Below are 57,671 nucleotides of genomic sequence, written 5' to 3' on the forward strand. Positions count from 1 at the left end.
TCCCTCGTACTGGACGTACTTGGGTCTGCGCCCGGTGCGGCGAGAGTGCGTGCCAGGCGTCGCGGGGCAGGAGGGACTTTGCGGACACGGCCTAGCCCTCGACCCTCGGGTTCACCCAGGAACACCAGTCCTGGTCCGCCTTCGCGCCCGCCTCGGCCCGCAGGCGGATCTTGGTAGCACCGACCGCTCCGCTCAGATCGACGTCCAGTGGGCGCATGACCCGGTCGTCACCGCGGTCGTGCGTGCGGCCGAGTTCCAGCACCGAGCCGTTGGGGAACACCGCCAGCACGACGAAGTCGGCCTCGCCCGCCGACGGCGGGTTGGCAACCGCCATGAAGCCGAGCGTGGTACGGAACCGGTCGCCCGGGACGACCGGCACGGGCAGGGTGAAGTCGCCCTCGATCCAGCCGTTGTTCACCCACTGCGGATGAGTCTCCAGGTATTCGGGGTCGGTGTTGTCCTCGAGCGCGAAGCTTCCGGCCGGCCGCAGCAGCGCGAAGCCGTCGGGGTTCGCGTCCGGGCCGCCGTTGACGTCCGAGGTGCCGCTCCAGGGGATGGAGCCCGCCCCCGTTCGCCACGCGGCCGTGGGGGCGAGCGGGATCAGCGCCACCGAGTCCCTCGCGAACTGGACCGACACGGTCTTGCCGGCGTCCATGGTCACCACGCAGGTGGCCGCCGTACCCGAGCAGGCGCCGCCCCAGCCGCGCACCCGGAATCCGGTGGACGGCTGGGCGGTGAGCGTGATCGTCTCCCCCGGATCGGCGGCCTTGGTGCACGTGGGTGCGCAGTCGATGCCTGCGCCGGTGACCTTGCCGCCGAGGGGTGTCTGTACGGTCAGCACCGGGCGTTCGGTGATCTGCACCGAGGCGGCGGCCACCGCCGTCCGGCCGCCGGGGAACGTCGCGGTGACATTGATCTGGAAGGTGCCGGGGTTCGTCCACGCGTGGCTGGTGAGCACTCCGGAGCCGGTTTTGCCGTCACCGAACTCCCACGTGGCGCCGGTCGGGGCCGGTTTGCCGGCCGGCGCGGTGGCCCGCAGCGTCACCGGTTCGTCTGTCGTCGCGGTCGTTGCGGACAAGGAGACGGACACGGTCGGCGGGCCCGGCGGTGGTGAGGTCGTCGGCGGCGGTGAGGTCGTCGGAGGTGGTGAGGTCGTCGGAGGTGGGCTGGACGGTCCTGACGGACCGGTCGACGGCGCGGGGTCGGGGCCCCCGGTGGTGGACGGGTGCGACGGGGGTGTCCCGCCGGGGTTCGGCGGCCGTGAGGCGTTGGGGGGCACGCTCACGTCCGAGGACGGTGTCGGGGCCGGGCGCGACTTCGGGTCGTCCGGCCGCTTGGTGGGTTGTTCGGGCGAGGAGCCGCCTTCGTCGTCGGGTCGCTCGGTGAGGCCCTTCTCGGGGTTGCCGGGGTCGTACTTGGGCACTTTGAGGACGTCGCCGTCCAGCCGGATGATGCCGGCCCGCTCGCTGGCGGGATCGTTGAAGAACACCACACCGTCACGGGTGAGCAGCTGGAACCGGGTCGGCGGGTCGAGTACCTCCGGCTGGGCCACCACCTTCGAGGTGGCGAGGTCGACGATCCACACCCGGCCGGTGACGTAGTTGGGCACGAACAGCCGCCCGCCGTTCTCCACCGCCGCACCGAAACCGTCACCGGAGCGGCCGAGGCTGATCGCGCGGCCGCAGTTCGTGGACTTCAGCCGGCAGATCGTCAGCACGCCCCGGGACACCACATACAGGCGGGCGGAATGCGGCGAGCCGCTGATCGCCACCTCGTCCCCGTCGCGCAGTTCCAGCGGTACGGCCGAGGTCGGTTCACCGGAGTCCCGGTCCAGCAGCGACGCGGTACGCGCCGCCGTGTCGACCAGCACCGGGGCGCCGCCCGCCACCACCAGCCGACCCGGACCGGGAGCCTTCACGCCTCGCCGGGTCACCCGGTGCCCGGCCCTGACGATGTTCAAGTCCCCTGTCCGGTCGTCCAGGGCCCACAGCGCGCCGCGGTCGTCGAGCACCGTGGACTCCGGGGCCGCGTCGGCCGCCAGGGGCTGCAGATCGCCGCGGCGGGTCAGGGTCACCGGGTCGGTCTCGACGAGGACGCCGTGCTCGGCGTCCACCGCGTACAGCACGCCGGGGCCGGCGAACACGCGCAGTCCCTTGCCCGCGTCGGGGACGGGCCTGGCGCCCGGGGCGCCGCCGGCGAGGGCGGGGGTGACCGCCAACGTGGCGCCGTTGACGCGCCGTACGAAGCCCCGCGAGGTGTCGACCGCATAGGCGTGGGAGTCCTGCTGGACGACATCCAGGTCGCCACCGCCCGAGGAGACCTTCACCTGCGCGGCGACCTCGGCCGTCGAGCCGTCCAGCAGGGCGAGCTGGCCCGCCTTCGTGGAGGGCAGCCATGCCGCGCCGGAGAGCAGCCGTGGCCGCTTGGCCGTATAACCGTCACCGGCGCCCGCGACGACCAGGACCCCCACCGCGAGTACCCCGGCGAGTGTCCAGGCGACCATGCCGCGCCGCCGCCCGGTCAGCAGCGACCACTGCCACTTCCCCAGCCATGCCCTCGCGATCCGTGCCCTGGCCATGTGTCCTATCCCCCTTGGAGTTTCTTCAGCGAGCGCCGCGACTGCCGGTTCTGCCGCCGGCCGACGAGGAGTGGACGCGGGTCGAACAACGCCGCCACCGTGGCCGCCGCACCCCGCTTGCGGCGCAGCGCGGCGCGCAGCGCGGCGTCCGCCTGCCAGGCCTGTGCGACCGCCTCGGGCGAGGGTTCCACCGGGCTGAACAGCGCCTCGGTGACGAGGGGTGCGAGCACGGCGACCGGTGCGGCGGTGTCACCGAGCCTGAGTTCCGCCCGGCCCGCCACCTCCAGGGCGGTCAGCGATCGGGGCAGCGTCATACCGGTCTCCGTCAGCCGGTCCGTGCTGTTCCGCCACGCGCCGACGATCTGCCGCGACGGGGGACCGGTGCGCCGGCGACGGCGCCTGCGCCACTTCTCCAGGGCGATCAGCGCGGGGAGCACGATGACGAGGACGACCAGGACCCCGAGGACGACCAGCGCCCAGTCCCTCGCCGACCGGCCGTCGGCGGCGGCGGGGAGGTTCGGGATCTGCCCCTGGTCGTTCGCCTTGCTGTCCGAGGAGTCGGGGGTCTGGCCGCCGGCGTGATCGGGCTTCCTCGTGTGCGGCTTGTCGGTCGGCTTCCGGGTGGGGTCGGTCGGGTCGAAGGCCATCCAGCCGTATCCGGCCATGTCGACCTCGGCCCAGGCGTAGGCGTCGGTGGAGCGGACCGTGTACGTGTTGCCCTTCCGTGCGCCGGGGCGCAGCACATAGCCGGTGGCCACGCGGGCCGGGAAGCCCTGGGACCGGGCCAGCACCACGAACGCGGCGGCGTACTGCTCCGCGTACCCGACCGCCTCCTCCGGTTCGTCGCCGAACAGCCTGCGCAGCGCGTCCAAGGAGTGTCCGGGCCGGGCGGACAGGCTGTACGGGGAGTTGCGCAGCCGTTTCTCCAGCGCGACCAGTTTGGCGTACGGCTCGTCGACGCCGCTGGTGATCTCGACCGCGGCCCGGGTCAGTTCGGGGGGCGTCTCGGGGGGCACGGCGGTGTACCGCTTGGTGTCGGGCGTCAGGCGGGGCAGCGCCAGCCTGGCCCCGCCGTCACGCGGCCGTACCGCGCCGACCACGTCGTAGGTGAGGCCCTTGCGCGTCCGCGGCCCGGCCGCCAGCACGCCCGAGTCGGCGCTGAAGCCGATTCCGCCGGCGGTGACCCGTTCGGGCCGGCCGACGGCGGGCAGGTACGGATGGTCGAGCTGCTTGATCTCGACATGCAGCTCGACCCGTGCGGTGGGGATCAGCCCGGGGTCGGGCGCCAGAGTGCGCCCGGCGACCAGGAACCGGTCCGTGGAGGTCCACAGAGCACCGTCATAGGTGTCCAGTGCCGCGGTGCGTACCCGGTCGAGACGGCCGCCCAGGGGGTTGGCGTCCACCCGGACGGTGAACAGCTCGCGTGGCTTCTTCTCCTCGAGCTGGCTCTTGAGGGTCGCCAGCGGGGTGAGGGTGTCCTCCACCTCCACCGGTACGGACACCACGTCCCGGGGATCGAACCGGTTCTGACCGGTGGCCAGCGGCACCACCTGGGCCAGCACGACACCCACCACGGCGACGATCACCACGACGGGCAGACCGAACAAGGCCCGCCCCGCACTGGTGCGCACGGAGCCTTTGCTGTCGGTTCCGGCCATGACGTCGACCTGGTCCAGGCGTGCCGCCCGGATGAGCAGGAACAGCAGCAGGACCACCAGCAGGATGCCGGTCAGCGTCAGTTCGTCGCCGGTGTGCGCGGCGGTCAGGAGGAGCGCGACGACCAGTGAGAGGACCGGCGCCACCAGAGGACCGAGCAGCGAACGGGTGCGCAGGGTCACGCTCACCGCGACGAACGCCGCGGCGAACAGCACCAGCGCCGGTGTCATCAGCAGCTCGCCGGAGACATCGGCGGGCAGGCCCACGCTGAGTATCCGCGCCCAGCCGCGCAGTACGCCGGTACGCAGGGTGTCCAGGGTGTCGAGGGTGGGGATGCCGTGCCGGAGGGTAGGTGTCAGCACTGCGTAGACCGCCACGACGACGAATCCGACCGCCGCGACGAGCAGGGTCGTGGGCGTCCGCCGGCGCAGCAGCGCCGTGACGGTGGCCAGCACCGCGGCACTCGCCGTGGTGGCCAGCAGCGGGACCAGATGGCCCTTGGTGGCGAACAGTTCGCCGTAGGCCGGCGCCGTGGCCGCCACCGAGAGGGTCGCCAGGGCGAGTTCGGCGTAGTGCAGGGCGGTGACCGGCTCGCCTGTCCGGGCGGCGGCCTTCATCGTCGTACCAGTTCGTTCCACGTGACGGCGAACTCCTCGCGGCTGCGGACGTTCATCGACACCACGCCGTGCAGTGCGCTCGGCGGCGCCGCGTAGGTGTCGGCGAACTGCACCAGGCTGATCATCATGAACCGGGAGCGCACCTGTGGCAGCGCGGTGAGCATCGCCGGCTCGGGCTGTCCGGTGATGACACCGAGCGATACGGCGCCCTGCTCGGGCACCATCGAGGGCAGCGCGGCCAGACCCGGGTCCTGGCGGTCGCGCTCGACGCCGGCCAGCAGATCGAGGGTGGGTGTGAGGCCTTCGCCGGTCTGGTCGGTGGCGGTCATCCTGCCGCCGGTGGTGCGCAGTTCGAGCGGGAACCCTGCGCGGATCGCCGCCACGCAGAGCGAGGCGGCGGCGCTCACGGCGTCCTCGAAGGACTTTTCCGTGTACGGGCTCTCGCTCGTGTCCAGCACGACCATCAGCCGGGGTTCGTTGGGGACGACGTTGTGACGGACCATCAACTGACCTGTGCGGGCACTGGACTTCCAGTGGATCAGCCGCCAGTCGTCGCCCGAGGCGTAGTCCCGCAGGCTGTGGAAGGCGATGCCGCCCTGCGGCGCGAGGCTGGAGGTGGGGCCGTCCTGGTCGCGGCTCTGGCCTGTGGGCACCGGGTGGACCGGATCGGTGTGCGGATGCACGTACAGCGTCGACTCGGTGGCGTAGCGCTTGGCGACAGCCATCAGGCGCAGCGGGTCGGTGTGGCCGATGGTCAGCGGGCCCACCCGGTAGACCCCGCGCCGGGACGTGGGCAGGTCGTAGGTCATGGAGTGGCTCGCCCGGGGGGCGAGGCTCGGGAGCGGCACACCGACGTTTCGGCCGGCCACCCGTTCGGACGCCGTGATCGGCGGGCAGCGCCGGGACATCTCGTTGGTCACCGTGATGACGCCGACCGCCGCCTCGCCCTCGGACACCCGGTTGGGGCGGATCTGCCGGCGTACCAGCAGATCCGGTCTGGCGAGCATCCACAGCGCCGCGGTGAGGATGGCGATCAGGCAGGCGAACCCGAGCAGCGTCAGTTCCGGGTAGTCCAGCAGAGCGCCGGTGGTCAGGAGAAGGACAGCCGCGATCGCGACCGCGAGCCCGGATCGGGTCAGCATCGTGGCCTCACAGCCCCGCGGACGCCTGCGGCACCGGAACCGAGGCGAGGATCTCGTCCACGACCGCGGATGTGGTCACGCCCTTGATCGAGGCCTCAGGGGTGAGGATGATCCGGTGGCACAGCACCGGGTGCGCCATCGCCTTCACGTCGTCGGCGGTGACGTACGAGCGGCCGTCCACGGTGGCCCTGGCCTGGCTTGCCACCGCAAGGGCGTTGCTGGCCCGCGGACTCGCGCCGAGGCGCACCTTCTCCCTGAGGGCGCGGGTGCCGCCGACGACCGTGACGATGTACGAGCGGACCGCGTCGGCGACGTGCGTGGCGCGGGCGACCTGGATCATCTTCGTCAGCTCGGCGACATTGGTCACCGCGGTGAGCTGCTCGGGCAGTCGCCGGGCGATGGCGTCGCCGATGACCCTGGCCTCCTGCTCCGGGTTGGGATAGCCGAGGCGCAACTGCATCATGAAGCGGTCCAGCTGGGCCTCGGGGAGGGTGTACGTGCCCTGGTGGTCGTACGGGTTCTGGGTGGCGATCACGAAGTGCGGCGAATTGAGCTCGTAGGTCTCACCGTCCACGGTGACCTGCCGTTCGCCCATGGCCTCCAGCAGCGCGGACTGCGTCTTCGGCGAGGCCCGGTTGATCTCGTCACCGAGCACGATGTTGGCGAATACGGGCCCGGCATGGAATTCGAACTGCTTCTTGCCGTTGTCGAAAATATTTACGCCGACCACGTCCGAGGGCAGCAGGTCGGGAGTGAACTGGATCCGCCGCAATTGCCCGCTGATCGAATGCGCGATCGCCTTGGCCAGCGTGGTTTTCGCGACGCCGGGCACACCCTCGATGAGCAGATGTCCCTCGGCCAGCAGACAGACGACGGCGTTGCGCACGACCTGCGCGTTGCCATGGACGACTTGTTCGATGTTGCGGATCAGGTCGTCGACCCGACGCTGCACCCAGGAGGCGTCGATCGCCCCCGGGTCAACGGGCATTGCCATAGGTGCCCCTTTTATACTTGCCCAACTGGCAGGTGCGGATCACTGCGACGTCCCCTGGATGTGACCGCGCACTTCTCCCACCGCACACGCGTCATGAGCGCAGTCCCCCCGGACTCCGGCCATCTCCCGGCTTTTGTGCATATGATGCCACGTCAGGCAGTGCGACGGGCCGTTTCAGCCATTTCGCAGGGGTCAGTGAAAGGTCGGAATGTTTCCTCTGGGAATTGATCTCGGTACCACTTTCACCGGCGCCGCGTTGTGGCGCGGCGGTCGTGCCGAGACGGTGCCGCTCGGCCAGCACTCGCACGGCTCCGACCTCGTGCCGTCGGTGCTGTACCGGACAGCAGACGGCACACTGCTCGTCGGGGACACCGCGCGGTTCAAGGGCGCCACGGACCCGCAGCGCATGGCCCAGCGCTTCAAACCGCTGATGGGCGAGGACTATCCGGTGATCGTGGGAGAGACGGGATATCCGCCCCACGAACTGACCGGTCATCTGCTGCGCTGGGTGCTGGACACCGTGGCCGGACTCGAAGGGGCCCGGCCCGGTGATGTGGTGCTCACCCATCCAGCCGGGTGGGAGGGGCACCGGCGCCAGGCACTGGTCGACGCGGCCTCCATCGCGGGGCTCAGCGATGTCGGCCTGCTGCCCGAGCCCATCGCCGCCGGTACGTTCTACGTGTCCCAGCAGCGCATCGTGCCGGTGCGCCCCGGCGCCCTGATCGGCATCTACGACCTCGGCGGGGGCACTTTCGACGCGACCCTGGTGCGCAAGTCCGAGACAGGTGTGGAGATCGTCGGTGAACCGGCCGGTGACGACCATGTGGGGGGCATCCACTTCGATGCGCTGCTGATGGACCATGTCGAGGAGATCGCCGGAGCCGCCGGCCGCTTCGACCCGGACGATCCCGCGGTCGAGGCCGACCTGTTGCGGCTGCAGGCCGATGTGATCGCCGCCAAGGAGGTGCTGTCCACTCTGCCGGAGGCGGTCGTGCACGTCCGGCTGCCGGGTGTGTCGCGGGACGTGGAGATCACCCGCCGCGGGTTCGAGGCACTGATCCGCCCGATGCTCATGGACACGATCGGCATGTTCGCCGATGTGCTCGATCAGGCGGGCGTCCGGCCGGATCAGCTCGACGCCGTGCTGCTGGTCGGCGGGTCCAGCCGCATCCCCCTGGTCGCCCGGCTGCTGGAGAACGAGCTGGGAGTCTCCGTCAAGACCGACGCGCACTCCAAGCACGTGGTGAGCCTGGGCGCGGCGATCGCCGCGGCGCCCAGGCGGACGGTGACGGAGCCGCAGGTCCTCGTCCCTTCGGTGCGCGCACCGAAGCCCCAGGGAACGCCCGGACAGGGCCCGGAACTGACCGTCATCACCGACCTGGAGCGCACCGGCCTGACGACGGCCACCGACACCAAGGTGCACGTACCCGAGTATCCGCTCCGGGATCTTCCACGGGTCACCAGCGGGGACGAGACCGTCACGGTCCGGACCCGGGTGGACGACGGAACCGGACGCGGCCGGCTCGGTGTACTCCTCGTCGTTCTGCTGGTGTCGGCGGTGCTGGTACTGATCGCGCTGTTCGCCTTCGGGTCCCTGTGACTCCCCTCGCCCGTCGTCCCCTGTGCAGGAACCGGATGCCGGCCCCCGGCTCCGCCCTCGTCATCACTCGGCCTCGTGCCGCGCGGCGAGCACCTCACAGCTGCGGACCGCGACCGTCGCGGCGCGGGCGAGGTCCGGCTTGGTGAGGGGGTGGCGGGCCAGCCGCCCCCAGTAGGCGTGTTCGACAGCGAGCGCCTCGCGGATCCGGTCCCCGGTCGCAGCGGCCGGGAGGTTCAGACGGGCAGTGACGCCGATGCCCTCACCGCCCAGCAGGCGTTCCATCCTGTCGAGTTGGGCGGCCTTGGCGGGGATGCGGGCGGTGCGCAGATCCGTCAGCATCCGGATCTCCGTGAACTCATGGGCGTTCACCCGGACCTGCTCCATGCGCCTGCGCAGCACGGCCGCCTCCGCAATGGGATCGGCGCTGGTGACCGTGTCGACGACGCGCAGCGCGGACTCCGCCTTGAGCACGTCGCGACGCTCGGCGAACTGGGACGACAACAGGGTGCGCAGTCTGGTCAGTCCGCTGTGCTCGGCGAGCGCCACGCACAGCTCCTCCCGGGTCAGGCGGGGGTTGTCCGCCAGCAGACGCAGCCCGAAGCGGATCCCGTACAGGCCGAGCCTGCGCAGCAACGCCTCCCGGTCGGCGCCGGAAAGGACGACCCGTCTGGCAGGGTCGAGGAACCGTGAGGTGGAGACCAGCAGCGGCGCGGTGGCCACGGGGCCTGCCCCGGCCAGCGCGGTCAGTCCTGCGAATTCCCTGGGCTGCATCGTCCCGGACGCCTCCGCGAGCAGTCCCGCCAGCGGGACGACGGTGTGCACCAGTGAGCGGACGCGGCCGTTGCCGCGGTAGTCGGCCGCGATGCGGTCGGCGTGGGTGAGCGCGTCATCGGCACCGCCGCCCATTTCGTCGGCCCTCGACAGGATGCCCACCGCGGTCACCAGACTGCCGCCGTTGGCTCCGGCGTCGGCCGTCATCCGAAGGAAGTCGACGTCGGACGAGTGCAGTTGACGCATGAGATACAGCACCGCGTCCACCGTGCCGCCGTCGGAGGGCCGGCTGAAGAACCGCTCGGTGCGGGCGCCCGCGGTCAGGGTGAGCGACCCGGTGCCGGGGGTGTCGATCAGCGTCATCGACGCCAGCCACGGTGCGGGCAACTGCATCCGCAGCCGGTCCAGTTCCTCGATCCGGATGCGCGGCGGGAGCATGACCGGCGCCGTCGGGGTCAGCGGGACCGGCTCGCCCATCCTCGGATCGGCCCAGGCCGCGGGGTGGTCACCGTGGCTGTACCAGGTGACGATCCGGGTGCACTCGCCGGCGTCGGTCGCCGCGACCCGCTGTCCCACCAGGGCGTTGAGCAGGGTCGACTTGCCGGCCTTCACCCGTCCGGCGATCGCCACCTTCAGCGGTTCCGCCAGATGCGCGGTCACGGCCTCGACGGCCGCCTCCCCGGGCCGGCCCCGGTACGCCTGTCGCGCCTCCCCGAGCAGCTCGCCCACCGCGGTGATCAGGTTCATGGGTGCCGCCTCCTCGGGAACCCGGAGCGGTCCGCCACCGAGTTCGCGGAGTCGAGCAGAGTCCGTACCCGGCTCAGTTCCCCGGGCGGGGGCGGGGTGGCGGAGGTCGCCGCACAGTAGCTGCGTTCGGTGGTCTCGCGGAGTTCGGTGGCGCGGTCCAGGTAGTAGTCGCGCAGTCGGATCTGACAGGTGCGGATCAATTCGGCCCCTGCCCCGGCAGCAAAACTGTGCTGCTGGCGCAGGTAGTTGACCACCGCCGCGACCCCTTCACGCCGGGACTGTTCCATACGTGCCGTCTTCTGGTCACGTACGGACTTCACAGCGAACACCGTGCCGAACGTGGCGGTGATGGGCAGCAGCACCCACAGCGCCGGATGCAGGGTGGTGATCAGCAGGGTGGTGATGACGGAACTGCTCAGCGACCAGCCGCGGGCGGCCTGCATGCCCACCTCGATCCGGCCGGCGGCCTTGGTGGTCGGAGTGCCGAGCCGGACGCTGGCGCTGGCCCCGACCAGTCCGGGGCGGGGAGCGCGCAGGATCTCTCCGGACTCGTCGGCGAACGCGTTGGCCACGTCCGCTGCCAGCTCCTCCATCGCCGCGAGGATGCGGTGGTGGCAGTCGGTCAGTTCCTCGTTCGTCCGCTGGTACAGCCAGGGCACGAACTCGTCCCACTCCCGCAGCGGGTCCAGCGCGTTGACCCGGGCGACCGCCTCCTGTTCCAGCCGGAGCATCCGGTCCTGCAGCTCGTTGCGGGTGCGGGCGTTGACGTCGGCGAACCGGTCGTTGACCAGGTTCATCCAGCGTGCCGTCGGGGCGGCCAGCTGCACGGCCTTCTGTCTGGCCAGCTCGGCTCGGCGGCGGCCCTCTCCCCGCCCGCCCGCCGACAGCGTGTGTGCGATCTGCCCGAGGGTGTCGGCCACGACCGCCACCGCCCGTCCGGACGCCGAGGCCCTGCTGCCGGCCAGCCGTGAGCGCAGCCGCTCCACCAGGACGGGGAAACCGGATTCGGCGTTGAGTTCGGCGTCCCCGGAGTCCAGCGCGAGCTCCCGCAGCCGGGCGGACACCGGCACGATCTCCACGCTCAGCCCGGCCGTCGCGAGGTGCCTGCGGTTGATCTCCAGGATGCGCCGCCAGTCCAGGTACAGATCGGTCTTGGTCAGTACGCAGAGGGTGCTCGGGCAGGTCTCGATCACATGCCGGAGGAACTCGACCTCGGCCGCGGTGAACTCCTGGCTCGCGTCCGTGACCACGAGCACGGCGTCGGCCAGTGACACGGCCCGCATCGCGGCGGACGCCTGCGCCGAGGCGAACCCACCGCCGATTCCCGGGCTGTCCACGAGCGTCAGGCCGGTCGACAGCAGGGTGCGCGGCAGCCCGACCTCGATCGCCGCCAGCCGGCGCCCGGCGCCGTCGACCCCCGAGGTGGAGTACCCGGCCACCTCGCGAGGGTCGACGGGGATGGTGCCCTCGGCGTCGACCGAGGTGACCAGTCCGGCACGGGCGGTGGCGGCGTGACCGACCAGCACCGGCACCGTGGTGAAGCCGGTCGGGTCGGTGCCGCAGACCGGAACCCCGACCAGCCCGTTGACCAGGCTGCTCTTCCCCTTCTTGAACTCCCCGGCGACGAGCACCTGAAACGGCCCCGAACTCAACTCGCGGGCCTCGCCCTCGAGCCGGGCCGCGAGGTCGGGCCTGCCGTTGCGGTGTGCTTCGCCGATGGCCTCGGCCAGCAGCCGGCGCGCTTGCTGATCGGTCGTCACCACGGTGCGGTCAGTGCCCTCCGTGCGCGACGTCATGGCCGAGGTCCGGATCGGCGCCATGGTGGTGGGAGCCGAGGTCCACATGGACGACAGTGGCGTGCGGTGCGTCGTCGAAGCCGCCCATGTCGTGGAACCCGCCGGTCCCCGCGTCATCCGTGAAAGACGCCTCCGCCAGGGCCGCTTCATGCGGGTCCGCCGTCGGCGCGTCGGGCTGCCCCGGGACGACGGCAGGCGCCGTCGGGCCGGTGAACTCCAGGCTGGCCGGGAGCGTGTCGTGGTCCAGGGAGAAGGGGTCGGTGGCCAGCCGCCGATCGAAGTCGTCGGGCTCCGTGGTCGCGGGTTCGGCGCTGTACTCATGACCGTCCGCCTGCGCGTGGGACGGGGACGAGGCCGTGGCGGGCCCCGCCGTGTGAGCGGGCTCGGACGGCTGGGGGGCCGGATGGGCCGGCTCGGCCGTCGGGTGCTCCTCCGGTGCCGCCACGGCGGTCGCGTGCTGGGCCGGTGCTGCCGCGTCCGGGCCGCCGCCCTCGGTGCCGGGAATCATGGCGGCGTAGTTGAAGCGTCTGGTGCCGGCCTCGAAAATGCCCACGCCGGCCCGGGGATTGGCCGCCTCGATGGTCCGTCCGTCGCCGAGGCTGATCGCCACGTGCTGGCCGGAGGGCTCGCCGGTCAGCGGGTCGCTGGAAAACTCGAAGAGCAGTGCTCCTCGGGTGTGGATGGCGTCCTCGACGGACATCTCGGTGCCCGCGTGGTGGAGCTGCCGGTACTGTGCCGACGCGCCGTCGGTGATGTGCAGTCCGGCCTGGTGCGCGGCCCATTCCACGAGTTCGGAGCAGTCGAAGGCGTTCGGGTTCGGATCGCCCGGGCGTGTCTCGGCACCGTAGGTGTATCGGTCCCCGTTCTGGGCGAGCGCCGCCTCGACGAACCGGTCCAGCTTGCCGTCGTCCGCGTGCGCTGCCGGCTGCACCCTTGCGGTCTCGGTGGCGCCGTCCGGCCGACCGACGGGTGACCCGGCCGGCTGCGCGGTGACGGCTTCGGGGGCACCGGCCGTCTGCAGGGGCAGCCCGTACTCCCGGCCGGTGTCCGGCACCCCGTTCTCCAGCGGGATACCGTACTCGGCGCCCAGGCGGTCGGCCGACACGGTGGCCTGCCCCGCAGCGCCGGCTTCCGCGTTCGCCGTGGTGCCGTGGTCCGCGGCCGGGATCACCGCGGGCTGCGTGATCCCGGCGTCCGGAGGCACCGACCACTGCCCGTCGTCGGACCCGGCGCTGCGGGAATCGCCGTACCCGGAGGTGCCGGTCCAGACGCCGAGCCCGGCTCCGTCGCCGTGGGCGACCGCGGCTGCCTGGGCCTCCTCCTGGAAGCGCAGGTAACGGGCGGACGAGCCATGATGCGTGGTCGTCCACGGCGAGAAGTCGCCGCCGTGCCGGGAGATCTGGTACGCCGCCCTGGCGTTGTCCACCGGGTCGTGGAGGTCGAACCGCTCGGACAGGTCCGGATGGGCACGCGCATTGATCTGCCACAACCCTATGCTGTCCTCCCCGACCGGGTTGTACGCCCGGCTGTCGCCGCCCGACTCCGCCAGGGCGACGGCGGTCATGGTGGTGGCCTGGTCCGGGGAGAAGCCTGCTTGGCGGGCGAAGGCGTAGATCTGCTCTGCGGAGAAGCGGGGCATGTCGCCAGAGTACGGTCGTGAGGGGCACTCCACCCAAGAGTCCGCCTTTTGATGTTCTCTCGTGATATCCGTCGCATGCCCGGCGCTACGATGACGCCCACACGGGTCGGGCGACGAGCTCACGTGGCTCGGGGGACGGGCTGGGGAGAGTGGTTCCGGCGGACGAGGCGCACAGGTCTGAAGGCGCGGCGCACGAGCCGTACGAGTCCGAGGCCGTGGCGCCCCGGACAGTGCTGGCGGACACGCTGTTGCAGCGAGAGGCGCTGATCTGCCGGGTGGGCGAGGGCGTCTCGCCCCGCGACTTCGCCGGGCTCTATGTCGCCCGCGAGGATCTCGACCGTGTGTTGCGTACGCTCCCCGGTCTCGACGGACCCGACCGCTCGGCGGTGCACGGCGTGCGCGACCATCTGGCGCCCGGACTGGCCGCGGCCAGAGAGCTGTTCGCCGCGTCACTGGACGGTGACCGCGACGACGCCTTCACCACCCTGGTACGCCGCGCCGGGCTGACGGTCCCCCAGGCCGAACTGCTCGCCGTGGTGTGCGCGGTGGACGCCTCACCGGCGCGGATGAAGCTGGTGTGTTACATCCAGGACAATGTGCAGTTGCCGAGGCTGACCCTGTCGACGGTGACCCGCATGTTCGGCTCGGCAAGCGCCGCGGCGCACGGATCCCGGCTGCTCACGGCCGCGCTCGTCGGCGTCGGCGCCGAAGGGCCGTGGGCCACCCGGATGCTCGCCCCGGCGGACCGGGTGATCTGGGCGCTGGCCGGGAGCGAGGCACCCGATCCCGGCCTCCCGCCCGGCACCCGTCGCCTGCCGGCAAGGGGTCCCCGGAGCGCCGCGGCGGAACTGCTCCTGGTGTCGGGCCCGGACGCGGCCAGCCGGCTGCGCGCGGTGACCGACCACCGCCCGGGTCAGGGCATGCTGATCGGCCCCGTACCGGGCGGTCCCGCCGCCTGGGAGGCGCTGGTTCGCGAGGCCACGATCGGCGATCTGGCGGTGGTGCTGGAGCTGGCCGGGCCCCCGGACGCGGAGACGCGCGACCGGATCGACCGCGCCGGCCATCTGACCTGGGTGCTGAGCTCGGGTACGGAGCTGCCGCTGGACGTGCTGCCGCGTCGCGCCTTCACGGAGCTGCGGGTCGACTCCGCAGCCGCCGACGCCGCTGACTGGGAGGCCGCGTTCGGCACCGGCCCGGAGGCGGGCGTACGCCTGACCCGTGATCAGCTCGGACTGGTCGCTGCGGCGGCCGGCGGCCGGGTATCGAAGCTGCCCGCCGGTGTCCGCCGTCTCGCAGGAGGGCATCTGGACCGGCTCGCGGTCCGGGTGAGTCCGCAGCGCGGCTGGGACGACCTGGTGCTGCCCGCCGACCAGACCCGTCGACTGCGCGAGATCGTGACCCGGCATCAGCACAGCTCCCTGGTCTACCAGGAGTGGGGTTTCCCACCGCTGCCGTCGAGCGGCGTCGTCGCGCTCTTCTCCGGGCCGTCGGGGACCGGCAAGACACTGGCCGCCGAGATCATCGCGGGCGAGCTCGGACTGGATCTGTACAAGGTCAGTCTGTCGTCGGTGGTCAGCAAGTACATCGGGGAGACCGAGAAGAACCTGGAGCGGATCTTCGGGGCGGCGGCCGCGGGCGACCTCGTGCTGTTCTTCGACGAGGCCGACGCGCTGTTCGGCAAGCGCTCCGAGGTCAGCGACTCGCGCGACCGTTACGCCAACATCGAGGTGGCGTATCTGCTGCAGCGGCTGGAGTCGTACGACGGCATCGTGGTGCTGGCGACGAACCTGCGGCGCAACATCGACGACGCCTTTCTGCGGCGCATCTCGGTCGGGGTGGACTTCGAGGCTCCCGGCGAGGCCGATCGCCGCCGCATCTGGCAGCGGGCGTTCCCGGACTCCGCCCCGGTGTCGGAACTGGATCTGGAGTTCCTGGCCCGACAGTTCCGGATCACGGGCGGCACCATCCGCAACGCCGCGCTCGGGGCGGCGTTCCGGGCCGCCGGGGACAGCGGGCCGATCACCATGGAACGGGTGGTCCTCGCCCTGCGCAGCGAGTTCCAGAAGATCGGACGGCTGTGCACGGAAGCGGAGTTCGGCCGGTACTTCGATCTGGTGGAATCCGCACATGAATGAGGGGGAGGGATCCGTTGCTCGATCTGCTCGACCGGGCCCTGGAGTCGTTTCTCCGGGCCACGGTGCCGCTGGGCAAGGACATCGCGATCGCGTTCGAGGCGCCGGACCGGGAGTGGGTGGCCAGGACGTCCGGCAGACCGACGATCAATCTGTATCTCTGGGACGTCCGCCGCAACCTCGGACAGCGTGAGGGCGGAATGGAGACGGTCGTCGACGCGGAAGGACGCAAGCACCGCCGCCGGCCGCTGCCCAGGGTCGACTGCCGGTATCTCATCACGGCGTTCACCAGTGACGTACGCGACGAGCACTCGCTGCTCGGCCGGGTGATGACCGCGCTGCTGATGCACCAGGAGATCGGTGCCGAGCATCTGCCCGGGGCGCTGACACAGTTGCGGCCGCTGCCGTCGGTCGAGATCGCGGCCGGCGACGGCCAGGACAACTCGGACTTCTGGTCCGCGCTCGGCGGCCAGCTCAAGCCCGGACTCGATGTGCTGGTGACCACCACCGTCGATGCGGCCGTCCTGGCCGAGGCCGCACCCGATGTGCACCGTTACGTCATCCGCACCATGCAGGACGGTGTCCGCGTGGGGGAACGGGAGCTGGTCGCCGGTCGTACGGACGAGCCCGAGGGCACGCTGATCACCACGCCGCGCGGCACCGCGAGGGTGAGCGACGAGCAGACGTTCCTCGTGCCGGGCCACCCCGGTGACGAGGTGTCGGCCGAACGGAGGGAAGGCGTGGTCCCGGAGCGGGGACCGGTCGTGTGGACCCCCGATCCCGGGGATTCCGACGACTGATCCCGGAGCGGGAGCCGGTGCTCAGACGCCCGTTCAAACGGACGAAAACGCATCTTGCGGGAAGTCCTGCGAAGAGTCAGGGAACATGACCATACTGTCCGTGTGCCGGTTGGACGCCGTTTGTCGTCAACACCTGATTGTGTCGCCGATGTGCGCTCGGCGGGTGAGCGTTCGCGCGCAAGCAGTACGCCGGTGGTGTCGATGCGGGCGGTGGGCAGGCTGCTGTCCGGGGGCGCCCCGGCCGGTGCGGCCCACGCCGTGCTGCCGGTCTCGGGGGGAAGCAACGCGATGGTGGCGCGGCTGCTGGAATCCGGCGACTCCGTACCCTCTGCCGGCCCCGACGTCGCGGCGCGGATCACCGCCCTCAAGGGCGGCGGCAAGCCGCTTCCCCCCGCGTTGCGCGCGGAGGCCGAGAGCGGATTCGGGCAGCCGCTGGGGGAGGTACGCCTGCATGACGACGCCGAGGCTGCCGAACTGGCGAGTCTACTGGGGGCCCGTGCGTTCACCAGCGGCATCGACATCTTCTTCAACACCGGCGAATACAAGCCGTCCACGCCGGACGGGTACGAACTGCTGGCGCACGAGCTGACCCACACCCTGCAGCAGTCGTCGGGTCCCGTGCAGGGGCGGGCTGCGGCCCCCGGCCTGCTGGTCAGCGAGCCGCAGGACCGCGACGAGCAGGTCGCGTACGCCGCCGCGCGGACGCTGCGCAGCGTACGGGAGTCGGCGGACGCGGGGCCGGGAGGTGGGGCCGACGGGCCGGGTGAGCGCCTGACGGTCAACCGGGCGGGTGCGCCCGGGCCTTCGGCTCCTGCCGCACCCGTGATCCAGCGGGCGGCCGGAGCACCGGCGGCAGGACCTGTGGAGGTCGCGCGGGAGGCCGGCGGCGAGACCTCACTGCTCGACGACCTCGTACCGGACTTCATCGTGGACGGCGTGAAGTCCGCGGTGTCCGCGATCCCCGGCTACACCATGCTCACCCAGGTCATCGGCAGCGACCCGATCACGCACCAGCCGGTGCACGCCGGCCCCGAGCAACTCGTCGAGTCCGTCCTGACCTTCGGGCCTTTCGGTGAGGCGACCGGGCGGCTGCTGCGCACCATTGGCGTCGTCGACGAGGTGCTCGACGCGGTCCAGGCCCGGCTCGCCGCGCACCATCTGACCCTGAGCAGGATCGTCGCCGAGGTCGAGAAGGCCTGGGACGAGCTCTCGGTCACCGCGGGCATCGACGGCAATGTCGCGGTCGTCCACCGCCATCTCGACGCCGTCCTCGCCGACGCGCGCGCCGCGGTCTCCGAACTCGTCGACCAGGTCATCCAGTCGGTACGGGCCGTCATCGCCGAAGTGGCCGAGCCGCTGCTGCAACGGCCCGAGGTACGGCCGGTGTGGGAGCTGGCCAAGAAGGTGCTGCACCACGACCCGTTACGCGGCACCGAGGTCAACGCACCGACCGTGGAGATCCTCGCCGACTTCCTGAAGCTCATCGGCAAGGAACGGACCCTCGAGCAACTACGCGAACGTGGCACGCTCCAGCAGGCCGCCGACTGGCTGGACACGCAGTTCGCGACGTTCATCGGTATCAAGAACGACCTGGTGCAGCTGTTCACCGACGCCTGGAGGGCGATCCAGCCGCAGAACCTGCCACGGCTGCTGGACACACTGCCCGACCTGGCCGAGCGGGCCGCCGCCCTCGCCCGCCGGATCCTCGCCTTCGGCGCCACGATCAGGACCAAGGCCCTGGAACTGGTCAAGCAGTCCCTCCTCGGCCCGCTCGGCGAACACGCCCGGCGTATCCACGGCTTCCCCCTGCTCACCGTGATCATCGGCCAGAACCCGTTCACCGGCGAGGCCGTGCCGCGCACCGCGGAGAACCTGATCCGGGGCTTCATCAGCCTGCTCCCCGACGGCGACGCCACCTACAGCCGGCTCGCCGAGTCCGGCGTGATCGGCCAGGCCGCCGCCCGCATCGAAGGCGAGCTGGCCCGGCTCGGCATCTCTGCCGACCTGATCGTCAACACCTTCCGGGGCATCTGGAACACCCTGTCCCTGGAGGATCTGCTCGACCCCGTCGGGGCGTTCCAGCGCATCCTGCACCGGTTCGGCGAACCGCTGTCGCGGATCGTCGAGTTCGTGGGCGTCGTCCTGGAAGTCGTCGTCACGCTGATCATCAAGTTGATGAACTTCCCGGCCGAGTTGGTCGGGCACATCATCGGCAACGTCGCACAGGCCATCGATGACATCAAGAAGGACCCGGTCCGGTTCCTGCTCAGCATGCTGCAGGCCCTCAAGACCGGCTTCCTGGGGTTCATCGACGGCATCGGGACGTATCTGCTCCAGGGGCTGGGCAAGTGGCTGACGCGCGGCCTCGGGCAGATGGGCATCACCATCCCCGCGGAGCTCAATGCCTCCACCATGCTCGACGTGGCACTCCAGGTCCTCGGGGTGAGCGCGGAGACCCTGTGGCAGAAGCTGGGCGCCCGCATCGGCGAGGAGAAGGTCGGGCAACTGCGTGCCGGAATCGACGCGTTGACCGGCGCCTGGGCCTTCATCAAGGACGTGCAGGAGCAGGGCGTCCCGGCGATCTACCACTACGTGGCCGACAAACTCGGTGACCTGTGGAACACCGTGCTCGACATGGCCATGGAGTGGATCACCAAGCAGGTGATCGAGAAGGCCGTGACCAGGCTCGTCTCCATGCTGGACCCGACCGGCATCATGGCGGTCGTCCGCAGCTGCCAGGCCTTCTTCAACGCGGTTCAGTCCGCGATCGAGTACATCCGCGAGATCCTCCAGATCGTCGACCAGTACACCCGGACGATCGCCGACGTGGCGAAGGGCAACATCCAGCCTGGCGCCGAAAAGATCACCAAGGGCTTCGCGGACGCCGTCCCGGTGGCGATCGGCTTCCTCGCCAACCAGGTGGGCATCGGGAACGTCCCGGAGCAGGTGGTGGAGATCATCAAGGGCCTGCGCCAACTCGTCGACGAAGCCCTCGACTGGCTCTTCGACAAGGCCATGCAATTGGGCACAGCCGCCCTCAATGCCCTCACCGGCACCGGCCCCGGCACCGGCGGACAACCAGCCCAGCCGGGGACACCCCCGGTGAATATTCCAGAAGTCTCCAAACAGTTCTTCATCGAGAACGAATCCCACCACCTGTACGCCGAGGTCGTGAACGGGCACTTGGCGGTCGAGATGGCGTCCTACCATCGGGACTCCGTCCATCTGAAGGTCATGATGGCACTCATGGATCCCCGCGTCGCCGACGATCCCGAGGCTACAAGACAGCTCAATCACATTGACGCTCAGTTGACGGGACAGGCTGAGGAAATTGACGAAGTAACGATGCTCGACGATGCCGAGTACAAACGCCAGGTTTCAGCCGAAATGCGTCAGAAATTGGACGCCCTGATCCCGGAAATCGTGCGCATCGGAACAGTCTTCAACATCAGCGACCTCCGAATGGATCAAGAGGTTGTGGGCAACGAAATCAACGACAGCATCGACATCCGCGAGTACTACTACCTGCCCATTCCCGGACTACAGTCCAAGGCGCAGAATTTCTTCGATGCCCATGTCGAGGCCAAGAACGGCGTATCAGATAAATACTGCGTGGCCCCGCACGAGGATTTCTACAACCACAAAGAGACCTACCTCTGCCCCGGGCACACCTACACCGGGCCGTCAGACTACAGCAAGCCGGAGGCTCACCTGGCCAACCGGGTCGGATTCAAAAAGGGCACACAGGAAATTCCGGCGAGCCCGATCCAGGTCGACCACATCACCGAGGTGGTGATGCACTGGAACGTCGGCGATCAACGGCATTCGGACTTCGCGAAGCCCGGGCACAACACCGACCAGGCCAACCGCCGCTCCTGGAGTGCCCTGGAGACCAACTGGGGCGGCCTGTGTGCCCGGTGCAACAACGAGAAAGAAAAGGAACGCCAGCGGAAGTTCCCCGGGCTCGCGACCTACCAGCGCAAGGTTGGACCGGATTTCAAGCGCAAGAACCAAGCGTAATACCCACCAGAACAGGAGATCGGAATGGCGGTAGGGGGGGCTCCCGGCGTCTACGTCGAGGAGCAGGTCAGCGGTTCCATGCCGCTGCAAGGCGTCGGTACCGCCGTCGCCGCATTCGTCGGGTTCACCGAGACGTACGACCCGGACAACGGCGACGCCACCGACCCGGAGGGTGTCAAGCCGCAGCTGGTGACCAGCTGGCCGCAGTACGAGCGGGTGTACGGCGGGTTCGCGCCGGACATCGTGCTGCCCCATGCCGTGAAGGGGTTCTTCGAGAACGGCGGCAGCAGCTGTTACATCGTCCGTATCCCGACGGGCTCCACCGGCCCCGCCCAGCGCGCGCTCCCCGCCGCCGGGCGGCCCGAGGTCGAGTCGCTGGTGGTGGAGGCCCGCAAGGCCGGCGGCGTGCTGGACGTCGCGGTGGAGACCGAGCCCCCCGCAGAGGGCGAGCATCCGCAGAGCTTCGCCATCAAGGTCAGCCGGGACGGCACGACGAGGGAGCACTTCACCAACCTCACCTTCGGCAAGGGCCCCCAGAACGTCGTCAAGGTCGTCAACGACCAGTCCGAGCTCATCCGGGTCGAGGCCCGCACCGTCCCCGGCCTCTCCCCCGCCGACCGCATGCCCGCCCCCGGCGTCTACGCCATCGAGCCCAGCTCCCCCGCCGCCGTCACCGCCACCCCGGCGGATCTGGCCGGCTCGGAGACGACCCGGACCGGGTACGAGGGACTGGCGATCGCCGAGGACGTGTCCATCGTGGCGGTCCCGGACCTGATCACGGTGTGCCGCCGGGAGGACGGGATCCTGGACGAGGAGCTGTACCTCGCGGCCCAGCGCAGGCTGGTCGACTGGTGCGAGCTGAAGCGCTCCATGATGGCGATCCTCGATGCACCGCCCGGCCGCAACGCCCAGCAGGCCCTGGCCTGGCGCGAACAGCTCGGCACGGACAGCGCGTTCGGCGCCGCGTACTACCCGCATGTCGTCGTCGCCAACCCGAAGGCCCGGCCCGGCGCGACCAACGGTGAGCGGTTCCTGACCGTCCCGCCGAGCGGTCATGTGGCCGGGGTGTGGGCGCGTACCGACGGGGCGCGGGGAGTCTGGAAGGCGCCTGCCAACGAGGTCATCCGGGGCATCGCCCGGCTGGAGACCGACGTGACCACCGGCGAGCAGGACGAGCTGAATCCGAAGCAGGTCAACTGCCTGCGCTCCTTCGGCGCCAACGGCCTGCGCATCTGGGGCGCGCGCACCCTGGCGTCCCAGGACCAGAGCTGGCGCTACATCAACGTACGGCGGCTGTTCATCTACATCGAGGAGACCATCCGCCGCGGCACGCAGTGGGTGGTGTTCGAGCCCAACGACAGCGATCTGTGGGGCCGGGTCAACCGCACCATCGGCGCCTTCCTGCACAACCTCTGGATGCGTGGTGCGCTCGTCGGTGCCACCCCGGAGCAGGCCTTCTTCGTGCTGTGCGACGAGACCAACAATCCGCAGAGCTCGATCGACGAGGGCAAGCTGATCGTCGATGTCGGCATCGCGCCGGTCAAGCCCGCCGAGTACGTGATCTTCAGGATCAGCCAGTGGCAGGGCGGCGCCACCACCAGCGAATGACCCGCACGGGATCCGCGGCACCCCACCACAAGAGCGCCAGTAGACAAGGGAATGCGGCATGTCTGATCTGCTCACCACGTTCACGTTCGTCCTCGAGATCGACAGCGTCGAGGTCGGCAGCTTCCGCAAGGTCTCGGGCATCGAGTCCGAGACCGAGACGATCGAGTACAAGGAAGTCAACAAGGACGGCAAGATGATCATCCGGAAGCAGCCGGGTGCCATGAAGTGGTCCGACATCACCCTGGAGCGCCGGATCGATGTCTCCCAGGTGCTGTGGAACTGGCGCAAGGAGATCATCCAGGGCGATGTCGACAAGGGCCGTCGCAACGGCGCGATCCTGGCCAAGGACTCCAAGGGCGAGACCGTCGCGCGCTGGGAGTTCGTCGCGGGATGGCCGTCGAAGTGGAGCGGCGCGGACTTCGACGCGGGCGCCAACGACATCGCCACCGAGAAGGTCGTCATCACGCACGAGGGCCTGGTCCGCGTCAAATGAGCCTGCACACCGAGTACCCGTTCACGCTGCCCAAGGGGTACGTCGACGAGGAGGGCACGCTGCACCGCACCGGTGTCATGCGGCTGGCCTGCGCGCGCGACGAGATCGAACCGCTGCGTGACCCGAGGGTCAAGGAGAACGAGTCCTACGGCACGGTCATCGTGCTCGCCCGGGTGATCACCGAACTGGGCACGCTGCCCCGGGTGAACACCAGCGTGGTGGAGCGCATGTTCGCCAGCGACTTCGCCTATCTCCAGGACTTCTACCGCGTGATCAACTTCGGTGATCCCTCGGTGCTGGAGGACCTGGAGCCGGGCGCCCCTTTCCCCCAGGCATCGCTGGAGGCGGGCTAGGCAGATACGCGGAGGACGAGCTCTGGCAGGAGATCACGTATCTCGCGTACCACCTGCACTGGAGCCTCGACGCACTGCTCGCACTCGAACACGGCGACCGGATCCGGTTTCTCCGGCAGGTCGCCGTGCTGAACGAACGATCGTGGGAGGGGATCATGAATGGGTAGCGAGGACCGGACCACGGATCCGCCCTGGGCCGGCCGGTTCGTGTTCACCGTCGACGACCTGGACATCGGGACGTTCACGGAGGTCGCCGGGCTGACGGTGTCGATCGAGGTGGAGGAGTACGCCGAGGGCGGGCAGAACCAGTACACGCACAAGCTGCCGGGGCGGATGAAATGGCCCAACCTGGTGTTCAAACGCGGCATGACCAACGCGGACAACCTGTTCGCCTGGTTCGCCGCCAGCTCGGGCGAGGGATTCGCCAAGGCGGGCAACAAGCTGACGCACCGCAATGGGGCGATCACCCTGAAGGACGCCAAGGGGCGTGATGTGGCGACCTGGAAGTTCACCGGCGCCTTCCCGGTGAAGTGGACCGGACCGCGGCTGGCCGCGACCTCCAAGGACCTCGTCGTCGAGGAGTTGGAGGTGGCCCACTGTGGATTCCGCATGGAGGGGCACCGTTAGCGGCCTGCCGGACCGGCGGTCCTCCCTGGCCCGGCGCCCGGTACGGACCGCCCGGTGGTTCGCGCGGAGGCCGGTGGGACCGACGCCGGCCGGGCAGCACGTGCCCGGTCTGCCGGTCCGCTCACCGTGGTTGCTGCTCGTCCGCCGGGCCCTCCTGCTCCGCAGGCGCCCCGGCCGCACGGCGGACGCCGGGGCTCATACGGCCAGCCGGTCCGCCGTCGCACCACGTGGGCTGCTCAGCCTCGGGGACACGGCGCGCAGAGGACTCGCGGGTCGTGGGGGCCGACCGGTGCCACCGTCCGGGGGGAGGCCGGCCAGGATCATGTCGGTCAGGGCCGGAGCACCCGATCCGGGGCCCGTGGTCGGCGGGGTCAGCGATGTGGAGCGGCTGCGGGTGCTCGGCGGGGGCGCGGTGCCGCCCGCGGGCGGCGGCTTCTGCCCGGAGATCGTGCCGACCCCGCCGTCGCGCGGCCCGATCACTCCGGCCCCGGGCTCCCGGTCCCGGCGGAACAGGCCGTCCGCCGCCGCCTCCGCCGGTCCCGTGGCAGCGGAGCGACATCCCTTGACGGGGCGTCAGCAGGGCATGAGGGGGCTGCGGCCGGCCGGGGCCGGTCCGCCCGGCGCGGTGTCACGGGCGCAGGACGGTGACACCGCCGGGCAGTGGGGGGCATCGGCGTCGGCGGGGCCGGTGGCGGCTTCGCGATGGGTGACGGTGCGCGGTCCCGCGCCCGGCGCGGGCCGAGCCGTGTCGGCTGCGGGAGGGACGCCGGAAGGAACGGATCCGGGGACGCTCCCGGGAGCCGGATCGTCAGGTGTGCCCGTACGGGTCCCGGGGCCGGCCCACGGTCCGGTCCGGGGGGCGTTCCCGGGGGCCTCGGGGATCGGCTCGTCGGCCCTGCGCCCGTACGTACGCCCGTACGCGTCTCCGCATGCGGCGGAACCGGGGACCGTCCCATCCCCGGGGGCGTCGCCTTCGGCCTCCCCGGGCGGAGCCGGGCCCTTCACGGCCGGGACCCCCGAAGCACGCTGGAAAGCGGCGGTGGCCCGCTCACCGCTGGAGTCCCCGCGGGCCTTCCCCGGCCGGCTGCTCCCGCTGGTCCAGGCGGTCACCGGCGCGACCACCGCCACGTACACCACCGGCCCGGCGACACGTCTGGCCCTGACGGCCGCCGGGGCGCACGGCGCGACCACACGGACGACCGTGCATCTGCCCGCCGAGCCCGGCCGGGCCGATCCCGCCCTGCTGGCCCATGAGTTGAGCCACGCACGCAGCCCCCTCCTCAGGCCCAGGTTCTCGCTGCGGGCCCCCGTCGGCACATCCGACGCGGACGAACGCGCCGCGCAGGCAGCGGGGTTCGCCGTGCGGCGCGCCGTCACCGGTGGGCTGGGGGGCCTCGCGAACGTGCTGCCGGTCGGCGGTGCCTCCGCGGGCGCGACGGCGCTGGTGGACGCAGCGACCCGGGCGGCGCGGGACGCGGTGCGCGAGGAGGTGGAGCGGGCGCTGTCCACCGCGGACCGGGCGGGGACGGCGGCGACCGCGGGGACGCCGTCCTTCGGTGGCGCCGACGGATACACGGGCGGGGCGCCCGACGCCCGTACGTCGCTCCGGACCGGGTCCGCCGCCGCGGACACGACCGCGGCGACCACCGCGGCACCCGGCGCGGCGGAGGCTCCAGGCGCACGGCGCGGCCTCGCAGCCCCCGCAGGACAGCCGTCGCTGGACGAGATCGTGCGAGCGGTCGAGGAACGGGTGCTGCATCAGCTCGAACGGCGCGGCGGCCGGTACGCGGGAACATTCTGAGGGGGCAAGCCGATGAGCGAGATGAACGAACAGCCGTCCAAGGCCTATCTGGAGGTCGAGGGCAGCGGCGAGAAGATCGAGTGTCTGTTCAACCCGGCGGAGCTGACGATCAGCAAGTCCAACTCCTGGCAGGCCGGCGACGCCAAAGGCGTCAACGCGCCGGCGCTGCGGTTCCAGGCCGGCCAGTCCGCGACACTCGCGCTCACCTTGATGTTCGACACCACCCGTGACGGGAAGGACGTCACGTTCCACACCTCCAAACTGCTCGGTCTGCTCAAGGTCGACGAGGACCTGCCCGCCTCCGACCACAGCCGGGGGTCCGGACGGCCACCGTGGGTGAAGTTCCACTGGGGGGATCTGCACTCGTTCAAGGCGGTCGTGGACCGCCTCCAGGTGCGATTCACCTATTTCGCCAGCACCGGCAAGCCCTTGCGGGCCAAGGCGGATCTGACCCTCAAACAGTGGCAGGACGAGGGCATTCAGCCGTTGCAGAACCCCACGTCCTCCACGCCGACGCTGCATTCCGTCCATGTCGTACGGCCGGGCGAGACCCTGGACCGGATCGCCGCCGCGCGCTACCGCGACCCCACGCGGTGGCGGCTGATCGCGGAGGCCAATGACATCCTCGACCCGCTGGCCCTGCCCGCGGGCACGCCCCTCGTCGTCCCCGAGCAGCCGGTGCGCCGCCGTGCCTGAGCCGCGGAGCCTCGACAGTGTCGTGATCACAGTGGACGGCGCGCCGCTCACGGCCGCGCTGTACCGGAGGATCACCCAGGTGCGGGTGGAGGAGTCGGTGCATCTGCCGGACGCCTTCACCATCCGGTTCGAGGACGCCCACTTCGAGCTGTTCGACGAGGACCGCTTCCGGCTGGGCACCCGTATCGAGATCGCCTTCCGCGCCGACGGCGACCCGGTCATGGTGACGGCGGGCGAGGTCACCGCGGTTTCGGTGGCGCCCGGGGTGTCCGGCCGCCATGAACTGGTGCTGAGCGGCCTTGATCTCACGCACCGTCTGGCACGGGGGCCGAGGACGAGGAGCTTCACGCGGATGTCGGATGCGGACATCGCCACCCGTATCGCCGGTGAGTACGGACTGGACACCGACGTGGACTCCACGAACGACACCCGGGAGTACGTGTTGCAGGCTGCGGAGACCGACTACGCGTTTCTGCGTGGGCTGGCCGACCGTATCGGGTTCGATCTGTGGGTGAGTGACCGAAAGCTGCACTTCAAGCGGCGTCCGTCCAGCAGGACTTCGCCTCCCACCCTGCGCTGGGGCGAGAACCTGCTGAATTTCACGGTGCGTTGTGCCTCGGCCGAACACTGCGACGAGGTGATCGTCACTGCCTGGGACCCGGTCGACAAACGCACCGTCACCGGTCGTGCCACCGACCCCGACCACGGCACCGACGCCCCCGTCGCCGCCGAGATGGCCGAGGCGGCGCGCCGGACCTTCGGTCGGGTGTCCCGGCGCGCAGGTCATGTCCCGGCGTCGAGTCAGGCGGAGGCCGACGCGTTCGCGCGGTCGCTGCTGCTGCGCGCCTCCGGCGCGGAGGTGGTGCTGCAGGGTGAGGCGGCCGGTAACCCGCTGATCGCCGCCGGAGCGGAGATCACGCTGGACCGGGTGGGCAGACGGCTGGCCGGAAAGTACCGGGTGACCAGCGTCGAGCACGACTACGGCAGTGGCCGTCCGTACACCAGCCGGTTCGTCTGCGGCGCGAGGGACGCGGCCGAGCTGGCCGATCTGCTCGGCGGGAGGGGCCCGGGAGCCGGCGGACAGCCCGGCGGCGCGGGTCTGATCGTCGGAGTCGTCACCAACAATGACGATCCGGAGCAGTTGGGGCGGGTTCGGGTGAAATTCCCGACCCTGTCCATGGAGGACGAGAGCGCATGGGCGCGGGTGGCCGCTCCCGGCGCGGGCCGGGAGCGCGGAGTGCAGTGGTTGCCGGAGGTCGACGACGAGGTGCTGGTCGGCTTCGAGTTCGGCGACCGGACCCGTCCCTTCGTCCTGGGCGGACTGTGGAACCGAGGTGAGGCCCCGCCCGAGTCCGCTCCCGCCCGGGGCGGGCAGGTCACCCAGCGGCTTCTGGCCAGCCGCAAGGACCACCGTCTGGTGTTCACCGACGACCCGACGAGCGCGGTCGAGCTGTCGCTGGGCGACGCCGACTGCGCGCTGACGCTGGAGAAGTCGGAGTCCTCGCTCGCCGCGGAGCAGAAGCTGACCATCAGCGCCCAGCAGATCGAGATCTCGGCGACACGCACGCTGGTGCTCAGCGCACCGCAGATCGAGATCTCCGCCCAGTCCGAACTCAAGGCGAGCGGTAAACCGATCCGGCTCAACTAGGTCCCAGCCCCACCACGGTGAGGTCTGGGTCCGCCACGAACGAGAAAGGCGCGCCGCATGCCACAGCCCGCCGCCCGGCAGGGCGACCCGGTCACCGGGACCGATGTGCACCTGGTGTGGGTGCCGACGCCCGGTGGGGCACCGGCCCAGGTCCCCCAGCCGTTGCAGTTCAGCGGGACGCTGGTGTCGAACCTGTCCACCGATGTCCTCATCAACGACAAGCCGGCGGCCATCGTGGGCAGCGTCGCCCGGAATCACCCTCCTCATCTGCCGATCCCGCCGGGAACCAGCCTCGTAGTCCCGCCCACCGACCAGGGTCAGGTGCAGATGGGCGCCCCCACGGTGCTCGTCGACGGCAAGCCTCTGGCCCGCGTCGGCGACCAGGTGCTGAGCTGCTTCGACCTGCCGGGCCCACCGTCCCTGATCACCGCCGGCTCACCGGATGTGGTGGTCGGATGACCGACCTCATCGGCTCCGGCTGGTCGTTCCCGGCCGCACTGACCCCCGCCGGTACGGTGCGGATGGTCGGCGGCGGAGAGGAGATCGACGCGGCCGTACGCATGATCCTGGCCACCGCACCCGGAGAACGGGTGATGCGGCCCGATTTCGGCTGTGCGATGTGGGAGCAGGTCTTCGCCCCGATGAACTCCAGCACGCTCGGCCTGATCGAGCAGTGCGTACGGGAGGCGCTGGCCCAGTGGGAGCCGCGCATCGTCCTGGAGGACGTGTCCGCCCTGAGCGACGGCGACTCCACGGTTCGTATCGAGGTCGCGTACCGGGTACGGGCCACCAACGACCATCGCAATCTCGTGTACCCCTTCTATGTGATCCCCGGTGAGGAGCAAACGCCGTGACCCTGCCCGCGCCCCATCTCGACGACCGGCGCTTCCAGGACATCGTCGACGAGGCGAAGCGGCGGATCGCCCTGCGCTGCCCCGACTGGACCGCCCACAATGTGTCGGACCCAGGCGTGGCGCTGATCGAGTTGTTCGCCTGGATGACCGAGATGATCCTCTACCGTCTCAATCAGGTGCCCGACCGGCTCTACGTGAAGTTCCTGGAGTTGGTGGGCGTCTCCCTCTCCTCGGCCGCTCCCGCCCGCACCGATCTGCTCTTCGAGCTGAGCGGCCCGGCGAAGGACACGATCGTGGTGCGCAAGGGCACCCGTGTCGGCACCGAACGGGACCAGACCGGGGACCAGGTCGTCTTCATGACCGAGGCCGATCTGCGGATCGTCCCGCCGGAGCTCGTCGCCTGCCGGACCAGGGGCGGCGGCGACGACGAAGACCGTACCGCCGCGCTGGGCAGCGGGGCGGAGATCACGGTGTTCCCGGCAGTGACCGAGGGCGACGCCCTCTATCTCGGTTTCCGGCAGGGCCTGGCCGGCAATCTGGTGCGGCTCGATGTCACGGTGACCGATGCCCACGGCGCGGGCATCGACCCGGACCGTCCACCCCGGGTGTGGCAGAGCTGGGACGGCGAGGCCTGGCGCGATGCGCGGGTGCTGGCCGACACCAGCGGCGGCTTCAACAGCACCGGCCGGGTGAGCCTGTTGCTGCATGTGACGCACGAGCAGCTCGCGGTCGGTGGAGTGACGGCGTACTGGCTGCGGTGTGTGCTGAGACGGACCGACGGGCAGCCGGTCTACCAGACCTCCCCGCTGCTGCAGGCGCTGACGGTGAGCAGTCGGGGTGGGGTCGTCAAGGCCCATCACGCCGAGAGCGCGCCGGCGGAGCTGCTCGGCACCAGCACCGGTCGTCCGGGCCAGGACTTCGTGGTCCGCCGGGCGCCGGTGCTGCCGCGTACGCCCGGCGAGACGGTGCAGGTGATCAGCGGCCGGTCGGACGGGGCGGTGCAGACCTGGTACGAGGTCAGGGACTTCACCGGCGCCGGCGAGGAGGACCGGGTCTTCACCTGGTCCGGGGCGACCGGCGAGATCCGGTTCGGCCCGAGGGTCACGGACAAGAGCGGTCAGACGCGCCAGTACGGAGCGATCCCCCCGGAGAACGCGCAGATCACGGTGACCGGCTATCGCTACGGCGGCGGCAGCCGGGGCAATGTCGGCGCAGGCAAGCTCACCGTCCTGCTGACCTCGGTGCCTCAGGTCGCCTCGGTACGCAATCCGGATCCGGCGACCGGCGGCATCGACGCCGAGACCGTGGAGAACGCGAAGCTCCGCGGACCGCTGGAGCTGCGGGGCGGTCAACGGGCCGTGACCGCGGCCGATTTCGAGCGGCTGACCCTGGAGGGCGCGCCGGGGGTGGCGCGTGCCCGCTGTCTGCCCCCGGACAGGGCGGGTGAGCCGGTGCAGTTGCTGGTCGTGCCCAAGGTCTTCGACTCCCCGCGCTCCCTGAACATCGATCAGCTGGAGCCCGGGCCGGACGTCTGCGAGGACATCAAGCGTCATCTGGGGGGCCGGCGGCTGCTGACCGCCCAGGTGCGCATCAAGGCGCCTTTCTACCAGGGCCTCTCGGTCAAGGCCGTGGTACGTGCCGCGGCGACGGTGCAGCCGGACTGGCTCCGGTCGGCCGCGGAGGAGGAGCTGTACCGGTTCATCAACCCGGTCGGCGGCGGCCCGGACGGTGGCGGCTGGCCGTTCGACCTGGGGCTGTCCATCGGCGACGTCTACGCGGTTCTCAGGGCGGTTCCGGGGGTCAGCGGCGTGGGATCCGTGGAGATGTTCAAGACCGATCTGTGGGGTGAGCGGGCACCGGTGAACGCCGGACAGGAGGCGCAGCTCCCCCCGGGCGCTCTGTTCATGTCCGACCGGCACGAGGTGGTGGTGAGCCAGTGAGCGGATGGCTGCTGGCCCAGCTCCCGCAGGCAATGATCCGCGACCAGGTGCTCGCCGGGTTCGTCCTGGGCTGTGAGGAGACCGTGGACTCGGTCGTCCAGCACCTCGACGACCTGGAACACAAACTGGACATCGAATTGACGTCGCCGGAGATGATCGCCTACCTGGCCGGCTGGCTGGGCATCGAACTCCAGGCCCTGACCGTCACCGACGGTGAGGAAGGCCGCATCGCCCAGCGACGGCTGATCCGCGCGGTCGGCCAGAACCTGGGCAGGCGCGGCACGGCCGTCGGGCTGGAGACACTGCTCGCCGCGCTGACCGGAGGCCGGGCGGACGTGTCGGACTCGGGTGGGATCTTCGGTCCCGACGACCCCGTCCCGGCGCCGGACCCCACGGTGCGCATCAGGCTCGACCACGCCGGCCGGCTGTCCGAACGGCAGATCAGGGCCGTCATCGAGAACGAGCTGCCGATCGGCGTCCGCTACACCCTGACCATTCGTGGCGGTGGTACGCGATGAGCGACTCGTACGACGGAGCGCTGCGCCGCCCTCGTGGCGGCCCGGACAGCGGACAGTCCGGCGGCCCCGGCACCGGTACCGGAAGACTGCGGCCGGTTCCGAAGAGGCAGGTTCCCGGGCCGCGTTGCCCTGCTTGCCACCACGGCAACCCCACCACCCGGGTGCGCTGCGAGATCTGCGGCCATGAGCTCTGGCCCGGCGGCGCCAGCACGCCGGCCCCGGCCCCGGCTCCGCTGCCCGTGCCACCGGAACCGGAGTCCCGCGGTGGCTCGGGGCGCCTTCTGACGCTGGTCCTGGCACCTGTCGTGGTGATGGCCACCCTGATCCTGCTGGTGTATCTCCTCGGCTGACCCAGGGCGGAGGAGCGACGTCACAGACCGGGCGTGCGCAACCGACCGGCAGTGAGTGTTCGGCGGTTGCTGTCGCGTGCCCTACGGCCCCCGCCACCTCGGTGCCCGCCACACCCGGCAATCCTGCGGCTGCCCGACACTGAAGGGGAGCACCTGGTGCACATGTGGGTATGGACGCCACACCTGTGGGAGGAACCTCCTCGTCCAGCACGGCCTCATCCTGGAGTCCGTCACGGCGATCGACACCCCCAGGACGTGAGCCCATCGGGGAGGACGGAGAGCACAGCAGTGATCGGTAGCGTATTCCGCAGCGAGGACGTACCCGCCGGTGAGCGGTTCGACCGCTGGCGGGAGTTGATCGACCAGAGCCGGGCCAACGACGCCAGCAGTCCCCATGCCGCCGACTTCCGGGCCGAGTTGCGGGTGATGGAGCTGGGGCCGGTGACCGTGTGGCGGACGGTGTTCTCCCCCGCGACGTTTCGGCGGACCCGGCGGCGGATCCGGCGGAACGACGCCGAGCTCTACCACCTGTCCCTGCTGACCGAGGGCACACTGACGCTGGTCCATGAGCGTGGGGGGACGGCCACGATAGGCGCCGGCGGCGTTCTCGTGGACGCCAGTCGGCAGGCGTGCACATCGCATGCGTACGCCTCGGCCGCCACGGCAGAGGGGCGGCCGGGTATGGTCGCCGGCGTGGGCGTGGACCTGCCCAAGAACCTGCTGCCGCTGCCGCCGCGGCAGGTGGAACGGCTGCTCGGGCACGGGCTGTCGGCGCGGCCCGGCCCCGGGGCGCTCCTGGCCGACTTCCTCACCGGAATGGACCGGCAGGCCGAGGCTCTGCGGCCGGCCGACGGGCCCCGCCTGGGCACGGTCACGCTGGACCTCGTCTCGGCCTTCTTCGCCCACGCCCTGGACACCGAGGCTGCCCTGCCGGCGGAAACCCGGTACGAGGTCCTCGGCCGGCGCATCCGGACCTTCATCGAGCAGCACCTGCCCGACCCGGAGCTGACCCCGAGCACGGTCGCCGCCGCGCACCACATCTCCCTGAGTCACCTGCACCGCGTCTTCGGCGAGCAGAACCCGGGCGAGACGGTCGCCGCCTGGATCCGCACCCAGCGGCTGGAGAGGATCCGCGCCGACCTCGCGGACCCCGCGCTGCGCGACCTGCCCATCCACGCGCTCGCCACCCGGTGGGGCATGCCCCGTGCCTCCCACTTCACCCGGGCCTTCCGCGCCGCGTACGGGCTCTCCCCGCGCGACTACCGCGGCACGGCCTGCCGGAGCGAGCAGGCGGGGAAGGGGTCCGAGACGAAGTGAGAAGACGCTGTGGACGGAACGGCAACACGGCCCGCCGAAGATCGGGCAGTGTCGCGGTGCGCCGTTCCAAGAGCGGCGCGCGAAAGTGAGGAGGGGGATTGAACACGCAAGATCCGACGTCGGCCACGGCCGCGTCCACGAGGGTGTGGCTCGTCACCGGGGCCACCTCCGGGTTCGGCCGCAGCATCGCCGAGGCCGCGCTCGCCGCCGGTGACACGGTCGTCGCGGCGGCCCGCCGACCGGCGGTCCTGGACGACCTCGCCACGACGTACCCCGACCGGCTGATCCAGGTGGCTCTGGACGTCACGGACGCCACCGGCATCGACGCGACCGTCGCCGACGTGGTCACGCGATTCGGCCGGATCGACGTCCTGGTGAACAACGCGGGGCGCGGCCTGGTGGGCGCCGTGGAGGAGACCAGCGACCAGGAACTCCGGGACCTGATGGAGCTGCACTTCTTCGGCCCCGCCCGCCTCACCCGCGCCGTCCTGCCGTACATGCGCGGCCGGAAGTCCGGTGCCGTGGTCCAGATGAGCAGCATGGGAGGGCGGCTGTCCTTCCCGGGTGTCGGTGCCTACTCGGCGACCAAGTTCGCCCTGGAAGGGCTGACGGAGGCGCTGGCCGCCGAGGTCGCCCCCTTCGGCATCAAGGCGCTCATCGTCGAGCCCGGCTCGTTCCGCACCTCGTTCGCCGGCGGCGGCGCGCTGCGGCAGACGGCCGAGATGCCGGAGTACGCCGAGACCGTGGGTGCCGTCCGTACGGGCCTGCCGGACAGCGACGGCAAGCAGGCAGGCGACCCGGCGAAGGCTGCCGCCGCCATCCTGAAGGCGCTTGACAGCGAGCGCACCCCGCTCCGGCTCGCCCTGGGCAACGACGCGTTCGACGCGATCACTGCCCACGCGGAGGCCGCCCGGGAAGAGGCCCGGGCCTGGGAGTCGGTCAGCCGCAGCACCGACTTCGACGCCTGAGGGCCCCGGCCGTACGCAGCGGTCGACGCACCGGCCGTCGGCACGCTCGAAGGCACCGTCCGCACACCGATCCGTCCCGGAGAAGGAGAAGACGCACATGAAGAAAATGCTCGTCGCCTCGGCCATCGCCCTGAGCGTCCTCGGCATCGCCATGGCGACCGCGACCGCCGATACGCAGGCACCGCAGACGCAGCAGTCGGTCCTCGCTGACCCCGCCTGCTGCTGACCGCCCGGTCGCCCGCTGAAACCGACGACGGAGCCCCTCGCCCGGAGCGAGGGGCTCCGTGCGTCACGCGCGCGGGCCACGACGACGGGGGCGCCAGGCGGTTACCGCCCGCATCAGCTCCGCCGTGCGCGGATCGGCCGGGAAGAACGTCTCGACGGCGATCTCGTCGAGCGTCACGTCCCTCGGCGAGCCGGACACCGTCGTCGTGTAGAGCAGTAGGAGTTCGCCGTACTCGCTCGCCAGCCGCGGTGGAACCACAGCCCGTCCTCCGGACCGGCCACGGTCGTCCCCTCCGCCGGGGCGGGCAGCTCTCCCAACTCGGCGAGAGCGCGGCGAGTCCGTCGGCCGCCGTCCGTTCCAGCTCGCGCCGGACGCGGCGCAGCAGATGGGCCCGCCACTGCGCGAGGTTCCGGATGCGCCCCGCCAGCCCGTCGGGGCTCAGCGTCGGCCAGATCGGCACCGCCGAGTCCCGCCTGCGCGAGCGCGCCCAGTGCCACCCCGCGCGCGGCTCGCCTGGGAGATCCGCACCGGCGACGACCCATCCTTCGCCACCGGCACGGACATCCTGCACCTCGACGAGGGCGGCCGGATCAGCTCCGTCGCCGTCTCCCTCGACCGGGCAACCGAGGGCTTCACGGCTCCCGGACAGCCGTGAACTTCGCGCGGTGTGCGGTCGCCCACTGGTGGAAGGTGCGGGGCGGGCTGCCGGTCAGCCGCTCGACGGTCGGGTAGACCCGCGACTCGTCGAGGGTGCCGTCGCCGTAGAAACCGAAGAACGCCCGGATGTACGGCTCCGGCACGCCCGCCGCGGCCATGTCGGCCCGGCCCTCCTCGTCCGACAGCGCGTGGAAGCGCAGGTCGCGCCCGAGGACCTCGGCCAGGACGGCCAACCGCTCGGCCGGCAGCAGCGGTTCCGGGCCGCTGAGCGGGTGGATCCGCTCCTCGTGGCCGGGGTCGAGCAGGGCGCGGGCGGCGACGGCGGCGATGTCGTACGGGTCGACCGACGCGACCGGCACCGCGCCGAACGCGTCCCTGACGACATCGCCCGCCCGGAGCTGCGGCAGCCAGCGCAGCGCGTTCGACATGAAGGCGTTCGGCCGCAGGACCGTCCAGGCGAGGCCCGATTCCCTGACCGCGGTCTCCGAGTCGATCATGAACTCGGACAGGACGTTGTCGGTGTCGGTGGCGACGGCCGCGAAGCTGGAGAGCAGGACGACGCGTTCCACCCCGGCACCGCGCATCCGGGCGAGCAGTCCCCGCATGTCGCGGTAGCCGGGAAGCAGGAACACGCCCCGTACACCGTCGAGGGCGGGACCGAGCGAGTCAGGCTCGTTCAGGTCTCCGGCCACCTGATCCGCGGGCACGTCGGCGGGCTCGCGGACCAGGGCGCGCACGGGCTCTCCGGCGCGGGCGAGCGCCTGGACGACCTCGCCGCCGACGTTTCCGGTGGCTCCCGTCACGAGGATCATCGCAGCGTCCGGGCGAAGTGCGCGGCCACGGTGTCGACGGCGACGGTGACCTGGGGTTCGGAGTCGTAGAAGTCGAACTGGGTGCCCTGCGTCCACAGGATGTCCTTGGGGCCGGCGAGCCCCGCGTGGAAGCGGCGGGCGCCGTCGGGGATCGCGGCGTCCTCGCTGTGTACCAGCAGGGTGGGCTGCTCGATGCGGGGTGCGAGGGCGATGGCGTCGTACGTGAGCCAGTCCGCCCACGCCATCACGGCGAAACGGTTCGGCCAGGCGGGGATGCCGCCGCGCGCGGGGTTGAGGTAGAAGTCGATGGCGTACGGCATGGCGGCGCGTTCGTCGGTCGCGGACACCACCGGGACGTATGCGACCTCGCCGGTCTCCTGGTAGTGGGCGCGGGCCTCCCGGCCGGCCTTGACCCGTTCGGCGACGGCTTCCGCGCCGCCGTAGGCGTCCTCGCAGACGGCGGCGTCGTGCAGCCAGGGGGCGACAAGGGCCAGGGAGCGGACCCGGGCGTCGCCGGCGGCGCTGTCCGACATGTACATCGCAGCCGCGCAGATGCCGAGTGCGCCCATCCGGTCGCCGTCGACCGCCTCGTGGGCGGCCAGGAAGCTGAGCGCGTGGTGGATGTCCCGGACCTTGCGGGCCGGGTCCTCGACATCACGCGGCGCGCCCTCCGACCGGCCGAAGCCGGTGAAGTCGAAGGACAGCGCGGCGTATCCGCGCTGGGCGAGCCGTTCCGCGTACCGGTCGGCCATCTGCTCCTTGATGCTGGTCCACGTGCCGGCGACCACGATCCCGGGCAGCGGTCCGGGAATGTCCGTGTGTCCGGGAAGGTGGAGAGTGCCGATCAGGGTGACGCCCTCGCTGGTGAAGGCGACGTCGGTCCTGCGTGTCATGCGTACTCCTGTGTGGCGTGGGTGGTCGGTCCATCGGGACAAACGGCGCCGGCGGCCCTCCGGGGGCGCCTCATCGCTCCCCCTCGCTCCAGATCGCGGTCATCACGACGCCGGTGATGCGCCATCCGTCGCGGGTGCGGGCCAGGTCGAACCGGTAGGTTCCACCCAGCGTCCACAGGGAGTCGTCCGCCTTGCGGTGGGTGGCCTGAAAGGTGGCGGTGCACACCGCGTGGTCGCCGTCGACGGCGACCAGGTGGTTGCCGAGCAGGTGGTGGGTGGCGGTGTACACACCGAGGCCGGTCCGCCAGCCGCCGACGATCTGCGCGGGGGTGAGGGTGACGGGTTCGCCGCCCTCGAGGCTGGTGTAGTCGAGCGTCACCTTGTCGGCGAACACCCCGGCCAGCGCGTCCCAGGCACGCTGGTCCGCGTACCAGGCCATGCGGTTACAGATGTCGATGACGTCCAGTCGGTCCATGACGAGCGTCCTTGTTACGTGTCGGGGTACGGGGGTACAGGTGCGCGTGCGGGCACGGCCATGGGTGCCGGGGCCCGGACCGCCGTCGGAGGACGGCCGTCGGGCTGCCGGTCCGGTGTGGTGGTGTGTGTCGGTCCCAGCGGGCTGTGCGGCGGGCCGCGCGCCGGGGCGGCGGCTGCCTTTCGATCATGCCGTGTCGGTTCGGCGCCGGATTGACGTCGCGTCCGCGATTTCTCGACGTCACGTCTCAGGACGAGACGGATCCCGATCGGATTTCGGCCATGCTTGCCCGTCGGACACGCTGTCGGCTTTCGGGCCATGGCAGAGCCGGCGCAGAACGGTCTCGGCGGGACCAGGCCGGTCGCGGGCGTCGACGCCGACACTCCCATCGCCGGGTCAGGCTGGAACGCGCCGGCTGGGCGTCCCACCGGCGACCTGGGCCGGGCGAACGAGGGACCATCGGCGCGCAGGTGGTCGTCCTCGTAGCCGTTGTCGGCGTGCGGTTTCGTCGGCTGTCGGCGCCGGGGCAGCGGGACCGGATGAGCGGGATGTGCCGGCCTCCGCGGCGCTCGGCCCTGGCTGTCATGCATGTGCCGCGATGTCTGATCTCGCCCCAGCCGCGAGCGACACCCGTCCGCCGAAACGCGCGCACTCCCGCGGCCTCGGCGCAGCCGGCTGGTCGGCGGACCGGTCAGTCGGTCGGTGGTGCTTCGCCGAAGAAAGCCCAGCACCACGGGGCCTTGCCGGATGGCGATCAGCCGGGCGACGTTCGCCTCACAGGCCGGATTGTCCCGGCGAACGCCTCTGCCCGGCCCACTGTACGGATCACGGCCGTGGACCGAGCAGAGCCACAAGCGCTTCGCCTGGCAGGCGGGGTGAGCTCAGAAGCAGTCCGCGGGCATGTCGAGGGTGGTGCGGTCGAGGCTTTCCAGCAGCGCGAACTGCGCTTCCGTCCTGGGGAGTTCGTACCGGAAGAAGTACTGACCCGCCCGGCGCTTGCCTTCGTAGAAGGTGCCGCTGTGTCCGGCGGCGGCCAGCATCTGCTCCAGCCACATCCAGGCGACCACGACGTGTCCCACGGCCTCCAGATAGACCGAGGCGTTGGCGAGGGCCAGCTCGGCGTCCCCGGCCTCCCACAGGCGCCGCGTCACGGCGGCGACGCGGGCGACGGCGGCGTCGAGCTGTCGTCCGAAACCGGCGACCTGGTCGTCCGCGGCCGCCGCGCGGGCGGTCGTCGCCGAGACGGTCTCGATGAGCAGGCGGAGCCCCGCGCCGCCGTCCATGACGACCTTCCGGCCCAGCAGGTCGAGGCCGTGCACGCCGTGCGTCCCCTCGTGGATGGGGTTGAGGCGGTTGTCCCGGTAGAACTGCTCGACGTTGTACTCACGGGTGTAGCCGTAGCCGCCGTGGACCTGGATGGCGAGGTTGTTGGCCTCCAGGCACCACTGGGAGGGCCAGCTCTTGGCGATCGGGGTGAGCATGTCCAGCAGGAGTCCGGCCCGGGCCCGCTCGTCGGCCGTCAAGGCGGTGCGCTCGTCGTCCAGCAGCCGCCCGCAGTACAGGATGAGAGCCAGCGCGCCTTCGACGTACGACTTCTGGGCGAGGAGCATGCGCCGGACGTCGGGATGCCCGACGATCGGGATCTGGGGGGTGGTGGCGTCCTTGGCCGCGAGCGGGCGCCCCTGGGGCCGGGTGCGCGCGTAGTCCAGGGCGTGCAGGTAGCCGGTGTAACCGAGCGCCGTGGCACCGAGTCCGACGCCGATGCGGGCCTCGTTCATCATGTGGAACATGTAGGACAGTCCGCGGTGGGGCTCCCCGACCAGGAAGCCGACGGCGCCGGGGGCCCCGCCGGGCCGGAAGGCGCCCTCACCGAAGTTCAGCAGCGTGTTGGTCGTCCCCCGGTACCCCATCTTGTGGTTGAGGCCGGCCAGGGCGACGTCGTTGCGCTCGCCGAGCGTCCCGTCGGCTCCCACCAGGACCTTGGGGACGATGAAGAGCGAGAGCCCCTTCACCCCGGGCGGGCCGCCGGGGATCCTGGCCAGGACCAGGTGGACGATGTTCTCGGTCAGTTGGTGGTCGCCACCCGAGATCCACATCTTGTTGCCGAAGAGGCGGTAGGTGCCGTCGTCGGCCCGTTCCGCGCGGGTGCGCACATCGGCCAGCGAGGAACCGGCCTGCGGTTCCGACAGGCACATGGTCCCGGAGAAGCGGCCCTCGACCATCGGGCGGACGTAGGTGTCGATCTGCTCGGGGGTGCCGTGGGCCAGCAGCAGGTTCGCGTTGCCGATGGTGAGCATCGGGTAGGAGGTCGTTGCCACGTTGGCCGCCTGGAACCAGGCGAAGCAGGCGTTGGCCACCACACCGGGCAACTGCATGCCGCCCACCTCGTGGTCCATGCTCCCGCCGATCAGCCCGGCGTCGGCGAAGACCTTCAGGGCCTCCTCGACCTCGGGGATGATGTGCACCCGCTCGCCGTCGAAGTGCGGCTCCTGGGTGTCGTTCTTCTTGTTGTGCGGGGCGAAGTGCCGGGCGGCGATCGTCTCGCTGAGGTCCAGTACCGCGTCGAAGGTCTCGCGCGAGTGGTCGGCGAAGCGGGGGCGCGTGGTCAGGGACTGGACGTCGAGCCACTCGTGCAGCAGGAAGTCGAGGTCTCGGCGGGAGAGCAGGAGGGAGGCCATGGTGTTCTTCTTCTCGGTTCGGGTTCCTTGCGGGGGGAGCTGTCGCCGGCCGGTCAGACCGTGGTGCCGAGGCCGCCGTCGACGGGGATGACGGCGCCGGTGACGTAGGCGCCCGCACGGCTGGCCAGATAGACGGCGACGCCCGCCATGTCGTCCGGTCGCCCGATCCGGCGCAGCGGAGCCGCCTCCGCGATCGCCTCGCCCATGGAGTCCAGGGTCGCGGCCATCATCTTCGACTCGAAGGGTCCGGGCGCGATGGCGTTCACCGTGATGCCCTGCGGCCCGAGCTCCTTGGCCAGCACGCGGGTCAGGTGGTGCAGGCCCGCCTTGCTGGCCGCGTAGGAGTAGGCCGAGACCGGGCTGACGTGCAGGCCGTCGATGGATCCGACGTTGATGATCCGCGCGGGGTCCTCCATCGACCCGCCGGCGCGCAGCTTCGGCAGGAGGGCCTGGGTGAGCAGGAAGGGGCTGCGCAGGTTGAGGTCCATCACCTTGTCCCAGCCGCTGACCGGGAACTCGTCCAGGGGTGCGCCCCAGGTGGCGCCGGCGTTGTTCACCAGGATGTGCAGCCGCTCCTCCCGCTCGCCGAGGTCCGCGGCGAGTCGGTGGCACTCCTCCTCGCGCGACAGGTCGGCGGGCAGCGCGACCGCCTGGCCGGGCCCGGAGAGCTCGCGCACGGCCTCCTCGCAGGCTTCCGCCTTGCGGGAGCTGACGTAGACCTTGGCACCCGCGTCGACCAGGCCCCGGGCGATCATCAGGCCGATGCCGCGGGAACCGCCGGTCACGAGAGCGGTCTTGCCGGAGAGGGAGAACAGCGAGGTCACGGTGGACTCCTCAAGGGGAGGGGCGGCACGGGCAGGGCGGGCTGTTGCCGCCTCCAGGCCAGATACTAAGCAGTCGCTTAGACAATTTCCAAGCCCTGCCCCCGCGGAACCCTTCCGGAAGACCCGGCCGCGCCGCGTGCGACCCTCGCGAAGGCCTTCACCTCATGCGCGGTACCGGGGACTTCGCCGCCGTGCGGCGGACGTCAGTCGGCGACCGCCGACCGCAGGCGCTCCTGATGCGCCCGCGCCGTGGTCATCAGCCCGGCGAGGGCATCCCGGGTGCGTACGAGGTCGGCGATGCGCTCGGACAGCCGGTCGTGCTCCTGCGCCATCCGCTCCAGCGCGGCGTCGGAGTTCTCCTCGCTCGGAGAGTCGACGCACGGCAGCAGTTCGGCGATGGTACGGCTGGACAGCCCGGCGGCGAACAGCTGCTGGATGAGCACGACCCGATCGACGTCGTGGTCCGTGTAGTGCCGCTGCCCGCTGGCACTGCGGGTGCTGGTGAGCAGCCCCTGCTCCTCGTAGTAGCGCAGGGACCGGACGCTGACTCCGGCCCGTGATGCCAGCTCCCCGATGCGCATGCCGTCTCCCTCGGTGCTGTGGGCTGAGCCACAACCCTTGCCTCTGACGTCAGTGTCAGGTTTTAGCGTAGCCGCCGCGACCGGTTGTCCGATGCCGATGCCGATGCCGATGCCGATGCTCGAAGGAGCCATGACATGACGACGCTGTTCACGCCGTACCAGCTGGGGGACCTGACGCTGCCCAACCGGGTGGTGATGGCCCCGATGTCACGGGTCCGTGCCGCCGCCGGCGGTCTGGCGACGCCGTCGATGGCGACCTACTACGCCCAGCGGGCCACGGCCGGACTGATCGTGAGCGAAGGGGTGCAGCCGAACGTGGTCGGGCAGTCCAACCCCGGCACGCCGGGACTGCACACCGACGAGCAGGTCTCCGCGTGGCGCCCGGTCACCGATGCCGTGCATGCCAACGGCGGACGGATCTTCGCCCAGATCATGCACGGCGGACGGGTCTCGCACCCCGACACCACCGGGATGCAGCCGGTCGGTCCCTCGGCCGTCGCGGCCGAGGGGTGGAAGCTGTTCACCCCGACCGGGCTCCAGCCGGCGCCGGTCCCGCGCGCTCTGGACACCGCCGAGGTGACCGAGCAGGCCGAGTCGTACGCTCAGGCCGCCCGCCGCGCCATCGACGCCGGCTTCGACGGCGTGGAGCTGCACGGCGCCAACGGCTACCTCATCTCGCAGTTCCTCTCGTCCAACGCCAACCTGCGCACCGACCGCTACGGAGGCTCGGTGCGCAACCGCATCCGCTTCGCCGTCGAGGCGGTGTCCGCGACCGTCGAGGCCGTGGGCGCGGCCAGGACCGGGATCCGCCTGTCCCCGGGCGTGACCTTCTGGGGAGTCGAGGAGACCGACGTCCCCGAGCTGTACACCGCGCTGCTGACCGAACTGTCCCGTCTGGGGCCGGCCTACATTCACCTCGAAGCAACCGCCGAGGAGGAGGTGCTGGCCGGCCTGCGCCGCGCATGGCCGGGCACCCTGATCATGAACCCGGTGCTCCCGATGGGACCGAAGCACACCGGCCGCAACGAGGCCGAGCACTGGCTCGGCCTGGGGGCCGAACTCATCAGTTTCGGTCGCGCCTTCATCTCCAACCCCGACCTGGTCGAGCGGCTGCGCACCGGAGTGCCGCTCGCTCCCGTCGACGAGGCCACGTACTACCAGGGCGGCGACGCGGGGTACTTGACCTACCCGGCGTACCAGTACACGGCCTGACACCGATGTAGGCCGGCCCCAGGCGCCCGGCCCCGTGGGAGGACGACGAGTAGGCGTGCCAGCTGCCGCACCACAGGTAGTTGGTTCTCGGACCTCTCTGAGGGTAAGGACGGCACCGAGCCCGGCCGGCCGTGGTCCTCGGCGTCCTCCTCACCCACTCCGGGTGCTCCGGCCCCGCGCCCGGGCCAGCTGCTTCAGTTCGATGACGGTCGCGACGGCGCGCAGCCAGGCGGCCGCAGTGTCGTCGGCGGTGATCCCGCCCGCGAGTTCGGTGCCGGCCCGCAGCCACTCCCGTACGAGGACGGCGGCCTCCCGGCGGGGCAGGGGCTCGGGCAGCTCCGCGGCGCGGGCGAGTCCGCCGGCGCGCACGGTGTCGGCGAGGAAGGCGACCGAGCGCGGCTCGGTGCCGAGGCGGTCCAGGAGGACGGCCGCGGCCGCGGCGCCGTCGCCGAACAGGGCGGTGCGCCGGGGGCCGGGCTCGGCGACGAGGCCGTGACGCAGCAGGACGGTGATGTCGAGCCGGGCCAGCTCGTCGTCCGTGCGGTCCGGCGGGCGGGGGGCGTCGTCGTTCATACGGGGCCTCGGGTGTCTCGTCGCTCAGTCGACGGTGACGGTGTAGGTGATGCGCTCGGGGGCCTGGGAGGGGCCGGCCCCCGCGCTCGGGGTGGCGGAGGGTCCGGTCGTCGCGGGGGGCCGGCCGGAGGTGTTGCCCTGGCAGGTGGTGAACGTGCAGTGCAGCAGCGTGAACCGGGTGGTCCCCTTGCCCTTGGCCTCGAAGGTGAAGGTGAGCCGGCCGCCGGCGCCGGGCACCGGCTCGTCGCCGGAGTCCGACGCGTACTTCTGGCCGCGGCTGACCAGCACCGAGCTGTCGGGCTTGGGGTCGACCAGGTACCAGTACTCGCGGGTGGAGACGTTCTGGTCGACGGTGAGGGTGAATCGCTCGCCCGGCCTGGAATCGATGCTGGTGTCCTTCACCGGGTGGCTCACGGTGCTCGGGGAGCCGCCGGCCGGTTCGTCGGTGCCCGAGCCGCAGCCCGTGGCGAGAGCGAGGAGCGCGACCGCCGCGACCGCGGCACCGCCCCTGCTACCGCGGAAGATAGACGCTGTACGCATTGGGGAGATCACTCTCGGAAGCCTTGCCCATGTGGCCGTTGATGAAGTCGTCCTCGCTGACCCAGGTGGTCGAGCCCCAGGGGTTGTAGACCTGAAGCATGTCACCCTCCTGGGCGATGATGGTCATGGCGTGGGCGCCCTCCTCGCCCGAGACGTCGACCGGTACCGGCCGCCCCTGCGCCACCGACTTCTCGACTTCGGTGAGGACCGCCCTGCGGTCGGCGGCGCTGTTCAGGTCCTGGCGCTCGTAGTCGGTGCCGGTGGCGCTGCCGACGAGGGTGTCGTTGATCCGTTCCTGGCCCTCGGGCCCCATGCCGCCCCAGTTCTTGCCGCCGTCGCCTTCGGTGTGCAGTCGGTGCTGTTCGGCCACCAGGCGCTGCTTGAAGGCCTCGGGGTCGTCCTGCTGCCCGTCGGGGCCGCCGGTGAGATCGAGCGCGTAGAGGGGGTCGACCATGGCGCGGGAGGTGACGGTGGACGAGGCCACGCACGTGCCCTCGGAGCCGTCGCCGCCCTGGATCCACAGCTGGCCGTCGAACTCGGCGTAGTCCTTGTTGTTGTTCGAGCCGTTCGGCGCGAGACCCTCGTCCTTCATGCTGTCCGCGGCGGTGACCACCGGAGTGAGGTGCCGGCGCAGCCAGGCGGGGTCCTTGCCGTGGATCTTGTGCTGGAACGTCTCGATCTCGGCGACGCTGTGGCCGGCGGCCAGGGCCTTCATCAGGTAGGCCCGCTCCTGCGGGCTGTCCGACGTCGCGAGCATCCGCTCCATGGCCGTCTCGTCGTCGAGGCTCAGCAGGTCCATCCGTGCCGACGCGCGCGTCAGGTCGCCGGCCGTGAGGATCTCGTTCAGCTCGGCGTCGGCGCCCGCGACGCCGGTGTCGGCGAGCATCAGCTTGTCGACGGCGGTGAGTTCGCTGGTCTCCATCTTGCCGGCCCGCGCCTCGGCGGCCCACTTGTTCAGGTCCCGGGCCGCGACGCGGGTGGCCTCCTGCGCGTCGGAGACGGCGGCGTGCATCAGGTCGACGGCGGAGGAGCCGAAGTGGGCGGCGTTCTTGCGGTCCCACTCCTCCTCGTCGTTCTCGTGCAGGTCGTCGAAGAAGCCGTCCCTGCCGCCGAGCGTCCTCTTCTGCTCCAGCAGCTGTCCGCGGCCCTGCTCGTCCTTGCCCTGCGCGGCAGCGATCGCGTCGGCCAGTGTCAGCAGCACGGTCGCGCAGCCCTGGAACGCCTCGCTCATCTGGTTCACGGACCGTCCGGCGGCGTTCACCACGTCGGAGGCGAGGACGCTCGTGTCGCCGACCCACACCTCCGGGAGACCCTTGCGGCCCACCCGGTCGACCTGGTCGAAGACGCTGCCGACGTGGTCGACCTGGCCGCGGTAGAGGCTTGCCAGGCCCTCCAGCAGGCCCGGGTCGCCACCCGGTTCGGGCACCGAGAGGGCGTCGTCGATCAGGTCGAGGAGCTCGTTCTTGCTCCCGGCGGCGAGCATCTTCTTGGACAGCCCGGCGAGCCAGGCGAGGCGGAAGGACGGGGAGTCGAGAGGAGAGGAGAAGAACGACACCGGACCGTTCCTCAGTAGCCCGACAGGGCCGAGGGGCGCCCGGCCTGCGTCGAGGTGCCGGTGAGGCTGCTCGTGCCGCCGACGCGGACGCCGTCCGCGTGCGTCTTCACCAGGCCGTCGGTGCCGTGGTAGGTCTTCTTGGCCAACTGCACCTTGCTGCCGAGCTCGTGCAACGCCGACGCCAGTGTCCTGGCCTCCGCCTCCCAGGCCTTGACGAACGCGTTCAGCGCCGAGGCGGCGTCATCGCCGCCGGCCTCGCCGTACGAGTAGCTCGTGCGGGACCTGACGGCCGAGCCGACGGCGTCCATGTCGGTGCCGGCAGCGTCGAGCTGCTGGGCCTGGCCGGTCATACCCGCCCTGACCTGGTAGCCGTCCGAGCCCACCGTGCCTCCCCCGCATGCGTTCGATCGTGATCGCGGGCAGGCTAACACGCACCGTGTACACGGAGGATCACGCGCCGTCCGCCCCACACACCTCCTCCACAGCACCCCCCCGACGACACGTCCAGCCGGATACGCCCACGCGTCACGGGTCAGCGAATTCCATTCGGTTCGCGCCGGTAATCCGGCACGTCCGGAGAAAGGCCGCTCCTTTCCCGCACGTCTGTCACGCGGATTGCTCTGCGTGTTTCATAGAGGTGTGGCCTGCTGTGCGCGACCATACGGACGCGGCACAGATCACCGAGACAGGAAGAAGGACGGGCATGTCCGGCAGCGAGAGCGAGAATCCAGCAATCCCTTCACCGACGCCCACACCCCCTCGGCGGCCCAGGACGAACCGGGACTGGTGGCCGAACCAACTGGACCTCCAGGTTCTCCACCAGCACTCGCCCCGGGCCAACCCGATGGGCGAGGACTTCGACTACGCGAAAGAGTTCGCCACGCTCGACGTCGAGGCGCTGAAGCACGACGTCTTCGAGGTGATGACGGCATCCCAGGACTGGTGGCCCGCCGATTACGGTCACTACGGGCCGCTCTTCATCCGGATGAGCTGGCATGCCGCGGGAACGTACCGCATCGCGGACGGCCGCGGCGGTGGCGGCAGTGGCGCACAGCGTTTCGCGCCCCTCAACAGCTGGCCGGACAACGCGAGCCTGGACAAGGCGCGCCGTCTGCTGTGGCCGGTCAAACAGAAGTACGGCCGGAAAATCTCCTGGGCCGATCTCCTGGTCTTCGCCGGAAACTGTGCCATGGAATCCATGGGATTCAAGACGTACGGGTTCGGTTTCGGTCGGGAGGACATCTGGGAACCCGAGGAGATCTTCTGGGGGCCTGAGGACACATGGCTCGGAGATGAGCGTTACAGCGGCGACAGGAAACTCACCGGTCCCTTCGCCGCCGTACAGATGGGACTGATCTACGTCAATCCGGAAGGGCCCAACGGAAACCCGGACCCGATGGCCGCCGCGCAGGACATCCGGGAGACGTTCGGGCGCATGGCGATGAACGACGAGGAGACGGTCGCACTCATTGTCGGCGGCCACACCTTCGGCAAGTGCCACGGCGCGGTCGAGCCCACTTACATCGGTCCGGAGCCCGAGGCCGCCCCCATCGAGCAGCAGGGCCTCGGCTGGCGGAACACCTACGGCACCGGCACGGGCCCCCACGCGCTCACCAGCGGCCTGGAGGGCGCGTGGACCACCGAGCCGATCACGTGGGACAACGGGTACCTGGACAATCTCTACGGGTACGAGTGGGAGCTGACGCGCAGTCCCGCCGGCGCCCACCAGTGGACCCCCACCGATCCCGCGGCCCGGGACACCGTGCGCGACGCCCACGACCCGTCGAAGCGGCACGCCCCCATGATGCTGACGACGGACCTCGCGCTGAAGGTGGACCCGGTCTACGGCCCGATCACGAAGAGGTTCCACGAGAACCCCGACGAGCTGGCGGTGGCCTTCGCCAAGGCGTGGTACAAACTGCTGCACCGCGACATGGGACCGCTCTCGCGGTACCTCGGCCCGTGGATCCCCGAGCCGCAGCTGTGGCAGGACCCCGTTCCCGACGTCGACCACGAACTGGTCGGGGACGAGGACATCGCCGCCCTCAAGGAGAGGATCCTCGCCTCGGGTCTGTCCGTCCCCCAGCTGGTCACCACCGCCTGGGCGTCGGCGGCGAGCTTCCGCGGCACCGACAAGCGCGGCGGGGCGAACGGGGCCCGCATCCGGCTCGCGCCGCAGAAGGACTGGGAGCTCAACGACGTCCCCGAGGTGACCGAGACGCTGCGCACCCTCGAGCGGATCCAGCGGGACTTCGACGACTCCCGGACCGACGGCACCCGGATCTCCCTCGCCGACCTGATCGTCCTCGGCGGGTGCGCGGCCGTCGAGCAGGCCGCGAGGAACGCGGGGTACGACATCACGGTGCCGTTCGCACCGGGGCGTACGGACGCCTCGCAGGAGCAGACCGACGCGGCGTCGTTCGCCGTGCTGGAGCCCAAGGCGGACGCCTTCCGCAACTACCTTCCGGCGGGCGAGAAGCTGTCGCCGGAGACCCTCATGCTGGACCGCGCCAACCTGCTGACGCTGACCGCTCCGGAGATGACGGTGCTGGTGGGCGGCATGCGGGCGTTGAACACCGGCTTCCGGGGGTCTGCGCACGGTGTCCTCACCGACCGGCCGGGCGTCCTGACCAACGACTTCTTCCGCAACCTGCTCGACATGGGCACGGAGTGGAAGACGTCGGTCACGGACGAGAACGTGTTCGAAGGCCGGGATCGCGCCACCGGCGAGGTCAAGTGGACCGCCACCGCCGTCGACCTGGTCTTCGGTGCGCACTCCCAGCTCCGGGCCGTCTCGGAGGTCTACGCGTGCCAGGACGCGGGAGAGAAGTTCGTACGCGACTTCGTGGCGGCGTGGGACAAGGTGATGAACCTCGACCGCTTCGACCTCGTCTGAGCGCGGCGTCCCGGCCGGCCCTCCCCGGTCGGCCGGGACGCGGCGGGGTGCGCCTTTCCGGGTACCGCCCGTGCCCCTACCGGTGTTCGGGGTTCTCGTAGTCGCGTCGGCAGCCCGCGTCCCAGGCCGTGCGCTGGTTGCCGTACGCGGGGATGCCGCCCAGGTCCTTCAGTGCCCGTGCCAGGTGCAGCAGGTTCCAGGTCATGAAGGTGGTGTTGCGGTTGGTGAAGTCGTTCTCCGGGCCGCCCGAGCCCGGGTCCAGGTAGGAGGGGCCGGGGCCCGCCTCGCCGATCCAACCGGCGTCCGCCTGGGGAGGGATCGTGTAGCCCAGGTGCTGCAGGCTGTAGAGGACGTTCATGGCGCAGTGCTTGACGCCGTCCTCGTTGCCGGTGATCAGGCAGCCGCCCACGCGGCCGTAATAGGCGTACTGCCCCGCTTCGTTGAGCAGGCTGGAGCAGGAGTAGAGGCGCTCGATCACCTGCTTCATCACGGAGCTGTTGTCCCCGAGCCAGATGGGTCCGGCCAGGACGAGGATGTCGGCCGCCAGGACCTGCCGGTACAGCTCCGGCCAGGCGTCGTACTCCCAGCCGTGCTCCCTCATGTCGGGCCAGACACCGGTGGCGATGTCGTGGTCCACCGCCCGTACGACATCGACCGGTACTCCCTGCGCGTCCATGATGGCGGTGCTGCGGTCGATCAGTCCCTGCGTGTTGCTCGTCTCCGGCGAGCGCTTGAGCGTGCAGTTGATCACCAGGGCCCGCAGGTCGTCGTACCGGGCCGGCGGTGCGTCGGTGGCGGGCGACGAAGCGGTCACTCGGTCCTCCCGGGTCCTTGTCCCGCGCGGGGCGCGGTGCGGGGTTCGCATCCGGCTCCAGCGTGCGGGCGCGGTCCGGCGGGCGCCACCGCGATGCCTCCGAACGGCCCCGGGGAGAGCGGGCTCACCGCGTGCCGGCACGGTGTTGCAGCAGGAGGAGGGCGATGTCGTCCGCGCGCTGCCCGGTGGTGCCCGCTTCGCTCACGAGGTCGTCGATGAGCAGGTCCAGGTCCAGGTCCTGGTCGTCGGCGCGGGCGAGATGCCGGGCGAGGTCGGTGATGGAGTCGTCCAGGTCGACTCCGGGCCGCTCGACGAGGCCGTCGGTGTAGAAGGCGAGGATCATCCCCGGGACGAGCGCGATCTCGGTCACGGGGAACACGGTGTCGGGGATGATGCCCAGGAGCGGCCCGGGCGGGACGGCGACGGGCCGGGTGTCGCCGCCGGGGAGGCGCAGCAGGGGCGGCGGGTGGCCGGCGCTGGCCAGGGTCATGCTGCGCCGGGCGAAGTCGAGGCGGGCGTAGAGGCAGCTGGTGAACAGGTCGGGGCCGAAGTCGGCGAGGAGCCGGTTCGTCTCGGCGAGAACCTGGTCGGGGGTCGCGCCGAGTGCCGCGTGGGCACGGACGGCGGTACGGACCTGGCCCATGAGAGCGGCGGCGGCCACGTTGTGGCCCTGCACGTCGCCGATGACGGCCGCGGCGGCGGTGTCGCCGAGGCGGATCAGGTCGTAGAAGTCCCCGCCGATGTCCATGCCGCGGGTGGCGGGCATGTAGCGGGCGGCGACCGCCAGGCCGTCGATCTCGGGCAGGGTGCGCGGGAGCAGCGCCTGCTGCAGGCCGCGGGCGAGTTCGTGTTTGGTGTCGTACAGGCGGGCGCGGTCGAGGGCCTGGGCGATCAGCCCGGCGAGCGATGTCATGACGGCTCGCTCCTCGGCCGGGAACTCGTGGGGGTGGTCGTACGACAGGACGCAGCACCCGACCGGCCGGCCGGAGATGATCAGTGGGAGGAAGGCCCAGGCGTGGGCGCCGCTGATCTGCGGCGCCTGCGGATAGACGCGCCGCATCTCCTCCCGGTCGGCGAAGAACGCCGGGATGCCGGTGCTGAGTGCGCGCCCGGCCGGGGTGAGGGTGGTGTCGAGGGGCAGGCCGTCGAGGCGCTCCACGGTCTCGGCGGAGTAACCCCGGTGACCGGTGATCCGTAGCCGGCCGCCCTCGGCGGCCGACAGCACCAGTCCCCGGGCGCCGAAGGCGGGCATGATCTGGTCGGCGACCAGGTCGATCACGTCCTGGACGCCGACGACCTCGGTGAGCGCGGCGGCCAGGTGGGTGAGCTGGTAGAGCCGGCCGGCGCGGGTGGGTGCGGCGGTGCGCGTGGACCGGTGGACCCGTGCGGGCGGGGGCTCCTCGCTGGTGCTGACGATGCGGACGCTGATGCCGCTGGCGTCCGGGTAGAGGTGGAATTCGAGCCAGTGGTCCGGCGGCCGGCACGCGGTGAAGGCCACCGGCGCGCGGCTGATCACCGCGGCACGGTAGCGGTCCTCGTACGTGGGGTCGTCCAGCCAGCGCAGGGACTGCCACGGCAGCGTGCCCAGCAGTCGACCGGCGTCGACGCCCAGCAGTTCGCAGGCCCCGGCGGTCAGGAAGGTGAAGCGTCCCTCCAGGTCCAGTGCGCAACTGCCGCCGGGCAGGCGCTCGACGAAGTCGGCGACGGCGGACTCCGGGCTGGTGGACGGGCGTCCGGTGCCCGCGGGGACGACACGTGCGCCACCGCCGGGCACGAGCGGGGACCCGCGGTCGGCCGCCTCCTCCAGCGCCCGGGCCACCCGCCGGCAGCTGGACGCGATGTTGGCGCGTTCCCGCCCGGTCATGTACGGCGGACGGGTGGCCGGCCACATCAGCACCAGGGAACCCCACCGTCGGATGCCGGCGACGGGCGCGGCGACCAGCGCGAACGGGTAGGGGAACGCCATCGCGGTACGCGGGTACGACCGGACCATCTCCTCCTGGCTGCCCACCCACACCAGGCGGTCGTCCCGGACCGCGTCCGTCACCGGCGCCGGAGTGGCCAGCGAGACCGTTTCCCAGGGAGCGGCCAGCTCGGCCCCCACTCCGCACATCGCGTCCAGGTGCAGCAGCCGCTCGTCCGGTGCGAGCAGGTACAGGGCGCCGATGGACGCGCCCGTACGGCGCACCGTCTCGGCGACGACGGCGTCCAGCTCCGCGCTGTCAGTGGCCGGACCGCCGCCCGTACTGGTCACCAGGCACCTCCAGCATTGCTGGCAGACCCGTACGGCAAGGCTATGCCCATCAGAGATGACGGGCACTCCCGCACCATGGTGTTGCCCCTTGCGCGGCTTTACTGTTCAGCTTTGCCTGGATCTGTTTGATACTGATCGCTCGGGCGGTATGGAGGCCGCAGTCCCGAGCATTCGGATCGGTTCGCAGGGCGCACCTGCCGGATCGACCGACTACGTGTCCGTCGGGCTGTTCGTGTCGAAGTGCCGAGCGGAGCATGGGCCGTTACCGTTGAAAGAGGTGGGGTTGCAGTCCTGGAGACGTTCCGTGGTGTGTTCCCACCCGCCAGGGACGGCAGCGGGGGTCCTGTTCCTACCGCTTCACGCGGCGACCTCGATGCGCAGTGCCGCGGCATGTTCGAGCGGCGCCATCCAGCCACTGCCGGATTCCATGCTTCGGCGTGAGGTCGCGACCACCCTTCTCATCCTGAGTGGCACGAGAACGTGGAAGAGGAGAAGAGCCATGCGAGCACATCGCGCCAAGCGCGCCTTCGCCTGCGTCGCGACCGGCTTTCTGCTGGCCGGCGGCACCGCGATCAGCACGGCGAGTACCGCCGCAGCAGCCGCCCCCGCCGCGACGACCATCTCGGGTCCCTCGAGTGATTGCAGCAACTGGCAATGGGTCAATGGCTACTACGACGTGTACCACAGGTGGCACAAGGGCCACTGGGTCTGCAGGGCCGTACGGATCGACTGACCTGTCAGGGCTCCCTCGTTCCGCCGGTGTTCGACGTGGTGGAACGCGGCCTACGCGCAGCGCCAGTCGAGCGGCCTCGTCGTTCAGTCGGCGATGTCGACCCCATATCCGCGTGCGAGGGCGTCGAGGCCGTGGTCGTAGCCCTGGCCGACGGCACGTAGCCGCCAGAGCGGACCCCTGCGGTAGATCTCCACGAGCAGCATCGTGCGTTCGGTGGTGGCGGCGTCCAGGGTGGCCCGGGCGAGAGGTGCCCCGCTGCTGCCGGGAGCCGCACCGATCTGGAGCGCGCCGACGGTCCCGAAGGTGGCGGCGCCGTCGATGGCCGCAGCGACGACGATCTTCCGCGTCGCGGGTGGCAGGGACGCCAGGTCGAGGGCGATGGTCTGTTCGGCAGGGCCACCGGTCAACAGGCGCGCCGTCCCGGCGGGGCTCTCCGGGGCTCCGTAGAAGATGAAGTCCTCGTCGAAGGTGACCTGTTCGTCCTCGTCGAGGAGGAAGGCAACCACGTCGATCTCGCAGTCGGACTGCGGGGCCCAGCCAACGGTGACGTACCACTCCGGCGCGGGTCCACGGTTCGGCATGGGCAGGTCGATGACGCCGCCCCTCGGCATCACGTGCGGCTCCTGAGGCCGAAGAACCACCGCATTCCGGTCCGTTGCGGTCGGAGAGGCGAGCCAGTGCGGGTCGTGCACAGGGAGTTCAAGGGCGGTAATGCGCCTCATGCGCCGGTCGCCTTCGCCTCCTGGCAGGAGCACGACGTCAGTGACGCTGGCGGACAGGTTGATCGCCGCGGACCCGCCCAGTTGGACGACGCGGAGACGAGCTGCCGCGGCATCGGCATGGACGCCGCCGAGCACCAGTACCCGACGTCCCGCCAGGGGCTTGGCCAAGGCGTCGGCCGAGGGCTCCGATGGGCGCGGAGCGGGGACCGACAGGCAGGGGGAGGCCGTGGGGAGGGCAGATGCTTTGGGAGCGGGTACGGCAGAAGTCGTGGTGGACGCCGCCTCCACGCGCCCGACTTGTTCTGCTGCCGGCTCGGTCACCGGGGCGACCCTGACGGCCGTCGCCTCATGCGCTGTCCCCGGCCGTACGTCGGCCAGCAACCGCAGGAAGGTCTGCTCGTCGACCACGGGTACGCCTTCAGCGCGTGCACGTCGGGTCTTTGTCGAGTCGGCCGCCGGTTCGTTGGTGACCAGCACACTGGTGTGCCGGCTGACGGACGTCATCATGTTCAGCCCTGCGGCAACCGCCCGCCCGACCAGCTCCGCCCGGGCGTAGGCGGTCTCACCGGTGATCGCGACCTTCATCCCTTGCCGGAGCGGCCCGCCGGGAGTCAGACGTCCCGGATTGCGGTAGGCACAGGGGGTCTTCGGCGGCTTCGGCGTGAACTGGGATTCTGCCCGCGGTGGGCAGGTCACCAGCGGCAGGGGCAGATCGAGCCGAGCTGCCTCACGCAGCGACGCACGCAGGACTCCGGCAAGTACCCGGGTGTCGTCCAGCGCATCGTGCGCGCGCTGTTGGGGGACGCCGTAGTGGGCGGCGAGGGTGCCGAGCTTCATGTCGTCCGTGGGCGGATCCACCTGGCGGTTCAAAGCCAGGGTGCACAGCCGCTGCGACACCGGCAGCCACATCCGCGCACGAGCGAACTCGTAGGCCAGGAAGTCGTAGTCGAACTGGGCGTTGTGGGCTACCAGGACTCGGTCCTGGAGCATCGCCCCGATCCGCCCGGCCACTTGGTCGAAGGTGGGTGCACCCTTCAGCCGCTCGACGGTGAGGCCATGCACCTCCACCGGCCCCGGATCACACCCCGGATTGAGCAGCGTCGAGAACTCCCCGGTCTGCTCACCGTCCGGACCGATCGTGATCACCGCAATGGACAGCACCCGGTCCCGCCGGGCTATGAGTCCCGAGGTCTCCACATCGACCAGGGCCCAATCGTGGGCGTGATCGCCCATGGTGGGAGCGTCCAAGAAGGGAGAGACGAGACTCATGACGCCAAGGATGATCCGATATGCGCCCCTCCTTCAACCTACATGGCGATTTTCCCTCCTCCGTAAGGCCGTGACGGTGTCTTCGCTGGTGTTCAGGGGGTGGGGCCAGCCGACGTCAGAGTCCGACGTCAGAGTCCGAACGCGGCGGTCACCTGCTCGGTGAGATCGTCTTCCGTCATCGTGGTGTCGACATGAATGGTGCGCAGTTGGAGACGCTCGGTCTCCTCCGCAAGGCGCATCGTGAACATGTGGTCACGTGCCGCGATGTTGCGGCCGGCCATCGCGGGATCGCTGGTCTTCCCTGCGAACCCTTGCCCTGGTACCGACCGGCTCTCGATGGCGGCCTGACGGAAATCGGGGGTGGGAAGAAGCCAGACCGCGTGCTCAGGAGCAGCAAGCAGAGGTTTGACGAGGTGTGGCAGCAGCCGGAATCCCTCGGCGATGACGCATGACTCCTGCGGCAGACGAAGGAGATCTTCGATGATGTGGCCGAAGCCCTCGCCTCGAAACCAGTGGAAGGTCTCGAGCATGACCTCCGGAGTCCGGTTCACCCATCGCTCATCCATGTCCATGGCGATGAACTCGTGCAGGTGGGGGCCCTCTTCGGGGGTGGTCCGCCTCGCGTGATCATGCATCACGTCGTCGGTTGCGTAGAGACGCCACCGTAGCGATCTGCGAGGCGGCGGGCGATGGTCGACTTGCCTGCACCACTCCCGCCACCGATCCAGAAAACGTTCCGCAGCCGTACTCGTAGCTCTGCGGCGTCGGTCACCTCTGACACGCCCTAGTCGTGCTTGGGCCAGACGAGGCCCTGATCGGTCCAGAGGACACCCTTGTTGCGGCAGAGGCAGAAGGGGTGGCCGACGGGGTCGGTGTAGACGCGGAAGCCGTAGCCGTCGGGGCCGATGCAGTCCCGCTGCAGGGTCGCGCCGAGGGCCAGGACGCGGCGCTGTTCGGCCTCGATGTCGTCGACTTCGAAGTCGAGGTGGAACTGCTTGGGGTGCTCGCTGTCGGGCCACTGCGGGGCGCGGTAGTCCTCCACCTGGACGAAGGCCAGTTCGATGTCGCCGAACTGGATACCGGCCCACTTCTCGTTGCTGTCTTCCTTGACCGGGAGCCCCGTCACCTCGGAGTAGAAGGCTGCCAGCTTCATCGTGTCCGGGCAGTCGATGATGAAGTCGGTGAGTCGTAGCATCCCGCGATCTTGCCACAGGCCCGGCCGGGCGGTCTCGAAGAACCCGGGTGACCGGCGGTCGTCCGGGTCACTGTCCGGCGGCCTCTCGGGCGATCCGGTCGAACTGGGCGCCCATGGCCTCGGCCAGTGCCTGGGCGGCGGAGAGCGGGCGCACCATCACCGTGAACTCGTCGATCCTGCCGTTCTCGTCGAAGTGCAGGAAGTCGCAGCCCTGGAGCTGCTTGCCGGCGACGGTGGCGGTGAAGACGAGCGCGTGGTCGCGGCCGTCGGGGTTGGCGATCTCGCGGACGTAGGTGAAGTCCTCGAAGACGCGGGACACGGCCCGCAGGATCGCCGCGGTGATCTCCTTGCCCGGGTACGGCTTGAAGGCGACCGGGCTGGTGAAGACGACGTCGTCGGCCAGCAGGGCGGCCACGGCGTCCATGTCGCCGTTCTCGACGGCCTTGCGGAAGGGATGCATGCGTCCACCTCACATAGTCAATTAGTTGAATAGGTTGGGTGGAGCGTAGCGTAGGCCCATGGCTTTGCGGAACGCGGTGATGGCCGCGCTGCTGGAGGGTGAGGCGTCCGGTTACGACCTCGCGAAGGCGTTCGACGCGACGGTGGCCAACTTCTGGATGTCGACGCCCCAGCAGCTCTACCGGGAGCTGGAGCGCATGGAGGCCGAGGGGCTCGTCACCGCCCGCGTCGTCGAGCAGGAACGCCGCCCCAACAAGCGGCTGTTCTCCTTGACGGAGGCCGGGCGGGAGGCCGTGCGCGCGTACACCGCCGAGCCGCCGGGCAGGCCCGCCGTCATCCGGGACGAGCTGCTGGTCAAGGTGCAGTGCGCGGACGTCGGCGACACCGAGGCGGTGCGGGCGGCCGTCGCCGAGCGCATGGAGTGGGCCACCGCCAAGCTCGCCCGCTACGAGCGGCTCCGGCAGCGCCTGCTCGACGGGCGCTCGGAGGAGGCGTACTTCGCGGAGGCCGAGCGCATCGGCCCGTACCTCACCCTGCTGCGCGGCATGTCCTTCGAGCGGGAGAACCTGCGGTGGGGCGAGGTGGCGCTGCGCCGGCTCGACCAGCGCGCGGCCGCGCTGCGGGCCGAGGCCTAGGCAGCGTCTTTCCGATCATCCGATCGTTGGACTGATCGTGAGGGATGGGGAGATATCCGACGCTGCGTGGGCGGTGATCGAGATCATCGTGTACAGACTGCAGGACAAGGCGACCGCCGCCACGGCACCGGCGTCACCTTCATCCCCAGCGCCTTCGGGCCCCCACCCGGCGGTGGTGCACGCGCCCGGGTGGCAGCCGGTGGTGGGGTACCCGGTGGCCGAGCCGTTCCCCCCGTCGGTGTCGTGCGGCGGTGACCGTTGGCTCCAGACGGCGTCGAACCGGGTGACGAGCTTGCGGAGTTCGCAGGAGCTGCGAGGTGAGACGGCCTGCATCACGGTGTCCAGGAGGGCAACGCCATTCCCATCTGTGGCCGGATCACCCCGTCTTCCGTTCCGGCGGCATCTCGTCCGTTCCGTAGAGCTTCGCCGAGGCGTCCACGTGGGCGAGCCTGCGCAACGCGTTGAACACCGCCTCGCCCAGTACGGTTCCGATCACGACGCTCTCCACCATGTCCTCGACCGCCACCCGCCGGTCCACGTACGCGAGATCGGCGCGGGCGACCTGCTCGGCGGCGTCGGCGTAGGCGTCGAGTACCTCCACGAACGCCCCGTGTCCCAACCGGGCCATCGCGGCCAGGGCCTTGGCCAGGTCGGCCGCAGCGGGGGTCGTCTCGTGCGTCCGCCAGCCACGCCGGGAGACGAGGTCGGCGACGACTGCGTGTGCGGCGGCCGACTCCGTGTCGTCGTGCTCGGTGTGCGCGGGGCCGAGGCGGCTCGCGGCGGCGCCGAGCACTTTGTGCAGCGTACGCGTCGGATCGTCCATCGCGTTCAGTACGTCTGCGATCTCGGCCACCTTCATGCCCCCCACGTCGAGCAGGGCGCGGATGAGGTGCAGCCGGCGCTCGTGCGCCTCGCCGTAGCTCGCCTGGTTCGGGCTGGTCAGCTCACCCGGAGGCAGCAGACCCTCACGGACGTAGTACTTGATCGTCGGCACCGGAACTCCGGTCTTCCGGCTCAACTCTCCGATACGCACTGCCGGTTCGCTCCTCGCCCTTGGCCCCTGCCCAACACGCCGGCCCTTGCCGACTTCATCCCCATGATAGATAGTGGGACTATCAGATAGCGGACAGTGCTGCTATCCATATGGGGAGGGACTATGTCTTCGTTACGTCCGTCGTGGCGGCCTGCGTCGTCGTGGTGGTCTTCGGCTCAATGGCGGTCGTGGCACCGACCGTTGGTGCTGTTCTCGGTGGCGATGGTGGTGATGGCGGTCATCTCCGCCGTGGGACTCGTCATCGATGACCGCGTTCTGGTGGGGGCGCCGATCTGGTTCAAGCCGTTCAAGTTCGCGGTGTCGTTCGTGGCGTACTGCCTGTCGCTGGCCTGGATGCTGTCGCTGCTCCCCCGCGGCCGGCGCGTGGGCTGGTGGGCGGGGACGGTCGTCGCACTGGCGAGTCTCGTCGAAATGGCGATCATCACCGGGCAGGTGATACGCGGCAAACGTAGCCACTTCAACCACGAAACACCCTTGGACGAAGCGCTGTTCCAAGCGATGGCCGTCACGGTCGTCATCCTGTGGCTCGGCACACTCGCCGTCGCCGTGCTGCTGCTCCGCGCCCGCATCGCCGACCGTGCGTCCGCCTGGGCGATGCGCTGTGGCATCCTCCTGGCGCTGGCCGGTGCCGCCGTAGGATTCCTGATGACGCGGCCCGCGCCTGGGCAGCGGCGCGGGGTCTCCAAGGTGATCGGCGCACACAGCGTGGGCGTGTCGGACGGGGGTCCCTCCATGCCGCTGACCGGCTGGTCCACGACGGGCGGGGATCTGCGGATCCCGCACTTCGTCGGCATGCACGCGCTGCAACTCCTGCCGCTGCTGATCGCCGTGCTGACCGCTCTCGCACCGCGCTTCGGCCGCCTCACCGACGACCGGGTGCGGCTGCGGCTGGTGCTGCTCGCCTCGGGAGCGTACGGCGCTGTCTTCGCTCTGGTGCTCTGGCAGGCGC

At 70.7% G+C, this 57,671-nt stretch carries 49 protein-coding genes and 2 pseudogenes (1 of these 51 running past the window's edge); 26 read left to right on the plus strand and 25 right to left on the minus strand.

Annotation, left to right across the window (positions count from 1 at the left end; translation table 11 throughout):
* Nucleotides 1-91: 91 nt before the first annotated feature.
* From ABZ923_RS23165 to ABZ923_RS23180, 4 genes are read right to left on the minus strand one after another with little or no spacing between them, the layout of a single operon-like run.
* On the minus strand, nt 92-2,578 hold the full coding sequence (locus ABZ923_RS23165; protein WP_361474903.1) for a PKD domain-containing protein: 2,487 nt from the start codon (nt 2,576-2,578) through the stop codon (nt 92-94).
* Nucleotides 2,579-2,583: 5 nt separating this feature from the next.
* Nucleotides 2,584-4,872, minus strand: coding sequence for a transglutaminaseTgpA domain-containing protein (locus tag ABZ923_RS23170; protein WP_361474905.1), 2,289 nt, complete (start codon nt 4,870-4,872; stop codon nt 2,584-2,586).
* Nucleotides 4,848-5,993 (minus strand): DUF58 domain-containing protein, encoded by a 1,146-nt coding sequence (locus tag ABZ923_RS23175; RefSeq protein WP_361474907.1) that lies wholly within the window; start codon nt 5,991-5,993, stop codon nt 4,848-4,850. The genes ABZ923_RS23170 and ABZ923_RS23175 overlap by 25 nt, the downstream gene beginning before the upstream one ends.
* A gap of 7 nt (nt 5,994-6,000) precedes the next feature.
* Nucleotides 6,001-6,987: a MoxR family ATPase gene (locus tag ABZ923_RS23180; protein ID WP_361474909.1), complete on the minus strand. Its 987-nt coding sequence runs from the start codon at nt 6,985-6,987 to the stop codon at nt 6,001-6,003.
* A 208-nt stretch (nt 6,988-7,195) separates the two neighbouring features.
* On the opposite strand from ABZ923_RS23180, the gene ABZ923_RS23185 reads away from it, so the two are divergent.
* Nucleotides 7,196-8,587, plus strand: coding sequence for an Hsp70 family protein (locus tag ABZ923_RS23185; protein ID WP_361474911.1), 1,392 nt, complete (start codon nt 7,196-7,198; stop codon nt 8,585-8,587).
* Nucleotides 8,588-8,650: 63 nt separating this feature from the next.
* Here the strand turns inward: ABZ923_RS23185 and ABZ923_RS23190 are convergent, their stop codons facing one another.
* From ABZ923_RS23190 to ABZ923_RS23200, 3 genes are read right to left on the minus strand one after another with little or no spacing between them, the layout of a single operon-like run.
* Nucleotides 8,651-10,105, minus strand: coding sequence for a dynamin family protein (locus ABZ923_RS23190; protein ID WP_361474913.1), 1,455 nt, complete (start codon nt 10,103-10,105; stop codon nt 8,651-8,653).
* Nucleotides 10,102-11,901: a dynamin family protein gene (locus tag ABZ923_RS23195; protein WP_361474915.1), complete on the minus strand. Its 1,800-nt coding sequence runs from the start codon at nt 11,899-11,901 to the stop codon at nt 10,102-10,104. Before ABZ923_RS23195 ends, ABZ923_RS23190 begins: the two co-directional genes overlap by 4 nt.
* Nucleotides 11,876-13,540: an NlpC/P60 family protein gene (locus ABZ923_RS23200; RefSeq protein ID WP_361474917.1), complete on the minus strand. Its 1,665-nt coding sequence runs from the start codon at nt 13,538-13,540 to the stop codon at nt 11,876-11,878. Before ABZ923_RS23200 ends, ABZ923_RS23195 begins: the two co-directional genes overlap by 26 nt.
* A gap of 215 nt (nt 13,541-13,755) precedes the next feature.
* Here ABZ923_RS23200 and ABZ923_RS23205 point away from each other — a divergent pair, with 215 nt between their 5' ends.
* From ABZ923_RS23205 to ABZ923_RS23290, 18 genes and pseudogenes are all read left to right on the plus strand, one after another.
* On the plus strand, nt 13,756-15,675 hold the full coding sequence (locus ABZ923_RS23205; protein WP_361474919.1) for an ATP-binding protein: 1,920 nt from the start codon (nt 13,756-13,758) through the stop codon (nt 15,673-15,675).
* Between the two features lie 14 nt (nt 15,676-15,689).
* Nucleotides 15,690-16,472 (plus strand): DUF4255 domain-containing protein, encoded by a 783-nt coding sequence (locus ABZ923_RS23210; RefSeq protein ID WP_361474921.1) that lies wholly within the window; start codon nt 15,690-15,692, stop codon nt 16,470-16,472.
* A 150-nt stretch (nt 16,473-16,622) separates the two neighbouring features.
* Entirely contained in the window at nt 16,623-20,492 is a 3,870-nt protein-coding gene (locus tag ABZ923_RS23215; RefSeq protein WP_361474923.1) for a DUF4157 domain-containing protein, read from the plus strand.
* A gap of 24 nt (nt 20,493-20,516) precedes the next feature.
* Nucleotides 20,517-22,100 carry a phage tail sheath C-terminal domain-containing protein gene (locus ABZ923_RS23220; protein WP_361474925.1) on the plus strand — a complete coding sequence of 528 codons (1,584 nt, stop codon included), beginning with the start codon at nt 20,517-20,519 and terminating at the stop codon, nt 22,098-22,100.
* 58 nt (nt 22,101-22,158) lie between these two features.
* The gene (locus ABZ923_RS23225; protein WP_100829481.1) at nt 22,159-22,593 is read left to right on the plus strand and encodes a phage tail protein; all 435 of its coding nucleotides are present in this window, start codon (nt 22,159-22,161) and stop codon (nt 22,591-22,593) included.
* Nucleotides 22,594-22,595: 2 nt separating this feature from the next.
* Nucleotides 22,596-22,871, plus strand: a pseudogene (locus tag ABZ923_RS23230) (hypothetical protein); the annotation flags it as partial.
* A gap of 56 nt (nt 22,872-22,927) precedes the next feature.
* Nucleotides 22,928-23,113 carry a DUF6760 family protein gene (locus tag ABZ923_RS23235; protein ID WP_361474996.1) on the plus strand — a complete coding sequence of 62 codons (186 nt, stop codon included), beginning with the start codon at nt 22,928-22,930 and terminating at the stop codon, nt 23,111-23,113.
* Complete coding sequence (locus ABZ923_RS23240) at nt 23,106-23,573, plus strand: phage tail protein (RefSeq protein WP_361474927.1); 468 nt, start codon at nt 23,106-23,108, stop codon at nt 23,571-23,573. The genes ABZ923_RS23235 and ABZ923_RS23240 overlap by 8 nt, the downstream gene beginning before the upstream one ends.
* Before the next feature lie 1,039 nt (nt 23,574-24,612).
* Complete coding sequence (locus ABZ923_RS23245; RefSeq protein ID WP_361474929.1) at nt 24,613-25,374, plus strand: hypothetical protein; 762 nt, start codon at nt 24,613-24,615, stop codon at nt 25,372-25,374.
* Between the two features lie 12 nt (nt 25,375-25,386).
* Nucleotides 25,387-26,070, plus strand: a complete 684-nt coding sequence (locus tag ABZ923_RS23250; protein WP_361474931.1) for a LysM peptidoglycan-binding domain-containing protein — start codon at nt 25,387-25,389, stop codon at nt 26,068-26,070.
* 22 nt (nt 26,071-26,092) lie between these two features.
* Nucleotides 26,093-27,718, plus strand: coding sequence for a VgrG-related protein (locus ABZ923_RS23255; protein ID WP_361474933.1), 1,626 nt, complete (start codon nt 26,093-26,095; stop codon nt 27,716-27,718).
* Nucleotides 27,719-27,775: 57 nt separating this feature from the next.
* Nucleotides 27,776-28,177, plus strand: coding sequence for a PAAR domain-containing protein (locus ABZ923_RS23260; RefSeq protein ID WP_361474935.1), 402 nt, complete (start codon nt 27,776-27,778; stop codon nt 28,175-28,177).
* Entirely contained in the window at nt 28,174-28,572 is a 399-nt protein-coding gene (locus tag ABZ923_RS23265; RefSeq protein WP_361474937.1) for a GPW/gp25 family protein, read from the plus strand. The genes ABZ923_RS23260 and ABZ923_RS23265 overlap by 4 nt, the downstream gene beginning before the upstream one ends.
* Nucleotides 28,569-30,512 carry a putative baseplate assembly protein gene (locus ABZ923_RS23270; protein ID WP_361474939.1) on the plus strand — a complete coding sequence of 648 codons (1,944 nt, stop codon included), beginning with the start codon at nt 28,569-28,571 and terminating at the stop codon, nt 30,510-30,512. Before ABZ923_RS23265 ends, ABZ923_RS23270 begins: the two co-directional genes overlap by 4 nt.
* Nucleotides 30,509-31,030 carry a hypothetical protein gene (locus ABZ923_RS23275; RefSeq protein ID WP_361474941.1) on the plus strand — a complete coding sequence of 174 codons (522 nt, stop codon included), beginning with the start codon at nt 30,509-30,511 and terminating at the stop codon, nt 31,028-31,030. Before ABZ923_RS23270 ends, ABZ923_RS23275 begins: the two co-directional genes overlap by 4 nt.
* Nucleotides 31,031-31,668: 638 nt before the next feature.
* Complete coding sequence (locus ABZ923_RS23280; protein WP_361474943.1) at nt 31,669-32,697, plus strand: helix-turn-helix domain-containing protein; 1,029 nt, start codon at nt 31,669-31,671, stop codon at nt 32,695-32,697.
* Between the two features lie 98 nt (nt 32,698-32,795).
* On the plus strand, nt 32,796-33,665 hold the full coding sequence (locus tag ABZ923_RS23285; RefSeq protein ID WP_361474945.1) for an oxidoreductase: 870 nt from the start codon (nt 32,796-32,798) through the stop codon (nt 33,663-33,665).
* 97 nt (nt 33,666-33,762) lie between these two features.
* Nucleotides 33,763-33,891 carry a hypothetical protein gene (locus tag ABZ923_RS23290; protein ID WP_361474947.1) on the plus strand — a complete coding sequence of 43 codons (129 nt, stop codon included), beginning with the start codon at nt 33,763-33,765 and terminating at the stop codon, nt 33,889-33,891.
* Nucleotides 33,892-33,954: 63 nt separating this feature from the next.
* On the opposite strand, the gene ABZ923_RS23295 is transcribed toward ABZ923_RS23290, so the two are convergent.
* Nucleotides 33,955-34,149 carry a hypothetical protein gene (locus ABZ923_RS23295; protein ID WP_361474949.1) on the minus strand — a complete coding sequence of 65 codons (195 nt, stop codon included), beginning with the start codon at nt 34,147-34,149 and terminating at the stop codon, nt 33,955-33,957.
* Between the two features lie 232 nt (nt 34,150-34,381).
* On the opposite strand from ABZ923_RS23295, the gene ABZ923_RS23300 reads away from it, so the two are divergent.
* Entirely contained in the window at nt 34,382-34,546 is a 165-nt protein-coding gene (locus ABZ923_RS23300; RefSeq protein ID WP_361474951.1) for a hypothetical protein, read from the plus strand.
* Here ABZ923_RS23300 and ABZ923_RS23305 read toward each other — a convergent pair.
* The 6 genes from ABZ923_RS23305 to ABZ923_RS23330 all read right to left on the minus strand — a co-directional run bounded on the left by ABZ923_RS23305 (nt 34,524) and on the right by ABZ923_RS23330 (nt 40,811).
* A complete protein-coding gene (locus ABZ923_RS23305; protein ID WP_361474953.1) occupies nt 34,524-35,360 on the minus strand; it encodes an NAD(P)H-binding protein in 837 nt (278 codons plus the stop codon). The genes ABZ923_RS23300 and ABZ923_RS23305 overlap by 23 nt on opposite strands.
* Nucleotides 35,357-36,253: an alpha/beta hydrolase gene (locus tag ABZ923_RS23310; protein ID WP_361474955.1), complete on the minus strand. Its 897-nt coding sequence runs from the start codon at nt 36,251-36,253 to the stop codon at nt 35,357-35,359. The genes ABZ923_RS23305 and ABZ923_RS23310 overlap by 4 nt, the downstream gene beginning before the upstream one ends.
* Nucleotides 36,254-36,323: 70 nt before the next feature.
* The gene (locus ABZ923_RS23315; protein ID WP_361474957.1) at nt 36,324-36,728 is read right to left on the minus strand and encodes a nuclear transport factor 2 family protein; all 405 of its coding nucleotides are present in this window, start codon (nt 36,726-36,728) and stop codon (nt 36,324-36,326) included.
* A gap of 881 nt (nt 36,729-37,609) precedes the next feature.
* Complete coding sequence (locus ABZ923_RS23320; protein ID WP_361474959.1) at nt 37,610-39,406, minus strand: acyl-CoA dehydrogenase; 1,797 nt, start codon at nt 39,404-39,406, stop codon at nt 37,610-37,612.
* Nucleotides 39,407-39,459: 53 nt separating this feature from the next.
* Complete coding sequence (locus ABZ923_RS23325) at nt 39,460-40,230, minus strand: SDR family oxidoreductase (protein ID WP_361474961.1); 771 nt, start codon at nt 40,228-40,230, stop codon at nt 39,460-39,462.
* Nucleotides 40,231-40,433: 203 nt separating this feature from the next.
* Entirely contained in the window at nt 40,434-40,811 is a 378-nt protein-coding gene (locus ABZ923_RS23330; RefSeq protein ID WP_361474963.1) for a MerR family transcriptional regulator, read from the minus strand.
* A 135-nt stretch (nt 40,812-40,946) separates the two neighbouring features.
* On the opposite strand from ABZ923_RS23330, the gene ABZ923_RS23335 reads away from it, so the two are divergent.
* Nucleotides 40,947-42,023, plus strand: coding sequence for an alkene reductase (locus ABZ923_RS23335; protein WP_361474965.1), 1,077 nt, complete (start codon nt 40,947-40,949; stop codon nt 42,021-42,023).
* A 150-nt stretch (nt 42,024-42,173) separates the two neighbouring features.
* Here ABZ923_RS23335 and ABZ923_RS23340 read toward each other — a convergent pair whose 3' ends face one another.
* Genes ABZ923_RS23340 through ABZ923_RS23355 form a run of 4 tightly spaced genes read right to left on the minus strand, consistent with a single transcriptional unit; the run spans nt 42,174 to nt 45,074 of the window.
* The gene (locus ABZ923_RS23340; protein WP_361474967.1) at nt 42,174-42,596 is read right to left on the minus strand and encodes a hypothetical protein; all 423 of its coding nucleotides are present in this window, start codon (nt 42,594-42,596) and stop codon (nt 42,174-42,176) included.
* 24 nt (nt 42,597-42,620) lie between these two features.
* Complete coding sequence (locus ABZ923_RS23345) at nt 42,621-43,136, minus strand: protease inhibitor I42 family protein (protein WP_361474969.1); 516 nt, start codon at nt 43,134-43,136, stop codon at nt 42,621-42,623.
* A complete protein-coding gene (locus ABZ923_RS23350; RefSeq protein WP_361474971.1) occupies nt 43,108-44,691 on the minus strand; it encodes a peptidoglycan-binding protein in 1,584 nt (527 codons plus the stop codon). The genes ABZ923_RS23345 and ABZ923_RS23350 overlap by 29 nt, the downstream gene beginning before the upstream one ends.
* A gap of 11 nt (nt 44,692-44,702) precedes the next feature.
* On the minus strand, nt 44,703-45,074 hold the full coding sequence (locus ABZ923_RS23355) for a hypothetical protein (protein ID WP_361474973.1): 372 nt from the start codon (nt 45,072-45,074) through the stop codon (nt 44,703-44,705).
* Between the two features lie 320 nt (nt 45,075-45,394).
* Between ABZ923_RS23355 and katG the strand changes: the two genes are divergently transcribed.
* Nucleotides 45,395-47,587 carry a catalase/peroxidase HPI gene (gene katG, locus ABZ923_RS23360; RefSeq protein WP_361474975.1) on the plus strand — a complete coding sequence of 731 codons (2,193 nt, stop codon included), beginning with the start codon at nt 45,395-45,397 and terminating at the stop codon, nt 47,585-47,587.
* Between the two features lie 76 nt (nt 47,588-47,663).
* Here the strand turns inward: katG and ABZ923_RS23365 are convergent, their stop codons facing one another.
* Together ABZ923_RS23365 and ABZ923_RS23370 are read right to left on the minus strand one after the other, a co-directional pair.
* Nucleotides 47,664-48,401, minus strand: a complete 738-nt coding sequence (locus ABZ923_RS23365; protein WP_361474977.1) for a flavodoxin family protein — start codon at nt 48,399-48,401, stop codon at nt 47,664-47,666.
* 124 nt (nt 48,402-48,525) lie between these two features.
* Entirely contained in the window at nt 48,526-50,655 is a 2,130-nt protein-coding gene (locus tag ABZ923_RS23370; RefSeq protein ID WP_361474979.1) for a SpoIIE family protein phosphatase, read from the minus strand.
* Nucleotides 50,656-51,154: 499 nt separating this feature from the next.
* Between ABZ923_RS23370 and ABZ923_RS23375 the strand changes: the two genes are divergently transcribed.
* Nucleotides 51,155-51,388 carry a hypothetical protein gene (locus ABZ923_RS23375; protein ID WP_361474981.1) on the plus strand — a complete coding sequence of 78 codons (234 nt, stop codon included), beginning with the start codon at nt 51,155-51,157 and terminating at the stop codon, nt 51,386-51,388.
* 83 nt (nt 51,389-51,471) lie between these two features.
* Here the strand turns inward: ABZ923_RS23375 and ABZ923_RS23380 are convergent, their stop codons facing one another.
* The 4 genes from ABZ923_RS23380 to ABZ923_RS23395 all read right to left on the minus strand — a co-directional run bounded on the left by ABZ923_RS23380 (nt 51,472) and on the right by ABZ923_RS23395 (nt 55,034).
* Complete coding sequence (locus tag ABZ923_RS23380; protein WP_361474983.1) at nt 51,472-53,379, minus strand: TerD family protein; 1,908 nt, start codon at nt 53,377-53,379, stop codon at nt 51,472-51,474.
* A gap of 128 nt (nt 53,380-53,507) precedes the next feature.
* Nucleotides 53,508-54,014, minus strand: coding sequence for a hypothetical protein (locus ABZ923_RS23385; protein ID WP_361474985.1), 507 nt, complete (start codon nt 54,012-54,014; stop codon nt 53,508-53,510).
* Nucleotides 54,015-54,163: 149 nt separating this feature from the next.
* A complete protein-coding gene (locus ABZ923_RS23390) occupies nt 54,164-54,574 on the minus strand; it encodes a VOC family protein (RefSeq protein WP_361474987.1) in 411 nt (136 codons plus the stop codon).
* 67 nt (nt 54,575-54,641) lie between these two features.
* Nucleotides 54,642-55,034, minus strand: coding sequence for a nuclear transport factor 2 family protein (locus ABZ923_RS23395; protein ID WP_361474988.1), 393 nt, complete (start codon nt 55,032-55,034; stop codon nt 54,642-54,644).
* Nucleotides 55,035-55,092: 58 nt separating this feature from the next.
* On the opposite strand from ABZ923_RS23395, the gene ABZ923_RS23400 reads away from it, so the two are divergent.
* Nucleotides 55,093-55,668, plus strand: a complete 576-nt coding sequence (locus ABZ923_RS23400) for a PadR family transcriptional regulator (protein ID WP_361474990.1) — start codon at nt 55,093-55,095, stop codon at nt 55,666-55,668.
* A gap of 82 nt (nt 55,669-55,750) precedes the next feature.
* Nucleotides 55,751-55,903, plus strand: a pseudogene (locus ABZ923_RS23405) (DUF5937 family protein); the annotation flags it as partial.
* Nucleotides 55,904-56,044: 141 nt separating this feature from the next.
* Here ABZ923_RS23405 and ABZ923_RS23410 read toward each other — a convergent pair.
* Entirely contained in the window at nt 56,045-56,701 is a 657-nt protein-coding gene (locus ABZ923_RS23410; protein WP_361474992.1) for a MerR family transcriptional regulator, read from the minus strand.
* A 222-nt stretch (nt 56,702-56,923) separates the two neighbouring features.
* On the opposite strand from ABZ923_RS23410, the gene ABZ923_RS23415 reads away from it, so the two are divergent.
* Nucleotides 56,924-57,671, plus strand: the 5' portion of a protein-coding gene (locus ABZ923_RS23415; protein ID WP_361474998.1) for a hypothetical protein. The gene runs 164 nt beyond the window's last position; 748 of the gene's 912 nt are visible here — the first part of the coding sequence; its start codon is at nt 56,924-56,926; the stop codon falls past the right edge of the window.

This window comes from Streptomyces sp. NPDC046881 (assembly GCF_040645015.1).
GTDB lineage: Bacteria > Actinomycetota > Actinomycetes > Streptomycetales > Streptomycetaceae > Streptomyces.

Bases quoted from the DNA above. Each gene is read 5' to 3' on its own strand.
- ABZ923_RS23165 (WP_361474903.1), bottom strand. From the start codon at position 2,578: ATGGCCAGGGCACGGATCGCGAGGGCATGGCTGGGGAAGTGGCAGTGG.
- ABZ923_RS23175 (WP_361474907.1), bottom strand. From the start codon at position 5,993: ATGCTGACCCGATCCGGGCTCGCGGTCGCGATCGCGGCTGTCCTTCTC.
- ABZ923_RS23180 (WP_361474909.1), bottom strand. From the start codon at position 6,987: ATGGCAATGCCCGTTGACCCGGGGGCGATCGACGCCTCCTGGGTGCAG.
- ABZ923_RS23185 (WP_361474911.1), top strand. From the start codon at position 7,196: ATGTTTCCTCTGGGAATTGATCTCGGTACCACTTTCACCGGCGCCGCG.
- ABZ923_RS23190 (WP_361474913.1), bottom strand. From the start codon at position 10,105: ATGAACCTGATCACCGCGGTGGGCGAGCTGCTCGGGGAGGCGCGACAG.
- ABZ923_RS23195 (WP_361474915.1), bottom strand. From the start codon at position 11,901: ATGACGTCGCGCACGGAGGGCACTGACCGCACCGTGGTGACGACCGAT.
- ABZ923_RS23200 (WP_361474917.1), bottom strand. From the start codon at position 13,540: ATGCCCCGCTTCTCCGCAGAGCAGATCTACGCCTTCGCCCGCCAAGCA.
- ABZ923_RS23220 (WP_361474925.1), top strand. From the start codon at position 20,517: ATGGCGGTAGGGGGGGCTCCCGGCGTCTACGTCGAGGAGCAGGTCAGC.
- ABZ923_RS23225 (WP_100829481.1), top strand. From the start codon at position 22,159: ATGTCTGATCTGCTCACCACGTTCACGTTCGTCCTCGAGATCGACAGC.
- ABZ923_RS23240 (WP_361474927.1), top strand. From the start codon at position 23,106: ATGGGTAGCGAGGACCGGACCACGGATCCGCCCTGGGCCGGCCGGTTC.
- ABZ923_RS23250 (WP_361474931.1), top strand. From the start codon at position 25,387: ATGAGCGAGATGAACGAACAGCCGTCCAAGGCCTATCTGGAGGTCGAG.
- ABZ923_RS23260 (WP_361474935.1), top strand. From the start codon at position 27,776: ATGCCACAGCCCGCCGCCCGGCAGGGCGACCCGGTCACCGGGACCGAT.
- ABZ923_RS23265 (WP_361474937.1), top strand. From the start codon at position 28,174: ATGACCGACCTCATCGGCTCCGGCTGGTCGTTCCCGGCCGCACTGACC.
- ABZ923_RS23290 (WP_361474947.1), top strand. From the start codon at position 33,763: ATGAAGAAAATGCTCGTCGCCTCGGCCATCGCCCTGAGCGTCCTCGGC.
- ABZ923_RS23305 (WP_361474953.1), bottom strand. From the start codon at position 35,360: ATGATCCTCGTGACGGGAGCCACCGGAAACGTCGGCGGCGAGGTCGTC.
- ABZ923_RS23310 (WP_361474955.1), bottom strand. From the start codon at position 36,253: ATGACACGCAGGACCGACGTCGCCTTCACCAGCGAGGGCGTCACCCTG.
- ABZ923_RS23315 (WP_361474957.1), bottom strand. From the start codon at position 36,728: ATGGACCGACTGGACGTCATCGACATCTGTAACCGCATGGCCTGGTAC.
- ABZ923_RS23320 (WP_361474959.1), bottom strand. From the start codon at position 39,406: ATGGCCTCCCTCCTGCTCTCCCGCCGAGACCTCGACTTCCTGCTGCAC.
- ABZ923_RS23330 (WP_361474963.1), bottom strand. From the start codon at position 40,811: ATGCGCATCGGGGAGCTGGCATCACGGGCCGGAGTCAGCGTCCGGTCC.
- ABZ923_RS23335 (WP_361474965.1), top strand. From the start codon at position 40,947: ATGACGACGCTGTTCACGCCGTACCAGCTGGGGGACCTGACGCTGCCC.
- ABZ923_RS23340 (WP_361474967.1), bottom strand. From the start codon at position 42,596: ATGAACGACGACGCCCCCCGCCCGCCGGACCGCACGGACGACGAGCTG.
- ABZ923_RS23345 (WP_361474969.1), bottom strand. From the start codon at position 43,136: ATGCGTACAGCGTCTATCTTCCGCGGTAGCAGGGGCGGTGCCGCGGTC.
- katG (WP_361474975.1), top strand. From the start codon at position 45,395: ATGTCCGGCAGCGAGAGCGAGAATCCAGCAATCCCTTCACCGACGCCC.
- ABZ923_RS23375 (WP_361474981.1), top strand. From the start codon at position 51,155: ATGCGAGCACATCGCGCCAAGCGCGCCTTCGCCTGCGTCGCGACCGGC.
- ABZ923_RS23380 (WP_361474983.1), bottom strand. From the start codon at position 53,379: ATGAGTCTCGTCTCTCCCTTCTTGGACGCTCCCACCATGGGCGATCAC.
- ABZ923_RS23385 (WP_361474985.1), bottom strand. From the start codon at position 54,014: ATGCATGATCACGCGAGGCGGACCACCCCCGAAGAGGGCCCCCACCTG.
- ABZ923_RS23390 (WP_361474987.1), bottom strand. From the start codon at position 54,574: ATGCTACGACTCACCGACTTCATCATCGACTGCCCGGACACGATGAAG.
- ABZ923_RS23395 (WP_361474988.1), bottom strand. From the start codon at position 55,034: ATGCATCCCTTCCGCAAGGCCGTCGAGAACGGCGACATGGACGCCGTG.
- ABZ923_RS23400 (WP_361474990.1), top strand. From the start codon at position 55,093: ATGGCTTTGCGGAACGCGGTGATGGCCGCGCTGCTGGAGGGTGAGGCG.